This is a genomic window from Crossiella sp. CA198 (genome assembly GCF_052078295.1).
Lineage (GTDB): Bacteria > Actinomycetota > Actinomycetes > Mycobacteriales > Pseudonocardiaceae > Crossiella.
This window is the reverse complement of sequence record NZ_JBQJIM010000004.1, coordinates 56647-114007: the sequence shown is the minus strand read 5'-3', so window position 1 is coordinate 114007 and position 57361 is coordinate 56647. Positions and strand designations below refer to the sequence as shown.

General features: G+C 71.8%; 47 protein-coding genes and 2 pseudogenes (2 of these 49 running past the window's edge). 21 read left to right on the top strand and 28 right to left on the bottom strand.

The genetic code is table 11. The features are described 5' to 3' along the window. A protein-coding gene (locus tag ACTOWY_RS07810) for an SAM-dependent methyltransferase (RefSeq protein ID WP_441308934.1) crosses the window boundary here: on the bottom strand, window positions 1–622 show its 5' portion. 278 nt of this gene lie to the left of the window's left edge; the window shows 622 of its 900 coding nt (coding positions 1–622); it begins with the start codon at window positions 620–622; the stop codon falls past the left edge of the window. A gap of 67 nt (window positions 623–689) precedes the next feature. Here ACTOWY_RS07810 and ACTOWY_RS07805 point away from each other — a divergent pair, with 67 nt between their 5' ends. Next, window positions 690–1205, top strand: a complete 516-nt coding sequence (locus tag ACTOWY_RS07805) for a hypothetical protein (RefSeq protein ID WP_441308933.1) — start codon at window positions 690–692, stop codon at window positions 1203–1205. Here ACTOWY_RS07805 and ACTOWY_RS07800 read toward each other — a convergent pair. Continuing rightward, window positions 1148–2143 (bottom strand): EamA family transporter, encoded by a 996-nt coding sequence (locus tag ACTOWY_RS07800; RefSeq protein ID WP_441308932.1) that lies wholly within the window; start codon window positions 2141–2143, stop codon window positions 1148–1150. The genes ACTOWY_RS07805 and ACTOWY_RS07800 overlap by 58 nt on opposite strands. A gap of 77 nt (window positions 2144–2220) precedes the next feature. On the opposite strand from ACTOWY_RS07800, the gene ACTOWY_RS07795 reads away from it, so the two are divergent. From ACTOWY_RS07795 to ACTOWY_RS07785, 3 genes are all read left to right on the top strand, one after another. Beyond that, window positions 2221–2778 (top strand): CGNR zinc finger domain-containing protein, encoded by a 558-nt coding sequence (locus tag ACTOWY_RS07795; RefSeq protein WP_441308931.1) that lies wholly within the window; start codon window positions 2221–2223, stop codon window positions 2776–2778. Between the two features lie 83 nt (window positions 2779–2861). Beyond that, entirely contained in the window at window positions 2862–4088 is a 1227-nt protein-coding gene (locus tag ACTOWY_RS07790; protein ID WP_441308930.1) for an MFS transporter, read from the top strand. A 78-nt stretch (window positions 4089–4166) separates the two neighbouring features. Beyond that, window positions 4167–4823 (top strand): GNAT family N-acetyltransferase, encoded by a 657-nt coding sequence (locus ACTOWY_RS07785; RefSeq protein ID WP_441308929.1) that lies wholly within the window; start codon window positions 4167–4169, stop codon window positions 4821–4823. Here the strand turns inward: ACTOWY_RS07785 and ACTOWY_RS07780 are convergent. Continuing rightward, a complete protein-coding gene (locus ACTOWY_RS07780; protein ID WP_441308928.1) occupies window positions 4807–6990 on the bottom strand; it encodes an AMP-binding protein in 2184 nt (727 codons plus the stop codon). The genes ACTOWY_RS07785 and ACTOWY_RS07780 overlap by 17 nt on opposite strands. Continuing rightward, a complete protein-coding gene (gene fes / locus ACTOWY_RS07775) occupies window positions 6983–8290 on the bottom strand; it encodes an enterochelin esterase (protein ID WP_441308927.1) in 1308 nt (435 codons plus the stop codon). The genes ACTOWY_RS07780 and fes overlap by 8 nt, the downstream gene beginning before the upstream one ends. 44 nt (window positions 8291–8334) lie before the next feature. Between fes and ACTOWY_RS07770 the strand changes: the two are divergent. Both ACTOWY_RS07770 and ACTOWY_RS07765 read left to right on the top strand, forming a co-directional pair. Continuing rightward, a pseudogene (locus ACTOWY_RS07770) lies at window positions 8335–13098 on the top strand (amino acid adenylation domain-containing protein); the annotation flags it as partial. Beyond that, the gene (locus ACTOWY_RS07765; RefSeq protein WP_441309125.1) at window positions 13049–13909 is read left to right on the top strand and encodes a YwqG family protein; all 861 of its coding nucleotides are present in this window, start codon (window positions 13049–13051) and stop codon (window positions 13907–13909) included. The pseudogene ACTOWY_RS07770 and the gene ACTOWY_RS07765, both read left to right, overlap by 50 nt. A gap of 43 nt (window positions 13910–13952) precedes the next feature. Here the strand turns inward: ACTOWY_RS07765 and ACTOWY_RS07760 are convergent, their stop codons facing one another. Genes ACTOWY_RS07760 through ACTOWY_RS07745 form a run of 4 tightly spaced genes read right to left on the bottom strand, consistent with a single transcriptional unit; the run spans window position 13953 to window position 17185 of the window. Beyond that, a complete protein-coding gene (locus ACTOWY_RS07760; RefSeq protein WP_185005707.1) occupies window positions 13953–14159 on the bottom strand; it encodes a phosphopantetheine-binding protein in 207 nt (68 codons plus the stop codon). Next, window positions 14156–14806, bottom strand: coding sequence for an isochorismatase family protein (locus tag ACTOWY_RS07755; protein WP_441308926.1), 651 nt, complete (start codon window positions 14804–14806; stop codon window positions 14156–14158). Before ACTOWY_RS07755 ends, ACTOWY_RS07760 begins: the two co-directional genes overlap by 4 nt. Further along, window positions 14803–16386, bottom strand: coding sequence for a (2,3-dihydroxybenzoyl)adenylate synthase (locus ACTOWY_RS07750; protein WP_441308925.1), 1584 nt, complete (start codon window positions 16384–16386; stop codon window positions 14803–14805). Before ACTOWY_RS07750 ends, ACTOWY_RS07755 begins: the two co-directional genes overlap by 4 nt. A gap of 22 nt (window positions 16387–16408) precedes the next feature. Further along, window positions 16409–17185, bottom strand: coding sequence for a 2,3-dihydro-2,3-dihydroxybenzoate dehydrogenase (locus tag ACTOWY_RS07745; RefSeq protein ID WP_441308924.1), 777 nt, complete (start codon window positions 17183–17185; stop codon window positions 16409–16411). A 110-nt stretch (window positions 17186–17295) separates the two neighbouring features. Here ACTOWY_RS07745 and ACTOWY_RS07740 point away from each other — a divergent pair, with 110 nt between their 5' ends. Further along, entirely contained in the window at window positions 17296–18033 is a 738-nt protein-coding gene (locus ACTOWY_RS07740; protein ID WP_441308923.1) for a hypothetical protein, read from the top strand. A gap of 150 nt (window positions 18034–18183) precedes the next feature. Next, window positions 18184–18732, top strand: coding sequence for a hypothetical protein (locus ACTOWY_RS07735; protein ID WP_441308922.1), 549 nt, complete (start codon window positions 18184–18186; stop codon window positions 18730–18732). A gap of 171 nt (window positions 18733–18903) precedes the next feature. Here the strand turns inward: ACTOWY_RS07735 and ACTOWY_RS07730 are convergent, their stop codons facing one another. Beyond that, window positions 18904–19605, bottom strand: coding sequence for a TetR family transcriptional regulator (locus ACTOWY_RS07730; RefSeq protein WP_441308921.1), 702 nt, complete (start codon window positions 19603–19605; stop codon window positions 18904–18906). Between the two features lie 75 nt (window positions 19606–19680). On the opposite strand from ACTOWY_RS07730, the gene ACTOWY_RS07725 reads away from it, so the two are divergent. Genes ACTOWY_RS07725 through ACTOWY_RS07715 form a run of 3 tightly spaced genes read left to right on the top strand, consistent with a single transcriptional unit; the run spans window position 19681 to window position 22876 of the window. Beyond that, window positions 19681–21159 carry an FAD-dependent oxidoreductase gene (locus ACTOWY_RS07725; protein WP_441308920.1) on the top strand — a complete coding sequence of 493 codons (1479 nt, stop codon included), beginning with the start codon at window positions 19681–19683 and terminating at the stop codon, window positions 21157–21159. Then, on the top strand, window positions 21156–22073 hold the full coding sequence (locus ACTOWY_RS07720) for an ABC transporter ATP-binding protein (RefSeq protein WP_441308919.1): 918 nt from the start codon (window positions 21156–21158) through the stop codon (window positions 22071–22073). Before ACTOWY_RS07725 ends, ACTOWY_RS07720 begins: the two co-directional genes overlap by 4 nt. Continuing rightward, window positions 22073–22876, top strand: a complete 804-nt coding sequence (locus ACTOWY_RS07715; protein WP_441308918.1) for an ABC transporter permease — start codon at window positions 22073–22075, stop codon at window positions 22874–22876. The genes ACTOWY_RS07720 and ACTOWY_RS07715 overlap by 1 nt, the downstream gene beginning before the upstream one ends. A gap of 144 nt (window positions 22877–23020) precedes the next feature. Here the strand turns inward: ACTOWY_RS07715 and ACTOWY_RS07710 are convergent, their stop codons facing one another. From ACTOWY_RS07710 to ACTOWY_RS07680, 7 genes are all read right to left on the bottom strand, one after another. Further along, window positions 23021–24109, bottom strand: coding sequence for a winged helix DNA-binding domain-containing protein (locus tag ACTOWY_RS07710; RefSeq protein ID WP_441308917.1), 1089 nt, complete (start codon window positions 24107–24109; stop codon window positions 23021–23023). Between the two features lie 60 nt (window positions 24110–24169). Then, window positions 24170–24553 carry an SCO4402 family protein gene (locus tag ACTOWY_RS07705; protein ID WP_441308916.1) on the bottom strand — a complete coding sequence of 128 codons (384 nt, stop codon included), beginning with the start codon at window positions 24551–24553 and terminating at the stop codon, window positions 24170–24172. Continuing rightward, window positions 24550–28068 carry an ALF repeat-containing protein gene (locus ACTOWY_RS07700; RefSeq protein ID WP_441308915.1) on the bottom strand — a complete coding sequence of 1173 codons (3519 nt, stop codon included), beginning with the start codon at window positions 28066–28068 and terminating at the stop codon, window positions 24550–24552. Before ACTOWY_RS07700 ends, ACTOWY_RS07705 begins: the two co-directional genes overlap by 4 nt. Beyond that, window positions 28065–28544 (bottom strand): hypothetical protein, encoded by a 480-nt coding sequence (locus tag ACTOWY_RS07695; RefSeq protein WP_441308914.1) that lies wholly within the window; start codon window positions 28542–28544, stop codon window positions 28065–28067. The genes ACTOWY_RS07700 and ACTOWY_RS07695 overlap by 4 nt, the downstream gene beginning before the upstream one ends. A 306-nt stretch (window positions 28545–28850) precedes the next feature. Further along, a complete protein-coding gene (locus ACTOWY_RS07690) occupies window positions 28851–30083 on the bottom strand; it encodes a WD40 repeat domain-containing protein (RefSeq protein WP_441308913.1) in 1233 nt (410 codons plus the stop codon). A gap of 72 nt (window positions 30084–30155) precedes the next feature. Continuing rightward, window positions 30156–32498, bottom strand: a complete 2343-nt coding sequence (locus ACTOWY_RS07685; protein ID WP_441308912.1) for a hypothetical protein — start codon at window positions 32496–32498, stop codon at window positions 30156–30158. A 25-nt stretch (window positions 32499–32523) separates the two neighbouring features. Beyond that, window positions 32524–33756 carry an RNA-guided endonuclease InsQ/TnpB family protein gene (locus ACTOWY_RS07680; RefSeq protein WP_441308911.1) on the bottom strand — a complete coding sequence of 411 codons (1233 nt, stop codon included), beginning with the start codon at window positions 33754–33756 and terminating at the stop codon, window positions 32524–32526. Window positions 33757–33775: 19 nt separating this feature from the next. Here ACTOWY_RS07680 and ACTOWY_RS07675 point away from each other — a divergent pair. After that, window positions 33776–33916 (top strand): annotated as a pseudogene (locus tag ACTOWY_RS07675) (transposase); the annotation flags it as partial. Between the two features lie 56 nt (window positions 33917–33972). On the opposite strand, the gene ACTOWY_RS07670 reads toward ACTOWY_RS07675, so the two are convergent. After that, window positions 33973–34446: a hypothetical protein gene (locus ACTOWY_RS07670; protein WP_441308910.1), complete on the bottom strand. Its 474-nt coding sequence runs from the start codon at window positions 34444–34446 to the stop codon at window positions 33973–33975. A 166-nt stretch (window positions 34447–34612) separates the two neighbouring features. Between ACTOWY_RS07670 and ACTOWY_RS07665 the strand changes: the two genes are divergently transcribed. Further along, a complete protein-coding gene (locus ACTOWY_RS07665) occupies window positions 34613–35140 on the top strand; it encodes an SgcJ/EcaC family oxidoreductase (protein WP_441308909.1) in 528 nt (175 codons plus the stop codon). Here the strand turns inward: ACTOWY_RS07665 and ACTOWY_RS07660 are convergent. The 9 genes from ACTOWY_RS07660 to ACTOWY_RS07620 form a co-directional block, all read right to left on the bottom strand. Next, the gene (locus tag ACTOWY_RS07660) at window positions 35106–36455 is read right to left on the bottom strand and encodes an ATP-binding protein (RefSeq protein ID WP_441308908.1); all 1350 of its coding nucleotides are present in this window, start codon (window positions 36453–36455) and stop codon (window positions 35106–35108) included. The two genes, ACTOWY_RS07665 and ACTOWY_RS07660, sit on opposite strands and share 35 nt — an antisense overlap. Further along, window positions 36452–37117: a response regulator transcription factor gene (locus ACTOWY_RS07655; protein ID WP_441308907.1), complete on the bottom strand. Its 666-nt coding sequence runs from the start codon at window positions 37115–37117 to the stop codon at window positions 36452–36454. The genes ACTOWY_RS07660 and ACTOWY_RS07655 overlap by 4 nt, the downstream gene beginning before the upstream one ends. A 115-nt stretch (window positions 37118–37232) precedes the next feature. Then, a complete protein-coding gene (locus tag ACTOWY_RS07650; RefSeq protein WP_441308906.1) occupies window positions 37233–40196 on the bottom strand; it encodes a BTAD domain-containing putative transcriptional regulator in 2964 nt (987 codons plus the stop codon). 123 nt (window positions 40197–40319) lie between these two features. After that, window positions 40320–41423: an acyltransferase family protein gene (locus ACTOWY_RS07645; protein WP_441308905.1), complete on the bottom strand. Its 1104-nt coding sequence runs from the start codon at window positions 41421–41423 to the stop codon at window positions 40320–40322. A gap of 152 nt (window positions 41424–41575) precedes the next feature. Further along, window positions 41576–42178: a flavodoxin family protein gene (locus ACTOWY_RS07640; protein WP_441308904.1), complete on the bottom strand. Its 603-nt coding sequence runs from the start codon at window positions 42176–42178 to the stop codon at window positions 41576–41578. 107 nt (window positions 42179–42285) lie between these two features. Then, window positions 42286–42864 (bottom strand): SRPBCC family protein, encoded by a 579-nt coding sequence (locus ACTOWY_RS07635; protein ID WP_441308903.1) that lies wholly within the window; start codon window positions 42862–42864, stop codon window positions 42286–42288. Window positions 42865–42917: 53 nt separating this feature from the next. Then, window positions 42918–43859 carry an RNA polymerase sigma-70 factor gene (locus tag ACTOWY_RS07630; RefSeq protein WP_441308902.1) on the bottom strand — a complete coding sequence of 314 codons (942 nt, stop codon included), beginning with the start codon at window positions 43857–43859 and terminating at the stop codon, window positions 42918–42920. A gap of 126 nt (window positions 43860–43985) precedes the next feature. After that, window positions 43986–44420: a cupin domain-containing protein gene (locus ACTOWY_RS07625; protein ID WP_441308901.1), complete on the bottom strand. Its 435-nt coding sequence runs from the start codon at window positions 44418–44420 to the stop codon at window positions 43986–43988. Window positions 44421–44543: 123 nt separating this feature from the next. Beyond that, window positions 44544–45011, bottom strand: coding sequence for an RrF2 family transcriptional regulator (locus ACTOWY_RS07620; RefSeq protein ID WP_441308900.1), 468 nt, complete (start codon window positions 45009–45011; stop codon window positions 44544–44546). Between the two features lie 251 nt (window positions 45012–45262). Between ACTOWY_RS07620 and ACTOWY_RS07615 the strand changes: the two genes are divergently transcribed. The 5 genes from ACTOWY_RS07615 (at window position 45263) to ACTOWY_RS07595 (ending at window position 51481) form a co-directional block, all read left to right on the top strand. Next, window positions 45263–46003, top strand: a complete 741-nt coding sequence (locus ACTOWY_RS07615; protein ID WP_441308899.1) for an SDR family oxidoreductase — start codon at window positions 45263–45265, stop codon at window positions 46001–46003. 62 nt (window positions 46004–46065) lie between these two features. Continuing rightward, complete coding sequence (locus ACTOWY_RS07610) at window positions 46066–47799, top strand: L-aspartate oxidase (RefSeq protein ID WP_441308898.1); 1734 nt, start codon at window positions 46066–46068, stop codon at window positions 47797–47799. A gap of 163 nt (window positions 47800–47962) precedes the next feature. After that, a complete protein-coding gene (locus ACTOWY_RS07605; RefSeq protein ID WP_441308897.1) occupies window positions 47963–49867 on the top strand; it encodes an FAD-dependent oxidoreductase in 1905 nt (634 codons plus the stop codon). An 80-nt stretch (window positions 49868–49947) separates the two neighbouring features. Further along, window positions 49948–50856, top strand: coding sequence for a zinc-binding dehydrogenase (locus tag ACTOWY_RS07600; protein WP_441308896.1), 909 nt, complete (start codon window positions 49948–49950; stop codon window positions 50854–50856). A 163-nt stretch (window positions 50857–51019) separates the two neighbouring features. Next, on the top strand, window positions 51020–51481 hold the full coding sequence (locus ACTOWY_RS07595) for a cupin domain-containing protein (protein WP_441308895.1): 462 nt from the start codon (window positions 51020–51022) through the stop codon (window positions 51479–51481). A gap of 42 nt (window positions 51482–51523) precedes the next feature. On the opposite strand, the gene ACTOWY_RS07590 is transcribed toward ACTOWY_RS07595, so the two are convergent. Further along, entirely contained in the window at window positions 51524–54214 is a 2691-nt protein-coding gene (locus tag ACTOWY_RS07590; protein WP_441308894.1) for an ATP-binding protein, read from the bottom strand. A 176-nt stretch (window positions 54215–54390) separates the two neighbouring features. On the opposite strand from ACTOWY_RS07590, the gene ACTOWY_RS07585 reads away from it, so the two are divergent. Continuing rightward, window positions 54391–54933: a YciI family protein gene (locus ACTOWY_RS07585; RefSeq protein WP_441309124.1), complete on the top strand. Its 543-nt coding sequence runs from the start codon at window positions 54391–54393 to the stop codon at window positions 54931–54933. 159 nt (window positions 54934–55092) lie between these two features. Then, complete coding sequence (locus ACTOWY_RS07580; protein WP_441308893.1) at window positions 55093–56103, top strand: alpha/beta fold hydrolase; 1011 nt, start codon at window positions 55093–55095, stop codon at window positions 56101–56103. A 246-nt stretch (window positions 56104–56349) separates the two neighbouring features. Here the strand turns inward: ACTOWY_RS07580 and ACTOWY_RS07575 are convergent, their stop codons facing one another. Then, a complete protein-coding gene (locus ACTOWY_RS07575) occupies window positions 56350–56937 on the bottom strand; it encodes a Uma2 family endonuclease (protein ID WP_441308892.1) in 588 nt (195 codons plus the stop codon). A 206-nt stretch (window positions 56938–57143) separates the two neighbouring features. Here ACTOWY_RS07575 and ACTOWY_RS07570 point away from each other — a divergent pair, with 206 nt between their 5' ends. Continuing rightward, on the top strand, window positions 57144–57361 hold the 5' portion of the coding sequence (locus tag ACTOWY_RS07570) for a DUF1876 domain-containing protein (RefSeq protein WP_441308891.1). 46 nt of this gene lie beyond the right edge of the window; only the first 218 of its 264 coding nucleotides appear in the window; the start codon lies at window positions 57144–57146; its stop codon lies beyond the right edge, outside the window.

The window sequence follows — 57361 nt, the reverse complement described above, 5'->3', positions numbered from 1 at the left end:
TGAGGGGCTCGAACTGCTCGAAGTGCCAGGTGTCGCGGACCAGCCGGTCCGGGTCGAGCGTCTCGATGGTGCTGGGATCGGCCTCGCGCCAGGTGAAGTCGACCAGGACCAGCCTGCCGCCGGGGCGGAGCAGGCGGTGGGCCTGGGTGAGGAACGCGCGCCTGCCCGCCGGGCCGAAGTGGAAGGCGGCTTCCAGGCAGTGGATGCGGTCCAGTGCCCCGTCGGACAGGTCGATCTCCGCGGCTGAGGGCGGCGGCGCGGTGACGTCCGCGACGGCGAAGCGGGCGCCCGGCTGCTGCCCGAACCGGGCGCCGGCCTCGGCGATCTGCTCGGGCTGGATGTCCACGCCCAGTGCCTGACAACCCTGCCGGGCCAGCCAGGCCGTGGTGAGCCCGCGGCCGCAACAGGCGTCCAGCACGACCTCGCCCGGCTGGGCTTCGAGCAGCCCGAGCGAACGGCGGACCAGCCTGCGCTGGAACCGGCCGAGGCCGCCGATCGCCAGCGGCAGGGTCGGCCAGGTCAGGTAGCCGACGTTGACCAGATCGCCCCAGCCGACCGCGCCCAGCACCCGGAAAAGCACGCTGCTGTCGTTGTAGGCGTCGGCGATGCCGTCGGGGCTCATGTCTGCTGTTCCTCCGCTGGCCGGGGTGTCCGCTGGCGCGAGTGTGCGGCACCGGCAGGATGGTGACATGGAATCGCAGCGGGCTGAGGAGCGGGTACGTGCCGCTCTGGCGGAGCTGGTGCCCACCTTCGGTTCACCGGTGGTGCTGGCCCCGCTGACCGTGGTGCCCAGCACCGAGGTGGTGGACCGCGGACATGGCCTGCGGCGCCGGTTGGGCACGATGTTCACGGTCGCGTACGGCTTGCTGGAGAGTGTGCTCGGCGGTGCGGGCGGCGAGGCCGAGGAGCGGCGGCACACGCGGCCGGAGGGCTTCATCCACACCGACGCCGGCCGGTTCGTCGGCTTCGACGAGGAGATCGAACAGCTGGAGCGGTGGGTGGTCAGCGACGGCGCCGCGGTCGCCGTGGTGGAAGAGGACGGCGCGGACTTCACGCTGCGCTGGCACAGCGCGGCCGATCCCCGGCCAGGGGCCGAGGACGTCGGCGGCGATGTGCCCTACCTGCGGCTGGTCTTCGCCGACAGCTCTCAGGTGGGATTGCAGCTGTCGGCGGAAGAGCGGGCCACGGTGCTGGCCGCGCTCTGAACCGCCGGGCTGACCACCGCGGGAACGGGTTCGGGGGCCGGTTCGGCCCGGACCGCGGCGATCCCGCCCAGGATCAGCGCGCCGCCGGCCAGTTGCAGCAGGGTGAGTTCCTCGCCGAGCAGCAGCCAGGCGAAGATCGAGGCGGAGACGACCTCCAGCAGGCCGATGAAGGAGGCCAGGCGGGAGCCGAGCAGGTTGGAGGCGGCGATGCCGGTGGCGTAGGAGACGGCGGTGCCGACGATCGCGACCACCAGCAGCGGCGCCCACCACGGCGCGGACTCGCCCAGCACCGTGACCTCGCCGAAGTGCGCGGTGAACGGCAGCAGGTCCAGGGCGCCCGCGAGCAGCAGCAGCACCGCGGCCAGCAGCAGTCCGGTGCCGGCGAGCGCGGTGGGGGACAGGCCGTCTGAGGGGCGGGCGGCGATGACGAAGTAGGCGGCGCAGCCGATGGCCGCGCCAAAGGCGAAGAGCAGGCCGAGCGGGTCCACCGCCTGCACCGCGCCGGGGCCGATCACCAGCACCAGGCCGCCGACCGCCAGTGCGGAACCGGCCAGCACGGCCGCGCCCGGCCTGCGCCGGGTGAGCGCCCAGGTGGCCCCGACCAGCAGCAGCGGCGCGAGGAACTCGATCAGCAGGGCGGGGGCGACCGGGATGCGGGTCAGCGCGGCGAAGTAGGCGAGCTGGGTGAAGGCGACCGCGACCACGCCCATGCCGAGCACCCGCCAGCGGCCCCGCCACAGCACATCCCAGCGGCCGCGCAGCGAGGCCAGGGTGAAGGGCAGCAGCACCAGCCCGGCGACCAGCACCCGGGCGGCGACCGCGGCGGCTGGCGACCAGCCCGCGGCCAGCAGCGGTTTCACGAACGCGCCAGAGGTGCCGAAGGAGACGACGGAGACGACCGCCGCGGTCAGTCCCGCGGACGTCGGAGCGAGCTGCATGGCGCCTCCCGGCAGGTTGTCATGGGCTAAAGTTGCTACGCCCCTGACGCTAAGCTCGCTGGCTGTGAGGAGTCAAATTGCATTTTGCCCCTGACACACAGGAGGCGCTGGAGTTCGTCGCCCTACTCGGCAACACCGCCCCCGGCGCCTCCCGCAGTGGCACGGACGAGCTGGCGACAGTCGAGCAGCTGGCCGATTTGCTGGCCCGGCACACCTATTCCGGCCGCATCGACCACGACGAGGCCGAACTCCGCGAGGTCCGGATCACCAGGGAACTGCTCCGCCAGGTGTGGACCCTGGACCGGGACGACGCGGTCGAGGTGGTCAACCGGATGCTCCGGGAGGCGCGGGCGCTGCCCTACCTGACCCGGCACGACGGCCTCGACTGGCACATCCACGCGACCGCGCCGGAAGCTCCCCTGGCCGAGCGGATCCGGGTGGAGGCGGCTCTCGGCTTGATCGACGTGATCCGGATGGACGAGATGGGGCGGCTGCGGGTGTGCGCCGCGCCGGACTGCACCGGACTGCTGCTGGACCTCTCGCGCAACGGACTCAAGCGGTTCTGCACGGTGCGCTGCGGGAACCGGATGAACATGATCGCGTTCCGGGAACGTCAGTCCGGGCAGACTCCTTGACAGCGCGGGGAAGGTAAGGCAAGCCTAACCCCTGGTGTCTCGTCTGCTGGGGGCGGGCGCCTGCCGAGGGGCTGGGGTTGCGGGTGGACGTGCAGGGTGCCGACCGGGGCGTGCGGTTGCCGGTGTTGTTGTCCGGGGTGCTGGCGGTCTTCACCGCGCAGCAGGCGCTGAGCCCGGTGCTCGCGCCGCTGGCCCGCGAGGTGGGGCTGGCCGAGATCGCCATCGGCCTGGTGGTCACCGGCGCCGCGGTGATCTTCACCGCGACCGCGCTGTGGTGGGGGCGGGCGGTGGACCGGTTCGGGCACCGGCCGGTGATGCTGGCCGGATCGGCACTGGCGGTGCTCGGCCTGGTCGGCTTCGCCGGTGTCACCCAGGCCGCCCTCGCCGGTGCGCTCAGTCCGGGCGGCACGCTGGCGCTGATGCTGCTCACCCGCAGCGTGATCTTCGGCGCCGGGGTCGGCGCGGTGCCGGTGGCCGCGGTCGCGCTCATCGCGGCGGCCACCAAGGACGAGCGGACCCGTACCAAGGGGATCGGCCAGGTCGGCGCGATGCAGGGCCTGGCCATCGCGCTGGGGCCCGCACTCGGTGGAGCGTTGGGATTCGCCGGGTTGCTGGGGCCGGTGTGGGCCGCGCCAGCGGTGGCCGCGGTGGCGTTGCTCGTGGTGGCGGTGGCCATTCCCGGTGGGCCGCCTGCCGCGCGGACCCGGCCGGCGGGTAGGCGGACGGCGTTGCGGCCGTGGGATCGGCGGCTGTGGCCGGTGCTGGCCAGCGGGTTCGGGCTCTACCTGGCGCTGAGCATGGTGTTGGTGCTGCTCGGATTCCTGGTGCAGGACCGGCTCGGGCTCACCGCGGCGCAGACCGTGACCGCGAGCGGGATCGTCTCCTTCGGCGCGGGGGTCGTGCTGATCCTGGTGCAGGGGGTGGTGGTGCCCAGGCTGGGCTGGCCTGCCGCCCGGCTGTTGCGGGTGGGGGCGCCGATCGGATTGCTCGCGTTGCTGACCCTGCTCGGCGCGGGGCAGTTGTGGATGATCGCGGGCTCGATGGCGTTGCTGGCACTGGGGATCGGGCTGGCCGTGCCGGGGTACGCGACCGCGCCGACGTTGCTGGTCGGACCGGAGGAGCAGGGCGGGGTGGCCGGGCTGGTGCAGACGGTGACCGGATCCACGTTCGTGATCGGGCCCCTCGCCGGGACCGCGCTCTACGGCGTGAATCCGGTGTTCCCGGTGCTGGCCTCGGTGATCGCCTGCGCGCTGGCCACGGCTTTTGTCTGGCTGCACCCGGCGCTGCGACCGGTCCCGCAGGTCACCTGACAGTTTCTTGTCCTCCGATCGGGTGGCCGTTTTGGCTCCTTCGAGTTAGGTTAGGCTAACCAAACTGAGGGGACGCGAGTGAGCACAGTGGATGACATCCGGACACATTGCCCACGGGAGATCCACACCGGTCTGGCCGCGGCGGCGCTGGCAGCGGGGCCGCCGCCGCTGCCGGTGCTGACCGCGCCCTGGTCGATGGCGCTGGTCCGGCCCGAGGGCGAGGATCTCGACCTGGTGCACGAGTGGATGAACCTGCCGCACGTGGCCGAGTTCTGGGACCAGGCCTGGCCGCGGGAGCGCTGGGCGGCGACCCTGCGCGCGCAGCTGGCCGGGACCTACTGCCGCCCGTTCATCCTGCGGCTGGGCGGCCGCCCGATCGGCTACGTCGAGCTGTACCGGGCGGCCCGCGATGTGGTGGCCGCGCACTATCCGGCGCTGCCGCACGATGTCGGTCTGCACGGCGCGATCGGCGATCCGGAGGTCGCCGGGCAGGGTCTGGCCTACAAGTTCTGGCTGGAGGTGATCCCGGCGGTGTTCGCGGCTGAACCGGACTGCCGCCGGATGGTGACCGACCCCGCCGCCGATCACCGGGTGGCCCGCAGGCTGGACGCCGCGGTGGCCGTGGTGACCGGCGGCGGACTGCTCGGCGAGGTCGACCTGCCGCACAAGCGCGCCGCGCTCTACGCCTACCCGCGCACCCCGGCCGATCTGCCCGCGCTCACGCCGGGCCACTGAGCACCGCGGTGGTGGCCACGACCGTGGTCTCGGTCGGTCCGTAGCTGTTGACCAGCGCGACCCCTGGCACGCTCGTCCGCCACCGCCGCACCCACTCCGGCGCGGCCGCCTCGCCGCCGATGATCACCAGGCGGATCGACGGCGGCAGGGTCAGCTCACCCGCGCACACCGCGTAGGCCAGCTCGTGCCAGTACCCGGTGGGCAGGTCCAGCACGGTGATCCCGGCCGCCGCGCACTCGGCCAGCAGCGCGGCCACCGACTCCACGCCCTCGGTGCGCACCACCAGGCGGGCGCCCGCGCCCAGCGCCAGGTAGACCTCCTCGACGCTGGCGTCGAAGTGCAGCGGCGCGAACTGGAGCACCCGGTCCCGCGCGGTGATCCGGTAGCGACTGGCCGCCGCGCCGAGGAAGGCGGACAGGGCGCCGTGTTCGATGGCCACACCCTTGGGGGTGCCGGTGGTGCCGGAGGTGTAGATGACGTAGGCCAGGTCGTGCGGGGCCGGGCACCACGGCGCACGCGCTGGCGCGGGGGCCAGCGCGGCCACCTCCGGGGCGGTGAGCACCAGGGCGGGCTTGGCGTCGGCCAGCACGGCCTGCCTGCGCGCCGGGGGCGCGGCGGGGTCCAGGGGCAGGTAGGCCGCGCCGGCCTGGAGCACGCCGAGGAAGGTGATCACCGCCGAACCGCCGCGCGGCAGGTCCACCGCGACCAGGTCGCCGCGGCGCACCCCCCGGTGCCGCAACGCCTCGGCCACCCCGCAGATCCCGGCCCACAGCTGGCCGTAGGTCCATTCGCGGTCGCCCTCGACCACGGCGATCGCGCCCAGGTCGTGGGTGAAGACCTCGGCCAGCGGGTACAGCGGTGGCACCGCGGGGGAGTCCAGCCGCCAGGCCCCCGGTCCGGCCGCCGGACGCAGCGGTGTCTTCGGTTCGGCGGCGCTGTGTGCCAGCAGGGTGAGCAGTTCTTCTTGCAGGGCGGTGAGTTCGGCCTGGGTGTAGCGCTCGGGGTGGGCGTCCAGTTCCAGCCACAGCCCGTCCCGCTGCTGGCGGAAGGCTACGCACAGGTCCTCCACCGGACCGGCGGAGACGTTGCGCGCCAACGCCTTGGCCGCGCCGAAGTGCAGTGTGGTGGCGAACGGCAGCACGTTGACCACCGGCCCGAACAGGCTCGCGCCGCCGGTGTCCCGGCGCAGGTCCTCATGCCGGTACCGGTGATGCGGCCGGGTGCGGCGGAGCTGCTCGGCCACCGACCCGGCCAGCGCGGCCAGGCTCACCCCTGGCGGGGTGGGCAGGCGCAGCGGCACGATGTTCATCAGGGTGGCCGCGATCCGCATGTCCGCGGCGGCGGAGCGGGCCAGCACCGGCAGGCCGATGCGCACCTCGTCCACGCCGAGCCTGCGCGCGGTGAGCCCGGCCACGGCGGCGATCGCCAGTTCCGGCCAGGTCCGGGACAGCCGGGAGGCGGTGGCCTTGAGCGCGTCGGCCAGGTCGGCGGGCACCGGGATGGCCAGCCGCAGCGCCAGGCCCGCGCCGACGTTGAAGTCCATAGTGGACAGTGAGGCTGGGGCGGGGGCATTGGCCAGTTCGGACAGCCAGAACTCGCGGTCCTGCTCCCGTTGCGGCGAGTCCGCGTAGGTGGCGTCGGCGGTCAGGGCGGCGGTCACCGAGGTCAGCGGCGGGGCGGGTTCGCGGCCCTCGGCCTGGGCGGTGTGCAGTTCGGCGACCCGGCGCAGCAGCAGCGCGCAGGAGAAGCCGTCCACCGCGATGTGGTGCGCCCGCTGCCACCACCAGTGCTCGGCCGGGCCCACCCGGAGCACGAACTGGGCGGTCAGCGGGCCGGCCTCCAGGCGCACCGGGGTGGCCAGGTCCTCGGCCAGGAGTTTCTCCGCGGTGGCCCGGGGATCGGCCTCGGTCGAGAGGTCCAGTACCCGCACCACCGGGAGTGGTCCGGTTTCCTGCCAGGGTTCCTCGGCCACGCCGAAGACCGCGCGCAGGCCCTCGGTCTCGGTCAGGCAGGTGTAGATCGACTCGACCAGCAGCGCGGTGTCCAGTTCGCCGCGGATCTCCACCACATCGGCGGTGTTGTACGCCGGGCTGTCCGGGGCGAGCTGCTGGCCGAACCAGATGCCGCGCTGCGCGGCGGTGAGCGGACGGCGGGGGGACTCAGGCACGGGTGGCCTCCTTGTTGACGGTGGCCCAGCGGGAGGTGAGCGCGCGCAGCCCGTCGGCCAGTCCGCCCCGCCAGCAGGCCGAGTCGTGACCACCGTGGAACTCGCGGTAGGACAGGTCATAACCCTTGGCGCGCAACACATCGCGCAGCCGCCGGGTGGGTTCGAGCAGTTCCCATTCCAGCAGTCCGACCTCCAGGTCGAAGGCCACCGGCAGCTTGTCCTCGGTGGCCAGGGCCTGGGTCAGCCACTGGGCCCCGGCCTCGAAGGCGGTGCCGCTGGGCCACCAGAACGAACCGGACTGGGCCAGCACGTTGCCGAAGCGGTGCGGGGCCCGCAGTCCGGCGAAGGCCGCGGTCAGCCCGCCCAGGCTCTGCCCGGCCACCACGGTGCGCCGCGGGTCGGTGGTCAGCGGCAGCTGGCGCCCGGCCCAGGGCAGCAGTTCCTCGGTGAGCATGCGCAGGAACAGCTCGTCGCAGGCCAGCTCCACCACCCGGGCGGGCAGGTTCAGCGAGGACACCAGCAGCGCGGCCATCGGCGGGATCGCGCCCTCGGCGATGAGGTTGTCCAGGGTGTGGGTGACCCCGAGGTCGTGCACCCACGCCTCGCCGTCGAAGAGCACCAGCAGCGGCAGATCGGCGTGGTCCTCGCCCGGTGGCTGATACAGCCAGACCTCGCGTTCGTTGCCCAGCACCGCGCTGTCAAATCGGTGTTCCGTCACTCTACCGACCGGTCGGTCGGGACGCGGAAAAAGCCACGGCTGCGGAGGTGCGTCCGGCAGCGCGGCCAGGGACAATGCCGGGCCGCCGAACTTGTTGGGCAGGGTGCCCGGGTTGAGCGGATCGGTGACCGCGAGCGCCTGGAGTTCCCGCCACCGCGCCCGTTCCGGCCCGCGCCACACCTCCGGTGCGGCGGGCGGCTCCGGCAGCGGGGCGAGCTGATAGGTGCCACGCCAGTCCGCCCGCAGCCGGTAGCTCCGGTGCCACACATCGGTGCCCGGCAGCAGGTGCAGCAGGCTGGGGCCGAGGTCGTTGTAGTCGGTGAGCTTGTTGGCGTGCAACAACACCGCGCCCTGCCCGGCATCCCGCCACAGGAAGGTCACGATCCGGTGCGCAGCGTCCTCGGCCGGTTCGACCAGCGGGGTGCCCTCCGCCTCGACCTGCCGCCAGAACGCGGCCAGCGCCGCCGCGTCCGCACCGGCCAGCGCCCGCACCCGGGGGCTCTCGGCCAGCGGCGGCGGGGTCGGCCGCCGGTTGTGCGGCGGTACCGCGGGCAGTCGTCGCGGATTGGGGAACTCGGCCATACCAGCACCTTCCAGATTTTGGTTAGGCTAACCTAACAGCCATGGTCGATGCCGTGGCGCCGATTGGCACCCCTCTTCCCGGACTCCGGGCCTATGTGCTCGACGCCGCACTGCGCCCAGCGGCGGCCGGAGCGCTCGGCGAGCTATATGTGGCCGGGCCGACCGTGGGCCGCGGCTACCTGGGTCAACCGGGACTGACCGCGACCCGCTTCCTCGCCGACCCCTTCGGCGCGCCGGGCGAGCGGATGTACCGCACCGGCGACCAGGTCCGGCTGCGCGGCGGGCAACTGGAGTTCGCCGGCCGGGCAGACCGGCAGGTGAAGATCCGCGGCTTCCGGGTGGAGCCCGCCGAGGTGGAGGCCGCCGTGCTGGCCTGCTCAGGGGTCGCGCTGGCCGCGGTGCTGGCCCGGCCGGACGGCCGCGGCGGCCAGCGACTGCTCGCCTACGTCGTGCCCAGGGCTGACCTGCCCGCGGGCGAGCGACCCGCGCGTGAGCTGCCTGGGGGCGAGCGGCCCGCGGGCAAGCCGCCCGGCGGTGACTTGCCCGGCGGCGGTCCGCTCGGCGACGGTCTGTCCCGCGGCGCGCTGTCCGACGGCGACCTGCCCGATGTGCGGGCCTGGCTGGCCGACCGCCTGCCCGGCCACCTGGTGCCCGAGGCCGTGCTCACCCTGCCCGCCCTGCCGTTGACCCCCAGCGGCAAACTCGACCACGCCGCCCTGCCCGAACCCGCCGCCGCGATCACCGCCACCCGCCCGCCACGCGGGGCCGCCGAGGACCTGATCAGCAACCTGTTCGCCGAGGTGCTCGGAGCCACCGAGGTGGGGCCGGAGGAGGACTTCTTCGCCCTGGGCGGCCATTCCCTGCTGGCCACCCGGCTGCTCAGTCGGATCCGCGCCACCCTGTCCGTCGAGGTGCCGCTGCGCATCCTCTTCGACACCCCCACCCCCGCCGCCCTGGCCACCTGGCTGGCCGACCACGGCGGCCGGTCCCGCCCCCGCCCGGAGTCAGCGCCGGACCGGCACCTGCTCTCACACGCCCAGCGCCGCCTGTGGTTCCTGCAGCGCCTGGACCCCGGCGCGGCCACCTACAACATGCCGCTCACCCTGCACCTGACCGGCCCCCTGGACGTGCCCGCACTCGCCGCCGCACTGTCCGATGTGGCCGGACGACACGAGCCACTGCGCACCCTGCTGCCAGCCGTACACGGCGAACCGGCCCCGAACGTGTTGCCACGCCTGGACTTCGACCTCCAATCGCAGACAGTGTCCGATGTGGACTCCGCACTAGTCGCCGCGGCCCGGCGCCCATTCGACCTGGCCGCCGACGCCCCGCTGCGACCCAGCCTGTTCCGCCTGGATGAGCAGGAGCACGTGCTGCTGCTCCTGCTGCACCACATCGCCGCCGACGAATGGTCCCTGCGCCCACTGCTCGACGACCTGGCCGCCGCCTACCAGGCCCGCCGCGCCAGACACAGTCCACAGTGGACCGAGTTGAGGATCCGCTACCCGGACTACGCGGCCTGGCAGGAGAAACTGCTCGACGACGAAGCCGAGGAACAGCTGGCGTTCTGGCGTGCGCAACTGGCCGACCTGCCCGCCGAACTCGCCCTGCCCGCCGACCGCCCGCGCGGCCAGGGCGACCTCGGCGGCGTGGTGACTTTTTCCGTGCCACCGGAAACCCACCGCGCACTGCGGGCACTCTCCCGCGAGACGGGCGTGACCACGTTCATGGTGCTGCAAGCAGCCCTGGCCACCCTGTGCACCCGGCTCGGCGCGGGCACCGACATCCCACTGGGCACCCCGGTCGCGGGGCGCGGCGACAGCGCCTTCGACGACCTGGTCGGGTTTTTCGTCAACACCCTGGTGCTGCGGGTGAACACCGCGGGCGCACCGAGCTTCCGGGAACTCCTCGCCAGGGTCCGCGAGACCACCCTGGCCGCCTTCGACCACCAGGAGGTGCCCTTCGACCGCGTGGTGGAGGCGGTCAACCCACCGCGCACACCCGGCCGCACCCCGCTGTTCCAGGTGATGCTCAGCCACCGCACCGACACCGGCGCGGACACCGTCCTGGACCGTGGCCTCACTGCCCGGCTGGCCCCGATCAGCGCGGGCGCGGCCAAATTCGACCTCACCTTCGCCTTCAGCGAGACCCCCGGCCGGGACGGCCTGTCCGGACTGGTCGAACACCGCCTCGACCTCTTCGACGCCGGCACCGCCCGCGGCTTCGGCGAACGCCTGGCCCACCTCCTAGCCCTGCTCACCGCCGAACCGGACCGCCCGATCGCCGACCTGCCGCTGCTCACCGAGGCCGAGCACCAGCGGATCTTGCACGAGTGGAACCACACCACGCGCACCCTGACACCCGGCACTGTGCCCGAGCTGTTCGCCGCGCAGGTTCGCCTTGCCCCGCAGGCGATCGCGGTCGCGGTGGACGGCGCCGAACACAGCTACGCCCAACTCGACGACCGCGTCAGCCGGATCGCGCACCTGTTGCGGGAACACGGGATCGGCCCGGAAACCGTGGTGGCCATCGCGCCGCCGCGCACCCTGGACATCGTGGCCACCCAGCTCGCCGTGCTCAAGGCGGGCGGCGCGTTCCTGCCCCTGGACCCGGACTACCCGGCCGACCGGCTCGCGCACCTGATCACCGACGCCCGCCCGCGAGTCCTGCTCACCACCACCGAACTGGCCGCCCGCCTGCCCGCCGAGCTGCCCACGATCCTGCTGGACGACCCCGAGGTGACGCGTCGCCTGGCCACCCTGCCCGGCACCGGGCCAGAAGTCCCGCTGAGTCCCGATCACGCGGCGTATGTCATCTACACCAGCGGATCCACCGGCCTGCCCAAGGGTGTGGTGGTGCCGCATCGCGGGGTGGCGAAACTGGTGGCCACCCAGGAACAGGCCTTCGGCTCGGCCGCAGGTCAACGGGTGCTCTACTTCGCCTCACCCAGTTTCGACGCCGCGTTCTGGCAACTGGTCGGCACCCTGCTCGGCGGCGGCACCCTCGCGGTGATCCCCGCCGAACTACGCGCCCCCAGCGCCGGACTCGCCGATTACCTTCGCGAGCAACGGATCTCGGTCGCCGGACTGCCGCCGTCCATCCTGGCCATGTTCCCGCCGGAGATCACCCTGCCGCCGGAACTCACCCTGGTCGTCGGCGGCGAACGCGTGCCCCCGGAGGTCGTTCGGCGCTGGGGTGCAAGGCATCGCGTGGTCAACGCCTACGGCCCCACCGAGACCACCGTCAACGCCACCCTGTGGGACTGCGATCCCACTCAGCCGGGCCCGGTGCCGATTGGCCGCCCGGACCCCGGTGTGCGGGCCTACGTGCTCGACGAGCGCCTGCGCCCGGTGCCGCCAGGGGTGGTGGCCGAGCTGTACCTCGGCGGCGAGGGCGTGGCCAGAGGCTACCTGGACCGGCCTTCGCTGACCGCGCAACGGTTCCTGGCCGATCCGCACGGCGCACCCGGCGCCCGGATGTACCGCACCGGGGACCTGGTGCGCTGGCGGCCGGACGGCGTGCTGGACTACCTGGGCCGCGCCGACGACCAGGTCAAGATCCGCGGCTTCCGGATCGAACTGGGCGAGGTCGAGGCCGCGCTGGTCGGTTGCCCCGGCGTGCGCACCGCCGCGGTGGCCGTGCGCGAGGGCGCGGCCGGACCGCACCTGGTGGGCTATGTGCTCGCCGACCCCGGCGTGACCGGACCCGAGGTGCGCGCGCACGCCGCCCGCTCCCTGCCCGCGCACATGCTGCCGGTCGCGGTACTTCCGGTGCCCGCACTTCCGTTGACCCCCAACGGAAAACTCGACCTGGCGGCACTGCCGGACCCGGTGCTCGACCGCGGCCCGGCCCGCGCGCCGAGCACCCCGGTCGAGCACAAGCTGTGCGCCGCCGCGGCCGAACTGCTCGGCCTGGCCGAGTTCGGCGTGGACCAGGACTTCTTCGCCGCGGGCGGCCATTCCCTGCTGGCCGCCCGATTCGCCGCCGGCGCGGCCGAGGTGCTCGGCCGCCCGGTCACCGTCGCCGATGTGCTCGCCGCCCCAACGATCGCCGGTCTGCTCGCCCAGGAGACCGCGGCAGACCCGTTCGCGCCGGTGCTGCCACTGCGCGCGGGCGGGCGCGGCGAGCCGCTGTTCTGCGTGCACCCGGCCAGCGGCCTCGGCTGGTGCTACGCCGGTCTGGCCGCCCACCTGGACCGCGAAGTGTTTGCCCTGCAATGCCCCGACCTGACCGGCCACACCCTGGCCTCCCTCGCGGAGCAGCACCTGGCGGCCTTGCGGAAGGTGCGTCCGCACGGCCCGTACCACCTGCTCGGCTGGTCCCTCGGTGGCCTGATCGCGCACGAGCTGGCCGTCCGCCTGCACGCCCAGGGCGAAGAGGTCGCCCAGCTGGTGCTGCTGGACGCCTACCCCGGCACCCGCTGGCGCGGCCAACCGCCGGTCGCGGACCTGAACCGGCACCTGGACCAGCCACTGCCGCCGGGCCTGGACCCGGCGGTGGTGACCGCCAACGTGCGCGCGGCCGCCGAAGTGATCGCGGGCGCGGAATTCGGTGTGCACCAAGGGGATCTGGTGTTCGGCACCGCGACCAGGGACCGGGCGGAACTGCTGTCCACCCATGCCGACTGGGCGGCGTACGTCACCGGCGAGATCGTCAACCACGACCTGGACTTCGGCCACCACGACCTGGCCAGTCCGGCCGCGCAGGCCAAGATCGCCGCGATTGTCGGTGGGCGTGGGTACGTTGGGCGCTGTGACGATGTGGAAAGACCGACTGAGCGCGCTCGCCAAGGACCGCCTGCCCGCTGAGGCCGCGGAAACCTGGATCGAGCTGTTCCAACCGGGCATCCGGCTCGCGTTCTCCGGGCCGGGGCCACGGGTGGCGCGGCTGGGTGGCAACCCGGCGCTGCCACCCGAGATGGAGTGGCCGGGCTGGCCGGACAACGGGCCGCTCAACTTCATCGCCGAGGTGGACTGCGCGGCGCTACCGCGGGAGTTCCTGAGCATTCCGCTGCCGGCCGAGGGCACGCTGCTGTTCTTCTACTTCGACGGCGAACGCCAGCCCGGCTATCCCGACCCGGCCCTGCTTGAGAACATCGAGGGCAGCCGGGTGATCTTCGTGCCCGCGGGCACGGCGGTCACCGAACGCACGCCGCCTGCCGACCTGGACCCGTACCCGAGCGTTGACCTCTTCGCCGAGGTGGTCGCGACCGCCCCGGAACGCGAGCACCTCCTGCTGGACCAGACCCGGACGGCAAGTGGCGCCACCCTGGCCGAGGCCGTTCAGACCGTGCTCGGTCCAGGGCGATCGGGCACCGATGTGTTCGGTGAACTGCGCTGGGACATGGAGAAAGGCCCGTTCCACCAGATCGGTGGGTTCGCCAGCCCGGTCCAGGGCCCGGTGGAGAACGAGGTTGCCGCCGAGGTGCTCGCCGACTCCTGGCGGGACCCGGGCTTCGCCGCGGAGGCGGCCCGCTGGGTGCTGCTCGCGCAGATCGACAGTTGCCAGGAAGCTGACATGTGCTGGGGCGACGTCGGAATGCTGTACTGGGTGATCCGGGCCGAGGATCTGGCCGCAGGCCGGTTCGAGGCAGCGCGGTGCACCATGCAGTGCGGCTGAGCGCTTCCCGGAGGTCGGCGGGTGCCGCCGACCTCCGGTTCGCTCAGTTGCCGACCAGCCGCGCCCAGGCCGCGACCGTCGGGTTTTCCAGCAGGGTCACGAAGGAGACGTCCGCGCCCTCGGACTCCCAGCGTTCGGCCAGCACCATCAGCCGGATCGAGTCCAGCCCGGCGGCCAGGAGATCCTCCTCGTCGGTGACCGGGCGGCCCAGCAGTTCGCCCACCTGCTCGCGCAGCGCCGCGGTGGTCACGAGGCCACCCCCAGCAGGGCGTCGACCAGGGTCGCGGTGGTCAGCACCTGACCGCAGCGCTGGGCCACATGCCGCAGCGCGGCCAGGTGGTCCGCGCGGGAGAAGTCGGCCACCGCGTCGGCCACCACGAACGGTTTGACCTCGCGCATGAACGCGTCCAGCGCGGTGGTCAGCACCCCGATGTGCCCGTACACGCCGGTGACGATCAGCTGATCGCGCTCGCCCAGGAACTCGGCCAGGTCGGTGCGCACGAACGCGCTGTAGCGCCACTTGGTCATCACGATGTCACTCGGCGTCGGCGCGAGTTCGTCCACAATGGACTCGGCGCGGCGCTCCGATGGCAGGCCGTTGCCCCAGAAGTCCAGCAGCAGCCCGCGTTCGTCCTGGCTCTGGCCGCCGGGCTGGGCAGTGAAGACCACCGGGATGCCAGCGGCCGTGCAGTGCTTGCGCAACGCGTCGATGTTGGCCAGCACCGCGGGCAGCGGTGAGTCCGCGCGCGGGAAGGCGTCCAGGAAGTGGTTCTGCATATCGTGCACGAGCAGCACGGCACGGGCCGGGTCGACCCGCCAGTCCACCCGGTTCTGCGGCAGTTCCTCGGGCTCGGGTAAGGCGTAGGGCTTGATCGCGGGCAGGCCCATGGTGTTCATCCCCTCTCCAGGCGCGCACGCAACGCGGCGCGCAAATCATTGGTGCTGGTCTTGCCCACCGCGGTGGTGGGGAACTCGTCGAGGAACTCCACCCGGTCCGGCACCTTGTAGCCGGCCAGGCCGCGATCCCGGACGAATTCGCGTAACGTGCCGGCCTCGGGGACGGGCACCCCTTGCCGCAGCACGACAAACGCGCAGGAGCGCTCGCCCAGGTAGCGGTCGGGCATGGCCACCACCGCGGCGTCGTGCACCGCGGGGTGGGCGAGCAGTTCGTTCTCGACCTCCTCAGCGGCGATCTTCTCCCCGCCGCGGTTGATCTGGTCCTTGGCCCGGCCGGTCACCACCAGGTAGCCGTTGCGGTGCCGCCGCACGAGGTCGCCGGTGCGGTAGAAGCCATCGGGGGTGAACGCGCGGGCGTTGTGTTCCTCCGCGCGCCAGTAACCCCTGATGGTGTAAGGACCTCTGGTCAGCAGGTGCCCGGTTTCCCCGTCTGGCACCGGGTTTCCGTCCTCGTCGAGCACCAGGACCTCGTCGTGCGCGGAGATCGGTCGGCCCTGGGTGCTGACCACGACCTCCTCCGGATCATCGAGGCGGGTGTAGTTGACCAGGCCCTCGGCCATGCCGAAGACCTGTTGCAGGGTGCAGCCCAGGGTGGGTCGCACGCGGCGGGCGACCTCCTCGGCGAGCTTGGCCCCGCCGACCTGGAGCACCTGGAGGCTGGACAGGTCGCGGGTGCCGCGGCGGGCGGATTCCAGCCACACCAACGCGATCGGCGGCACCACCCCGGTGATGGTGACCCGGTGCCGCTCGATCAGCGCGAACGCGGTGGCCGGATCCGGGCGCGGGCACAGCACCACGGTGCCGCCCGCGTAGAGCACGCCGAGCACGCCGGGGGAGGAGAGCGGGTAGTTGTGCGCCACCGGCAACGCGCACAGGTACACCGTTTCGGTGCTCAGGCCGCAGATGTCCGCGCTGGCCCAGACGCTGTAGAGGTAGTCGTCGTGGGTGCGTGGGATCAGCTTGGGTCTGCCGGTGCTGCCGCCGGAGAGTTGCAGGAACGCCAGTTCGGCCGGATCCCTTGGTGGTAACGGGATCGGCTCGATGTAGAGGTCGGCCAGCGCGGTGTGCTCGCCGGGATCACCGGCGATGATCACCTTGGCGTTGCCCGCGACCGCGACCAGGCTGCGGTGGTCGAAGCCCTCGTGCACAGCGGTGGTCACCAGCGCGACGGCCTCGCTGTGCGCGCAGAAGTAGCCGATCTCGTTGGCGCGGTGTGAAGGCAGCGCGAACACCGGCAGCGCGCCGAGCCGGAACAAGGCGAAGATCACGTCGAAGAAGGCGGCGGTGCTGGGCAGTTGCAGCACCACCCGGTCCCCGGCGCGCACGCCGATGCCGTGCAGGCCGGCGGCGAGACGGTCGGCCCGCCGGTCCAGTTCGGCGTAGCTGACCCGGTGCTCGCCGTCGATCACGGCGGTGCGCTCGCCCCAGCGCCCGGCCCAGTCGCGCAGCAGCCCGCCGAAGGTCTCGCCGCGCCAGTAACCCAGCTCGCGGTAGCGGCTGGCGAACTCGTCTGGCCACATGGTTGTCGATCTCCGGTTGCGGTCAGGCCCCGAGCGTGGCGCCACCGTCGACGCACAACTCCTGCATCGTGATGTGCCGCGCAGCGGGGGAGAGGAGGAAGAGCACCGCGTCGGCGACGTCGGCGGGATCGGCCACCCTGGCCAGGGGAATGCCCACCCGGAAGGCGTCCTGGGCGCCCGCGATCACTCCGGCCTGGCCGCCCGCGCCCCACAGCGCGCGGCCCATGTCGGTGTCGGTGGAGCCGGGCGCGACCACATTGCAGCGGATGCCCTGCCCGGCCAGTTCCAGCCCGAGCACCTTGGTGAACATGGCGCTGGCCGCCTTGGACGCGCAGTAGGCGGCCAGTCCGGCCCTGGGCACGGTGGCGGCGTTGGAGGTCACCGTGACCACCGCGCCCGCGCCCCGCGCCGCCATCCGCCGGGTCACCGCGCGGGAGAGGTGGAACACCCCGTCGGCGTTGACCGCGAACGTGCGCGCCCACACCGCCGGGTCCAGCTCGGCCACGGGTGCGGCCTGCAGCACCCCGGCCACGTTGACCAGGGCCGTAACGGGTCCGAGGTCCTGTTCCACCTGTGCCACCACGGTTTCCACCGCTGCCGCGTCGGCCACGTCCACGGCATACCCGGTGGCGCGGTCGCCGAGCGCGGCGGCCCGCTCCCGCACGGCGTCCCCGTCGAGATCCAGCAGCGCGACCCTGGCCCCGCGGCCGGCCAGGGCATCGGCGACGGCGGCGCCGATGCCCCGGCCAGCGCCGCTGACCACGGCCACACCGCTCGTGTTCCACCCGTTCACAGTCATCCCCCAGGATGGTTAGGCTAACCTAATGCAGGTTAGGTCGGCCTAACTTAGCTGGTCAAGTCGGGGAGGCCGCCGTTGGGGCGGATTGAGATGCGAGCGATACTCACCGGATGGACATCGTCGTGGACCGTCGCTCGATCAACATGGGTGACGACGCGGAGTACCACAACCGCACCGTCCAAGTCGCCGCGGACCCCAGGGTCGCTGACGCCCTCGCCGCCATCGACCTGCCGCACTACCTGCCCACCCTGCACCGCCCGTGGCTGGTGACCTGCCAGGACCGCCCGGTCGCGGTGCTGGTCAGGGGCACGCTGCACTACGGTGGCGCGGTCCGCCCGACCGACCGGTTGGCCACCATCACCGGAACCGAGGCGACCCCGCAGTTCTACTGCCGGGAAGTGGTCGGCGATGACCCACAGCTGGCCTGGGACACGGCCATGGCGACCAGGTCGGTGCGCGAGGCGGCCTGGCTGGGGCAGCACAACGCGCACGGCGACGACCCGAGGTGGCGGCGGGTGCAGGAGGTCGTGCGCCGGGTCACCAAGCTGGCCGCGTCCCTGTCGGAGCAGGACCGGGACACCTTGATCACCGCGGCCTGGGTGCTCGACATCGGCCCGCAGAGGTCGGACATCCCCACCGGTTTCCGGCCCCTGGACGCCGCCCGGCACCTGCGCGGCTACGGCGGCGGGCACTTCAGCGAAGAGGTGATCAGCCTGGTCGCGCACCGCAGTGGAGCACGCCAGGCGGCCGCCGAACGGGGCCTGACCAAGGAACTCGCCGAGTTCCCGTTCCAGGACACGCCATTGCTGGCCCTGCTCACCAAGGCCGACCGGAGCGCGACCGGCTGACCCGCCCCCGCTGATTACCCGGGTCTGCTCGGGGCGCTTCTTTCGCGTAGTCGTCGAATATCTCCCGACTTTTCGCGGGTGGACGCTCCGGGATCATTGTTGGAGGCTTCCAGGTCCTGCACTTACTTCCCTGCAAGTGAGGACATGACAATGATCAGAAGTCTCTTCCTGCGGTATGGCGTGATAGCCGCGGCGGTCTCGGCGATGGCCTTGCTGGGGCCGGCCACCCAGGCGGGCGTCTCGGTCGGCGACCAGTCGGGTCCGGCGGTGGCCGCGTTAGGTCACCCGACCTCGGTCATCACCATCGAGCCCGGTCAGCGTGACACCGCAGCCGAGCCGGTGCTGGGCATCCAGGCCTGGCCCACGCCCAGCAGGCGCAGTTACCACATCACCAGCTCCTGTCAGCCCTACGCCGCGGCGATCCGGCGCGGCGCGGCCGCGTGGACCGGGCTGACCGAGGGTGCGGGCACGCCGGTGTCCTGCACCAACAGCTACATCACCGGCTGTGGCGGCGGCACCAATGTCGTCGGCTGCAACTGGGGCAGCGGACAGCGGATCTCGCTGTTCATGCGCGGTGTCCGGGACGGCGCGCTGCTCGCCGCGCACGAATTCGGCCACAACTGGTTCGGGCACTCAGGTTTCCGCTGCGCGGGCTGGGGCAGTGCGCAGGAGGTGATGGCGCCGTCCATGTGCGGATAGTCCCCCGACAATAGATCCGCATCGGGGTGGCGATTCACCTCCCCACCCCGATGCGGCATTCATCGTGTTGGCCGTTGTCGTACGGTGAGTTGGCCGTTGTGGACGGCGAGTTGGCCCAACTGGTACGCCGGTTTGGCCCAAGTGGGCGTACCGGTTGGCCCAAGTGGTGCGTTAGCCGCGCAGTGAGCTGACGCCTGACTCGACCACCCGCGCCGCGCGGCCCACCTCCTCGGTCACCCGCGCCCGGATCTCCGCCGGTGGATGTTCGCCCTGGAGATAGCGCCGCAGCGCGCGGGTGTGCACCTCCCACAGTCCGAGCAACGCGGTGGCCGCGATCAGCGGCTCCGGGTCCTCGGCGGCCAGCCCGGAGCGCTCGGCCAGGATCTCCGCGGCCACCGCGACCACCTTGTCCAGCTCGTCCCGCTGGTGGGCGCGCAGCGCGGGAGTGGCCCCGGCCAGCTCGAAGAAGCGGCGCATCAGGACCCGGGTCTGGGCCGGGTCGGCCTGGGCGTCCAGCCAGCCGAGCAGGTCGTCGAGTTCGCTGGCCAGGATCCGTCGCACTGCCTCGACGGGGGTGGTCGCGGGGTCGGCCAGTGCCGCGCGCAGTGAGGCGGTTGTGGTCTCCCAGCGGTCCAGGACCAGGGATTCCTTGGTGGGGAAGTAGTTGAAGACGGTCTTCTCCGAGACGCCGCAGGCTTCGGCGATCTCGGTGACCCGGACCGCCTCGAAGCCGCGCTCCATGAACATCATCGTCGCGGTGTCGGACAGCTGCTGCCGCATCTGCCGCTTCTTGCGCTCGCGCAGGCCCTCGGCGGCGGGGGCCTGATCCGCCGGGCCGCGCAGCGCCGTCCAGTTCACCGTTCGCGCCTCCATGACCGCAGCATAGTCCAGCCCCTGCATTTTTTCTGCTACGGTAATTTTATAGCTACTGAAACTAGGAGGCTGGGCATGACCAAGACCCGGATCGCGATCATCGGCGCGGGGCCCGGTGGACTGCTGTGTGCGCGGGTGCTGCAACGGCGCGGCATCGAGGTCGCCGTGTACGACACCGACCCCGGCCCGTACGCCCGCGACGCCGGCGGCACCCTGGACCTCAAGGCCGATTCGGGGCAGATCGCCCTGGAGGACGCCGGATTACTGGCCGAGTTCCGGGAGCTGGCCCGGCCCGAGGGTCAGGCCAAGACGCGGCTGGACCAGCACGGCGCCGTGCTGGCCGCCTTCGTCCCGCAGGAGCAGGATGAGGCCGCCACCGAGATCGACCGCGGCCAGTTGCGCGCCATGCTCGCCGCGCACCTGGAGCCGGGAACCGTGCGCTGGGGCCACAAACTGCGCACCGCCGCCCCGCTCGGCGCGGGCACGCACCGCCTGGAGTTCGCCAATGGCGTGCTCGCCGAGACCGACCTGCTGATCGGTGCGGACGGGGCCTGGTCGCGGGTTCGGCCGCTGCTGAGCCCGGCCACTCCGGACTATCGCGGAGTGTCCTTTGTGGAGGTTCGATTCGACGAGGTGGACCAGCGGCATCCGCGGATCGCCAAGCTGGTCGGCGACGGGCACATGTTCGCCACCGACAACGCCGGGCGGGCGATCATCGGACAGCGCAACAGCAACGGGCACGTGCGCGGCTACGTGGCGCGGCGCACTGCTCTGGACTGGCATGCCGAGGCCGGGCTGGACCTGGCGGATCGGGCCGCGGTGCAACGGTTCCTGCTCGCCGAGTTCGCCGGCTGGTCCGCGGATCTGCTGCCGTTCATCACCGACAGCGAAGGCGATTTTGTCAACCGGCCGCTCTACGCGTTGCCCGCCCCGCTCACCTGGACGCACCGGCCCGGGGTGACCCTGCTGGGCGACGCCGCGCACCTGATGACCCCGTGGGGCGGGTTCGGGGTGAACCTGGCCATGCTCGACGGCGCCGAACTTGCCCGCGCGGTGGCCGAGGAGTCCATTGTGGACACAGCGATCCAGCGGTACGAAGCCGTGATGCTGCCACGCGGCGGCGAACACGCGGTCGGCGCGAACGACGCGATGGACGGGTTCTTCGCCACCAAGGAGTTCGACCCCGCCGACATCCCGGACACCCTGGCCGAGCACCAGCACGCACTGGCCGCCGCGGCCGAGTACCGCCGCAGGCACCCGGTGGCCACCGCCTGGACCCTGCGCTTCCGCACCCCTGGCGGGGAACGGACCTTCGCGCTGGTGCTCGACACCGGCACCGCCCACCCCACCGGCACCCTTGACGGCGTGCCGATCGAGCACGGCACCCTCACCGACGGCGTGCTGCGTTTCACCGCCCGGCTCACCGCGCCGTTCCCGATGAGGTTCAGCTGCATCGCCTCCCTGGACGGCGACACCATGACCGGCAGCGCCAAGGCGCCAATGATGTCGATCGCCTTCACCGGCGACCGCGCCATCCAGGGGAGCACCCGGTGATCGAGGTGACCGACCTGGTCAAGCGCTACGGCGAGACCACCGCGGTGGACCGGCTCAGCTTCACCGTCCGGCCCGGCGTGGTCACCGGGTTCCTCGGCCCCAACGGCGCCGGGAAGTCCACCACCATGCGGATGATCGTCGGCCTGGACACCCCGACCGCGGGCGCGGCCATGCTCAACGGCCGCGCGTACCGGACCCAGCCCGCGCCGCTGCGGGAGGTCGGCGTGCTGCTGGACGCCCGCGCCACCCACCCCGGCCGTTCGGCGCGGGACCACCTCCTCGCTCTCGGCGCCACCCACGGCATCCGGACCGGCCGGGTGGACGCGGTGCTGGAACTGGTGGGGTTGGGCGAGGTCGCCCGCCGGCGCACCGGTGAGTTCTCCCTCGGCATGGGACAGCGCCTGGGCATCGCCGCCGCGCTGCTCGGCGATCCCCGGACGCTGCTGCTGGACGAGCCGGTCAACGGCCTGGACCCGGACGGCATCCGGTGGATCCGGCACCTGTTGCGCGACCTGGCCGCGGCGGGCCGCACGGTGTTCGTCTCCTCGCACCTGATGAGTGAGATGGCGCTCACCGCCGACCACCTGATCATCATGGGCCGGGGCAGGCTGGTGGCGGATCTGCCGGTGGCCGAACTGGTGGCCGCGGCGGCCCGCGGTGTCCGGGTGGGCACGCCGCGGCAGGGGGAGCTGGCCGCGGCGCTGGACGGCCCCGGCGTCACGATCACCCCGCAGGGCAACGGTGTGCTGCACGTGACCGGGCTGGGTGCGGCCGAGATCGGCCAGCGCGCGGCGCGATCCGGCATCCCGCTGTTCGAGTTGACCGCGCAGCAGGCATCCCTGGAGGAGGCGTACCTGGAGCTGACCGCGGAGGCCGTGCAGTACCAGGGCAGCTTGACCGGGAAGGCCGCCTGATGACCACGACACTGCTCGAAGTCCTTCCGGCGCAACGGATCCGGCTCAGCGCCGCCGGAGTGCTGCGCGGGGAGTGGATCAAGCTGATCAGCGTGCGCTCCAGTGCGGTGTGCCTGCTCAACGCGGTGGTCGCGATGTTCTCCGCGGTGCTGCTGCTCTCCATTCGCAGCACCATGCAGATGGCCAAGGTGGAACGGGATCCGGTGGCGACCGTGCTCAGCGGCGCCGAGTTCGCCGGACTCGGTATCGGCGTGCTGGGGGTGTTGCTGGTCAGCACCGAGTACGCCACCGGCCTGGTCCGGGTGGTCTTCACCGCGGTGCCCGCCCGGCTGCCGGTGCTCTTCGCCAAGATCGCGGCCGTGGTGCTGGCGGTGTTCCCGGTGATGCTGGTGGCCAGTGCCGCGGCCTTCCTGGCCGGGATGGGTGTGCTGGCCGCCCACGGCGGTGCGACCACGGCGCTGACCGATCCGGGCGCGCTGCGCGGAGTGGTCGGCACAGCGGCGTCACTGGCCGGGATCGGGGTGCTCGGCGTGGCCCTGGGCACCATCCTGCGCGGCACGGCGGCCGGGGTCACCGCGGTGATCGCGGTGGTGTTCCTGCTGCCCAACGTCGGCGACCTGCTGCCGCTGTCCTGGCAGGAAACCGTGCTGAAGTTCTTGCCCGCCAAGGCGATCGAGGCGTTCACGCACAGCGTCCAGGACCCGGCGCTGCTGACCCCGGCCACCGGCGCGCTGGTATTTACCGGATGGGTGGCGGCCGCGGTGGCGGTGGCGGCCCTGCGCCTGCGCCACCGCGACGCCTGAGCACCCACCCGCCACCGTGTTGGCCGTTGTCGTACGGTGTGTTGGCCGTTCTGGGCGGTGTGTTGGCCGAAATGGGCGTACCAGTTCGGCCAAGACTGTGTACGACAACGGCCAACACGCCGGCGGATCGGGGCCTGGCCTGGTTCAGCCGAACTGCACCCGGGTGCTTTCCTTGTCGGAGAGGAACAACGCGACCTGCTCGGCTTCCTCGGCCACCGCGGTCCGGTCCGCCTTGGCCAGCTTGCCCAGCGGCGTGACCAGCACGGTGCCCTCGGCTGCCTTCCAGGTCGCGGCGACCCGGCCGTCCACCAGGACCACCCGTTCGCCTGCCACGGACAGGTTGCGGTGCTCGTCGTCGATGATCCGGGTGCGGTCCTGGTAGCCGAGGATCGCGTTGTCGAAGGCGGGCAGGAAGCGCACCGGGACCGGGATGCCGGGGTCGGGACGCGGGGCCTCGGGCAGGTCCAGGAGTTCCCGGCCCCGCTCGTCCCGGAAGCTGACCAGCTCGGGGCGGACCGCGGCCACCGCGGCGGGCAGTCCGGCCAGCCCGCTCCAGGCCCGCAGGTCAGCGGGGGCGGCGGGGCCGTAGGCGGCGAGATAGCGGCGGAGCAGGACCTGGCCGACCGGATCGGCGGGGTCCTCCGGCAGCGGGTCGATCTCCCGGCCCACCCAGTCGGCGAGCAGCGCGTTGCGCGCGCCGCCCTTGGCCCGCCACAACCCGCGCGGCGGGATCTGCACCATCGGCAGCAGGGCGGTGACCAGCATTTCGCCCAGGGCCCGGTGACCCGCCGAGGGCCAGCGGTCCAGCACCGCCCTGGCCAGATCGGGCCTGGAGCGGGGTTCGCCGTCGGCCAGCACCGCCCGGCCCGCGGCGGCGAGTTCGGCCAGGTCCACCTCGGCCAATTCGGCGCGGTAGACCCCGAGCATGCGCTGGCTCAGCATGGCGTTGTGCCGGGACCGCCAGGCCAGGGCGTCCGCGGTGGTCATCAGGTGCACGGTGCCGCGCATCAGGTGGGTGCGCACCACCTGCCGACCGGTCAACAGGTCGGAGAGCACCGCGGGATCGAAGGCGGACAGCCGCGACCACAGGCCGATGAAGGGCTCCTGGGGTTCCTGGGCCTGCAACCCGCCGAGGTGCGCGACGGCGTCCAGCACCGGCAGGTCGGCGCGGTCGAGCAGGAGCTGGCGGGCCAGGGTGGCGCGGTTGAGCGCCCGGATGGTCAGCACGGTCATCACCCTAACCGCCGCACTGACATCGGCGGTGGCGTGCCGGAACACACCACCGCCCGATGCTCAGTCCGACAGGTCGACCGGCAGCACGGCCTCGTTGGCCGCCATGACCGCCCTGGCCGCCTCGGCCTTGGCGAGCACACCGGGCCAGCGCGGATCGGCCAGGTAGACCTCGTCGCGCACGTCACCGAGGTCGGTGATCAGCGCGTCGAAGACCACCCCGGCCTGCCGGAGCGGCTCGACCTCGTTGGCGCGCAGGATCTCCCCGACCGCGGCCGCCGGGTCGGACAGCACCTCGGTGTCGTCGAAGAGCACGTGCACGCACTCGTCGAGATTCTCCACGTTGCTCCGGTCCAGCCACACCCGTTCCTGGTACTCGCGGTCGGCGAGCGCGCGCACCGCCGCCAGCACCTGGAACCGCAGCCCGGGGTATCTGACCTGCCTCACTTCTCGTTCCACGCCTTCCACCGCAACCACTCCTCAAGCGGAATGTGGGTACCCAGACCGTCGTCGGAGACCTTCGTCCCCTGCGGCAGCTTGTTCCCGTTCCGGTCGACGAGACGGCCATTGTCGGTGATGCGCACGTGGTCGACCCGCTGGGACGGGAAGTCGCTGGCCGGGTTGCCCTTGTCGATGCGGATGAAGTTGCCCCTGGGGTTCTTCTCGTCAAACCACCGGACCCCTACGCCCTTCTTGGTGGGGCCGGGCAGCCCGAAGGTGGCCGGCACCTTGGTCAGCGCCCGCGCGTCCAGCCAGCCGTCCAGCGGCGGCGTCTCGGGCGCGTTCTCCCGGACGCGTTCGTTCAGCTCCCGGAAGGCCTTCTTGTTGACCAGGTCGCTCAGCTTCTCGACGATGTCCAGGCCCTGATCGAAGATCTCCTTGATCTCCTGCTGGTACTTGGTGGCCAGCGTGTTGAGCAGCCATTCCAGGTCCGCACGGGTCCGGCACAGCGGACTCTTCAGACAGGCCTTGGCGACGGTGACCACCATCGCCTTGTCCCTGGCCCGCCCGTCGACTTGGGCGCACTCGATGGTGTGCTCGGTGCAGTGCGCGGCCAGGAACTCGGTGATGGCATCGGCCTTGGCCTGGTTCGGACCCGGCGGCGGACCGATGTCCGTCCCGTCCTCATCGGCGTTGATGCCGCTGCCGCTGGCGCCCTTCTCCTTGCTCAGCGCGGATTCCAGCGCGTCACTCGCCGCCTTGGCCGCGGCGGCGGCGTGCTCGTTGGCCTCCTCCGCCGAGGCACGTGCCCTGGCCGCCGAGTCCGCCGCCGAGGCAGCGGACGCCTTGGCCTGCGCCGCCGAGGTGGACGCGGCCGCGGCCGAGCTGTCCGCCGACCAGGACGCCCGCTGCGCGGAAGCCGCCGCGGCCCTGGCCTCCTTGGCCGACTGCGCGGCCTGCGCCGCCGATGCCTCCGCGTCCCGGGCGGACCTGGCCGCGTCGTCCGCGTGCACCTGCGCCTGCGCCGCGGCGGCCGCGGCCTGACGCTTGTACTCCTCGGCGGCTTCCGCGGCCTTGTTGGCCACCGCGGCCACCCGTTGCGCCTCGGCCGCGTCGGCCCCGGCGGTCGAGGCGAACCGGGCCGCGTCGGCGACGTAACCCTTGACCCGCGCCTCGTGCGCCGCGGTGTCCTGGTCCCGGCGCTGCGCCCGCAGGTGCTCGACCTGGAGGAAGTCGACCAGCATGCTCGGCGGGCCCTCCAGGGCGATGGCACCGGCCGCCTTGACCTCTTCCTTGCCCGCGGTCATCAGCTGGGCGACCCGGATCCGGTTGTCCTGCTCGGCGGCGATGTGCTGACCGCGCAACAGGAATTCGGTGCGGTCGGCGTCGGTGCCGTTGAGCGCCCGGTTGCCCGCGTCCTTGGTCGCGGAGCCGCCGTTGTGCATGAGCACGCCGATCGCGACCCGGTCGTCGTCCTGCTTGCCCGGGTAGGCCCTGGTGCGCTCGAAGTCCAGCACCGCCACGTGATCGCCACCCAGCGCGGTGGCCGCGGCCGTGCGCTGCGCGGTCTTCGGCGCGTTCATCGCGAGGTACTCGACCCGGGACCGGTCATCCAGTTCGGCGGCCAGCTGCCGCTGCCTGGTGACGAACTCGCGCACCTCGTACTCGGTGCCGCCCAGCGCGCTGTAGGCGAAGGCCCTGGTCCACGCGCCGCCGGAGCGGGTCAGGTGTGCGGCGGCCTGCCTGCCCTTGGCCGCGACCACGGCCAGCTCAGTGCCGGGCGCCGCGGCCTCGGCCAGCAGCCGCTTGGTCTCGGCCTCGGTCCGCCTGCCCTCGACGCTCGCCCAGTCCTCGTGTTCCTTGCGGTTGAGCCAGTTCTCCTTGGCCAGCCTGGCCTCGGCCTTCTTCGCCTCGGTCTCGGCGGTGAGCCGGTTCGCCTCCGCGTCCCGCGCGGTCTTCTCCACCTCGGCGGCGGACCTGGCCGCCTTCGCCGCGGTCTCGGCCGCCTTGCTCGCGTTGCCCGCGTGCTCGGTGGACTTCCTGGCCGCGGTGGCCGCGTCCCCGGCGTGTTCGGCCGCGTCGGCTGCCGCCGCGGCCGCCGCCCTGGCGTGCGCGGCGGCGTCGATGGCGTGCGCCTTGGCCGCGAACGCGGCCTTGGCCGCCTCCGAGGCCAGCCCGGCCGCGTCGTTGGCGGCCCGCTTCGCCGCACCCGCCGCCGCCCGCGCGGTGGCCGCGGCGCGCCTGGCCTGCTCGGCCTCCGCACCGGCCACATTGGACCCTCCGGCGGCCTGTTCCGCGGCCGCCGCGGCCAGTTCGGCGTTGGCTGAGGCACCGCCCGCGGCCGCCGCGGCCTGACCCGAGGCGGTGGCCGCCCGGCCCGCCGCGTCGGCGGCCACCACCGCGGCGTCCACCTCCAGTGCGACCTGCGCCGCCTCCTCGGCCATCCGGCGGGCCACACCCGCCGCGGCGTTGTCGGTGGCCGCGTTGGCCGCCGCCTGGTAGGCGCGGGCGGCGGCCTGGCTGGCCAGCACCGCCGCACTCGCCGCGCGGGCGGCCGCGCCGGCCGCCACCCTGGCCGCCTGGTTGGCGGTGGCGGCGGCGCCGATCGCGGTCCGCGCGGCCACCGCGGCCCGCCCGGCCGCATCCGCCGCCCGGCCTGCCGCCTGGGACGCGGCGGTCGCCGAATCCTTGGCCGCCGCCGTTTCCCGCGCCGCCAGCTCGGCCGCTGCCTTGGCCAGTTCGGCGGCCTGGACCGCCTGATCGGATGCCTCGGTGGCCAGCTCGGTCTCCGCCTTCGCGGTCGCGCCGGCCTCCTTCGCGGCGGCCACCAGCTGGGTGAGGGTCAGCGTCTCCTGGTCGCGTTCCCGCGCGATGTGCTGACCGACCGCCAGGTAGTCCCTGATCTCGGGCAGGCCGCCGCCCATCGCGACCTGCGCGGTCCGCTTCACCTCCGGCCCGCCCGCGGCCATGATCTGGGCCAGCCGGACCCGGTCGTCCTCCTCCTGGGCCCGCTGCACCCCGGTGGCCAGGAAGGTCTGCCGCGCGGCGTCGTCACCGGCCAGCGCCCGCTGCCCGGCCTCGTGCACCGCCCGCCCGCCGACGGTCATCAGCTGACCGATCCGGACCCGCTGGTCCTCCCGCGAGGGCACCACCCAGCCACCGGCCAGGAACTCCCTGACCTGGCTGATCCCACCGGCCATCGCCCGGCTGCCCGCCTCCCGGACACCCCGCCCGCTCGCGGCCATGAGCCTGGCCAGCCGGACCCGGTCGTCCTCCTCGGTCGCGGCCGGTTGCCCGGTGCTGAGGAAGGCCCGGACCTCGGCCTCGGTGCCGAGCAGCGCGGCCTCGGCGGCCCTGGCCGTGCCGGGCCCGCCGGTGCGCAGGAACTGCAGCGCCTTGGCCCGGTCGGTGGGCGGCAGCGGTGCGGCCGCGGCGGCCTCGGACGCCAGTGGCACGCCCGCGACCCCGGTCAGCACCGCGACCGCCAGTGCGGCGGCGGTCAGCCTGGACGCGATGCTCATGCCGTCACCCGGAATTCGAGCAGGGTCGCGTCCGGGCCGCCGGTGCCCTCGCCAATGGGGGTCCAGTCCTGCCCGTTGAGGCGCACGGTCTTGGTCTCGGTGGCGGTGCGCAGCACGACGTCGGTGGTGAACAGGCCCTTGGCGAAGTAGGCCTTGGGCAGCTCCATGGTGATGAACCCGGAGTTGCCCTCCAGCTTGAAGCAGTACTGGCCCGCCTGGTTCGGCGAGCCGTCGGTGCGCCGCTGCACGGCCAGCACTCCCTCGACACCGGTCCGCGGGCAGTCGGTCAACGTGATCTTCCCATTGCCCTTCTTCAGCCGGATGCCCTTCTCCTGGAAGATCTTCTCCGCCCCGGGGTAGTCGTACTCCTCCTCCAGCGGCGGCGGGTCGTCAGCGGCAGCGGCGACCGGCACGCCGGAGATCAGCACGGCGAACACACCGGCCAGGGACGCGGACAGGACAGAACGAAGGCGCACGACAAGAACCCTCACGGCTCAGTGACAGCAACTCGCCTCGGCACGACTGTGCGAGACCCCCGACAGGCCGGAATTACAGCATGTAACAGTTAGGGCGTCCAGAGGTCCGCAACACACATCGTCGAGTTGGCCAAAGTCGTACGCATAGTTGGCCCAACTGGCCGTCCCACTTTGGCCAACTCGACGGACGCCATCGGCGGAGGCGGCGGGCAGCTCGGCGAGCAGGTCCTTGGCCTCGGCGGACCGGGTCACCAGCCAGCGGGGCACCCCACCCCAGTTCTCCATCCGGTGCACCTGTCCAGCGGCTCAACCCGCTGATCCAGCCGCGCTCCCTCGCTCCCACACGATGATCTCACCGTGCTCGCTGCCACTGGCCAGGAGCACGGTGCCGTCGGCCAGGGGCAGGGCGGTCAGGGCGCCCACACGGGCGGTGTGGCCCTCCAGCTCGCGGAGGAGTTCGCCGGTCGCCGGGTCCCACAGCCGCACCTCGCGGCCGTCTCCGGCGGTGGCGAGCAGGGTGCCGCCATCGGAGGCCGGTACCGCGACGAGCGACCAGGCCGAGCGGTCGGGGACGCGGAAGTCGTTGTGCGGCAGGCCGGTCAGCGGATCCCACAGGCGCACGTGGTCCTGCCCTGCGGCCGCGAGCAGGGTGCTGCCGTCCGGCCTCGGCACCAGCGCCAGGGCGTACACGCCGCGGTGGTCGAGTTGTCTCACCAGCTCGCCGGAAATGGGGTGCCACAACCGGATTCCGTCGTCCTCGGCGCTGGCGACCAGCGGCACACCCTCCGGCGTCGGCAGCACGGCCAGGGCCGCGATGTTGTCGGCGTTGTGCCCGTTGAGTTCGTAGGCGTACTCGCTGTCGAAAGCCGGGTTGCCGACCTCCAGCAGATCAACGTACCGCTCGTTCTTCTCCATCGGCGAGGCATAGTCGTCGTAGTCGTAGCCCTCCCTGAGCTGGGACGCGCCGCGGGCGAGCAGCCGGGTGCCCTCCGGCAGCACCAGCACTGCCAGTTCGTGCCCGCCGTCCTCATGCCGGGACATGTGCACCAGCGTGTCCTCCTCGCCCGAGACGAGATTCCACCGCCGCACCGTCCGGTGGTCCGAACTGATCAGGATGGTGCTGCCGTCCGGCATCGGCATCGTGGTCAGCGCCATGACCTGGAGTTCGTGCCCGTGCAGTTCCCGGTGCAGTTCGCCGGTGACCGGATCCCACAGCCGCACAACGTGATCGGCGCCCCCGCTGGCCAGCAGGGTGGATCCGTCGGGCATCGGCACCGCCGCCAGCGCGCGCACCTCACCGGTGTGCCCCGCGCTGGTGCCGCGGAGGCCACCGGCGGCCAGGTCCCAGAGCCGGATCGCGCTACTCACCACGGTGCTGTCCTCGCCCGCGGTGGCGAGCAGAGTGGAGCCATCGGACATCGGCACCGCGGCGAGGGTGTGCACCCGGCCCGGACTGCCTTCGAGTGTGCTGTGCTCGACCCCGGTCCCGGGATCCCACAGCCGCACCACCCGGTCCTCGCCGCCGCTTGCCAGCAGCATGCCGCCGCCGGGCGCCCGGCGGCGGCCAGGCAGTGGACCGGGCCGAGGTGGCCGTGCCGTTCCCGGCGCAGCTCACCGGTGACGGGATCCCACAACCGCACCACGCATGGCTCGCTGAAGCTCAGCATGGGGTTGCGGTGGTAGTCGTGGCCCGCGCCCGCGAGCAGCACGGTGCCCGTCGGGCATCGGCATCGCCGCCAGCGCGTACACCCGGTTGAACTGGGGCAGCGGGAACCTGATGTCGCATTGCGTGCCGCTGACCGGGTCCCACAGCAGCACGCCGTCGTCGCCGCCGCTGGCGAGCAGGGTGCGGCCATCGGGCATCGGCAGCACCGCCAGCGACCAGACCGTGTTGCGGTGGGCGGTGAGTTCAGCGCGCAGTTCACCGGTGACCGGATCCCAGAGCCGCACCGCCTGGCCGGGACCGCCGCCGGCGAGCAGTGCCGTGCCGTCCGGCATCGGCACCACCGCCAGGTCGTACACCTTCTCCACGTTGGGCGGGTAGTCGAAGTGGCTGTGCGGCGTGCCGGTGGCCGGGTGCCACAGCCGCAGGCAGTCCTCGCCCGCGGTGGCCAGTACGAGGGTGCCGTCCGGCAGCACCAGCGAGGCCAGCGCCTGCACGGGCTTGGTGTGGCCGTGGAGTTCGGCGCGCAGTTCGCCGGTGCTGACATCCCGCAGCCGCACCACGTATCCCTCCCCGGTGCTGGCGAGCAGGGTGGAGCCATCCGGTAGCGGCACGGCGGCCAGGGGATGCGGATAGGCACTGCTGTGCTCCAGCAGGCGATGCGAGGTGCCGCGCCACAGCGCGTGCCGGGCGTGCCAACCGATCGGTCGGTTGAGGCGCGCCGCGAGCTTGTGATGGCCGACCTTGAGTGCCGCCACGCGCAGGGCGTCCAGGCGGTCGGCGTCGGAGCGCCAGGCGTTGGCGGCCAGTTCGACCACCGCGAGCGTGGCCGAGTCCGTGGTGTGCTGACGCAGGCGCAGCAACGCGGGCACCGAGGTGACCGCGAGGAAACCGGGCTCTTCCAGGAGCCGGTCCAGGCGGCCGCTCAACGCCGCGTGCTCGGCCAGGTGTTCGCGCGCGTAATGCGGCAGCGACGTCCAGTCATGTTGCGGCGTAAGGGAATCAGCCAGTCGTCCGTGTGCCTCGCGGGTGGCGGTGGCGAGGTCGTGCGCGAGTTCCCGGAGCTGATCGTCCGCGGCCGCGCCGGTGCAGAAGTCGCGTAGACTCTGGTGCCGCAACGCGTAGACGTCCGGATCGCCCTCCGCATCCGGGCGGGCGGCCAGGAACGGCTTGAACGGCCCGCGCAGCAAGGCTTTCACCCGCGCGAGGTCAAGCCCGCCCCAGGACGCGAGCTGACGCGCCGGTAGCGGACGGCGGGCCGCGGCCAGCAAAGCGAGCAGTGGGAGACCGGTCGTGGGCCAGTCGGGCTGAGTCTGCCAGCGCTGGATGTTGTTGGCGTAGAAGCCCGCCAGGCCGGTCGGCAGGTTCTCGATCGCACCGGCCGGGTGGCCGTCGCGGAGCTGGTCCAGCACCGAGGCGGCGTAGATCCACACCCCGCCGGCGCGCTCGGCCAGCACCCGGCAGAACCGTTCGGTGGACAGTCCGGCCGCGCTGATCGCCTGGGCCAGCCGGGTATCCCGCCGCGCCACCCGATCCAGGAAGTCAAGCAGGTCCTGGCGGTTGGCCGGGCTTTCCACCTCGATCCGCCGGACCCGGCCGAGCCCGGCGGGCAACGGCGTCCCCGGCCGGGCGGTCGTGATCAGCACCGTGGCCGGGGGCAGCTGCCGGGGCAGTCCGAGCGGGAGATCGCCGGGCTGGGGCGGGGGAGCCTCGTCGAGCCCGTCCACCAGCAGGACCACCGGCGTGCCAGGGGCGGTCTCGTCCCGGCGGCGGGCGGCGTTGACGAGTTGTTTGGCCAGCCAGCCGACGCTGTCGTGACCGGCCGGGAGCACCCCGCCGGGGGCGGACTCGGTGAGGTCCCAGCGGGCGATGAGCTGGGCGACCAGGTTGGTGCGCGCGGTTTCCGGGGCGGTGCCGCCGGGCAGCCGGGTCACGTGCGTCGGGTAGTCGCGGGTGAAGGCGAGGTAGGTGGCCAGCGCGGTCTTGCCCATCCCGGCCTCGGCCTCGATCAGCAGGTGGCCGCCGACCCGGTCCCGCACACAGCCCGCGATGAACTCGTCGATCTCCTCGATCAGCCAGCCACGCCCGGTGAACAGCCCGACCAGGTCAGCGGGGTTGCGCGGGTCCACCAGCCGGAGGTCGGCGGGCAGCAGGTCCAGGCCCAGGGTCGCCTCGCGGAGTTGCCGGAAGTCGCCGTGGAAGTGGATGTCCCTGGCCTGCACCACCGGACCGAAAACCTGGCCGCTGACCGTGTTCGTCACCTCGGCCTGCCCGGCCTCCTCCTGAGCCACACGTCACCTTGACATCCTCTCCGCCCTAAAGGAAGGAGATCTCCTCCACGCTGCGCGTGAACCACGCGGCGTCCGGGTGGGTTACCGCTTCACTGCGCGACGCCAGCACAGCTGCTGGTCTTACTCGCGCTCCACGGTCGTTTGAGTTGTCCGCCTGTCCGGCGGCCAACACGTTTTTGGCTGCGTTGATGTCCCGGTCGTGGCGGCTCCCACACAGACAGTCCCACGACCGGATCGACAGATCCATCTTGTCGCTGATCCGGCCACAGCCGGAGCACATGCGGGTGGACGGGAAGAACCGGTCCACCCTGGCGAACGTGCGCCCGTACCGGGCGGCCTTGTACTCCAGCATGCTGGTGAAGCTGGCCCAGCCCGCATCGTGCACAGACTTCGCGAGCCGGGGCCGGCCGAGACCGGCCACGCACAGATCCTCGACATAGACCGCTTGATTGTCGCGGATGATCGTCGTGGACAGCTTGTGGTGGAAGTCCCGGCGGGTGTCGGCCACCCGAGCATGGGCGCGGGCGAGCGCGACGACGGCCTTGCGGCGACGGTTCGAGCCCTTGGTCTTGCGCGAGAGAGCTTTCTGCAACTTGCCGAGCCTGCGGGCGGCCTGCCGCAGGAAACGCGGTGCGGCGACCTTCGTGCCGTCCGAGAGCACTGCGAAGTGGGTCAGCCCCAGATCGATCCCCACCGCGGAATCCGAGGATGGCAACGGATCCTCCGTCACCTGCACGACAAACGACGCGAAGTACCGGCCAGCCGCGTCCTTGATCACGGTGACGCTGGAGGGATCGGCAGGGAGCCGGCGGGACCAGCGCACGGGCAAGTCGCCGATCTTCGGCAGCCGCAGGCGGCCGTTGTCCAAGACCTTGAACCGGGCGTTCTTCGTGAAGCGGATGGCCTGCCGGTTGTCCTTGCGTGAGCGGAACCGTGGTGGTGCGACCTTGCGGCCCTTGCGCTTGCCCGACAGCGAGGCGAAGAAGTTGCGGTAGGCCACGTTCAGGTCGGCCAGGGCCTGCTGCAACACCACCGCGGACACCTCGGAAAGCCACACCCGCTCCAGCGTGCCCTTGGCCTGGGTGATGACCTGTTTGGACAGCTCGCCGTCGGACAGGTACGGCAGCCCGGCCTCACGGGCTTCCTGCCGTGCGCGCAGCGCGTCGTTGAACACCACCCGTGCGCAGCCGAACGCGCGGGCCAACGCGATCTGTTGGCCTGGCGTCGGTTTGACGCGGTAGTTGTACCGGAGCTGCACCACTCCATTCTATGGAGTTAGTTTCATGGCCGAGTTCAACGGCGAAGCCAACCACGTGCACCTGCTGGTCAACTTTCCATCCAAGGACGCCCTCTCGGAACTGGTCAACAGCCTCATGGGGGTGTCCTCCCGGAGGATGCTGCAGGAGTTTCCCGACCTGGTCGGTCACTACGGCACACTGGCCCGCATTCCGGTACCCGACCAGGGCCGCCGCGGTCAGAACAGGCCAGCCCGCTCGTCGACGGTGTGCGTTGGCGTGCCCAGGAACACCTCGGTCCCCTCGACGCCGTAGCCGATGTTGAGCGTGTCCAGCCGGTAGTTCCAGTCGCCGCTGCAACAGCTGACGAACCGGTAGTTGACCTGCCAGCGTAGCCATTCGCCCGGCCCGATCCGTCGCGCGGGCGGGCGTCGCCAGCGGCGCGGCATCCCGTACGGCGTCACTTCGAGCTGGATCCGCAGCAGCCCGTCGGCCTCCTGGAGCTTCACCGGCGGGTCCGGGAGGTCTTCATCCCGGATGTCGAAGCGCGGCTGGAAGTCGCTCCGCTCGTCCATCCGCACCTCGTGGGTGAACGGCGGCCGCCGGGCCGGGAGCGCGAACGCGGTCGGCGCGGCGTTGCGCAGGGTGGCTGCGGCACCGCCCCGGGACTGCTTGGTCCACGAGGTCTGAACGCACTGGACGATCGCCTGCATGGCCACATCCTCGGCCACCGCCTCGGGGCTCGCGACCGAATTTCCCCCGACCCGCTGACGTGAATTGGCGATGTTCTTACTCTGCGCTGTCCATCTCCTGTCCTGGCGCTAGCTCGCTCACCCGAAAGTGGAGTCAACACCCACTGAGCGGGACAGAGGAGAAGCAATGCGTCGTACCAGCAAGGGCGTTCGAGTCGCGGCGGTCAGCGCGGCGTTACTGGCCACCGTCACGGCCACCGCGTTCACCGGCACCGCGCTCGCCCAGCCCCAGCCCGCGAACGGCGCACCGGGCTGGGAGGTCGGCCTGCACGTTGGCAGCAGGCCGAGCGAGCGGGAGATCGCCGCGTTGTTCGAGAAGTGGAACGCCGCGCTGGCCACTGGCAAGCCGAACGTGGTGGCCGACCTCTACGCGCCCAACGCGGTGCTGCTGCCCACGGTGTCCAACGAGGTGCGCACCACCCGGGCCGGCATCGTGCGCTACTTCGAGACCTTCCTGACCAAGCGTCCCAGCGGCCGGATCCTCAGCTCCACCATCACCGTGCTGGATCGCAACACCGCCACCAGCAACGGCACCTACCGCTTCAGCTTCAACGACGGGTCCACTGTGGACGCTCGGTTCAGCTACGTCTACGAGAAGGTCGGCGGCCGGTGGCTGATCGTCACCCACCACTCCTCGGCGATGCCGGAGAAGTAACCCCGCGCCCCGCCGCCCGCAGGGTGATCCACACCGCCAGTCCGCCGCCGGGAGCCGGTGCCAGCCGCACGTTCCCGGCGGCGTCGGCGATCAGCTGCTTCACGATGGCCAGGCCCAGACCCGAGCCACCCCGGCCGGTCAGGCCCTGGCCACGCCAGAACCGGTCGAAGGCCCTCGCCCGTTCCGCCTCGGACAGGCCGGGACCCTGATCCAGCACCACCAGGGTCACCCGGTCGCCCTCGGCGGTGGCGCGCACGGTGACCGCGCCGCCGTCGGGGGAGACCTCGATCGCGTTGGAGAGCACGTTGTCCAGCACCTGTTCCAGGTGGCCGGGCGCGGCCAACGCGTGCGGGTCCTCCTCGGGCAGCTCGGCCAGCAGGCGCAGGCCGCGTTCGGCGGCCACCGGCGTCCACACCTCGAACCGGTCCCGGATCAGCTCGGCCACGCCCACCGGTTCCGGCGTGGCCACCTGGCCCTCGGCCTTGGCCAGCGCGAGCAAACCGTTGACCAGCCTGCTCATCCGCACCACCTCGGCGGTGGCGGTGTCCACGTCCTCGCGGGTGTGCTCGTCGGTGATCTCCTCGCCGATGTTGTCCAGGGACAGCCGCAACGCGGTCAGCGGGGTGCGCAGCTGGTGCGAGGCGTCGGCGACGAAGGCGCGTTGCGCGTCGACCAGGGTGCCGAGTCGTTGCGCGCCGGAGTTGAGGGTGCGGGCCAGGGTGCGGGTTTCCGGCGGGCCGGTCTCGGCCGAGCGGGCACGCAGGTCGCCGTCGCTGAACCGGGCGGCCATCGTGGTCAGCTCGCGCAGCGGCCGGGTCAGCCTGCGCGCGACCAGCACCCCGGCCGCGGCGGCCACCACCAGCACGCCGATGGCCAGGGCGGCGCGGAAACCCCAGATCTGCCACAGCCGCAGCTCCAGGGGGGCTTCCGGGTAGTGGACCCGTACCGACCCGGCCACGGTCCCGTCCGGCCTGCGGGCGGGGACGGTGAGCACCAGGGCGTCCGCGCCGAGCACGGGGGAGTGGGTCCACCGCGCGGAGTTGGTGCCTGCCTTGGCTTCCGGTGAGTCCGCGGGCAGCAGTTCGATCCGGCCCAGGGTTTGCTGCTGGTAGGCGCCTACCAATCGGTCGAGAGCCTGCCGGGAGGGTTCGTCGGGGGCGGCCAGCAGCAGGGCGACCGTGTCGGCCTCGCGGCGCACGGACAGCTCCAGGTCGCCTTCCAGCTGGGCGGTGAGGGTGAAGGCGACCGGCACGGTGAACGCGGCGATGGCCAGCGCGATGAGCAGCACGTAGCTGGCGACCAGCTGGCGGATCATGCGGAGACGACCAGCCGGAAGCCGACCCCGCGCACGGTCTCGATGGCGAAGGCGCCGGGGAACTTCCGCCGCAGCGAGCCGATGTGCACGTCCAGGGTCTTGGTGGGGCCGAACCAGTTGGCGTCCCAGACCGCTTCCATGATCTGTTCCCTGGTGAACACCGCGCCCGGTTCCTCGGTGAGGAAGGCCAGCAGGTCGTACTCCTTGGGCGTGAGCAACACCTCCGCTCCGTCCAAATAGGAGCGTCGGCCGCGCCGGTCCAGGGTGAGCTGGCCGTACCGGTCCGGCTGGGCCTGCGCGGCGGTGTCGGCGGGGCGGACCCGGCGCAGCACGGCCCGCATCCGGGCGATCACCTCGCGCACGCCGAAGGGTTTGGTGACGTAGTCGTCCGCGCCGATCTCCAGCCCGACCACCCGGTCGACCTCGTCGCTGCGCGCGCTGATCACGATGATCGGCACGTCCCCGCGGGCCCGCAGCTCCCGGCACACGTCCAGCCCGTCGGTGTCGGGCAGCCCGAGGTCCAGCAGCACCAGCTCCGCCTCGGCCGCGGCCAGCGCCTCGGCGCCGGTACGCACCCAGTCCACCTCGAAGCCGTAGCGGCGCAGGCCCCGGCGCAGCGATTCGGCGATCGGCTCGTCGTCCTCAACCAACAGCACTCGCACGCGCGCATCCTCGCACGTCCACGCCACCCCGGCTGACGTGCGTGGACAGGATCCGCGCGGCTACCGACCGGTCGGTCGGTAGCCGCGCGGATTCACGACAGCGCGCGGGTCTGCGTCAGACCAGGGCGGCCAGCGCGGTGGTGCGGGGGTGCGCGGGCAGCACCGCGCGCACCGGGTCCAGGCAGGCCGCCTCCGCCTCCCGCCGCAACAACGCCAGCAGCGCCGCCCTGGGCAGCACCTCGGTGACCGCCTGCACCGCTTCCCTGGATCGCGCCACCCACCGGTCCGCGCCGGGTTCGAGCAGCGCGAGGTGCGCGGCGGCCACCGCGGCCCGGATCGGGTGCGCCCGGCTCTGCCCGCACACCGCGCGGAAGGCGGCGCGGGCGGCGGTGGTCTCGCCGAGGCGGCGGTAGGCGATGCCGAGCAGGTTGGTGGCCGCGGCCCGCAGGTCGTCGGCGGCCAGCTCCTCGGCGATGCGCTGCACCGCGATCAGCCCACCGGCGGCCGCATCCGGGCTGAGCCGCAGATCGAGGTAGGCCAGGCGCAACTGGGCGTAGCCGCCCTTGACCGGGGTGTGCCCGGCCGCCGCGGTGTCCCTGGCCGCCGACCAGCGTGCGTGCGCCCGGGACAGCTGCCCGGCGTGCTCCTCGGCATCGCCGAGGCGGAGCTGGGCGTGCACGATGCCGAAGTGGTCGCCGGAGCGCACGGCGAAGGCCAGACCGCGCCCGGCCGCGGTGATCGCGGCGGCCGGATTGCCGTCGCCGCGGTGTTTTTCCGACCAGACGCCGTCCAGCACCGACCGCGGCCAGGGCCTGGTCTCGGTGGCCAGTGCGGTCTCCGCCTCGGCCAGGCAGGTCGCCGCCTCGGCCGGTGCACGCAGCCGCACCGCGAGCGCGGCCACCGCCACCGCGGTGCCGCGCTTGAGTTTCGGGTGGTCGGTGGTCAGCCACATCCGGCGCACCCGCTCGGCCGCGGCCCACGGATCGGCGAGCCTGCCGGAGAGCTTGCCGAACCAGCCAAGCCAGCTCAACGCCAGCGCGAGGGGATACTCGGCGTCAGGTTCGGCGAACGCGTCGTGGCAGTCCACCGCCCGCCCCAGCCACTCGCAGCCCTCGGCCTCCCGCCCGCTGATGTGCCAGAAATAGCCCAGCAGCGCGTGCAGCCTGAGCACGCGGGTACTGGCTTTGCGGCTGAGCAGCCAGCTGCTCGCGCCCCGCAGGTCCGGCAGCTCGTCCAGCACCCTGGTCATCAGCTCGTGCTGCCGCGGCCCGGCCAGCTGCTCGCCGACCTCGCTCGCCAGCGCCAGCATCGCCCGCGCGTGCCGGTCCCGCAGCTCGACCTCCCGTTCACCGTCCACAATGGACAATGCGTAGTCCCTTACCGTCTCCGGCATGCGGAAGCGGGTGCCGCCGGGCGCGGACACCGGGGTCAGCAGGGACCTGTCCACCAGCCGGGCCAGCACGCCGAGCACCTCGCCGGGCGGCAGATCCGGCTCCGCGCACACCAGTTCCGCGGCGGCCAGACTCGCCCCGCCGTGGAAGACCGACAGCGCCCCGAACACCCGCCGCTCCACCTCCGGCAGCAGTGCGTGACTCCAGTCCAGCACCACCGGCAGGGTGTGCTGCCGGGAAGTGTTGTCCAGCAAGCGGAATCGGTCATCCAGCTGGGCCTCGATCTCGGCCACCGGCAGCAGCCGGGTGTGGGCCGCGGCCAGTTCCACCGCCAGCGGCAACCCGTCCAGCCGCGCGCACACCCGCTGGATCGCCGCACTGGTGACCGCGTCACCCGGCAGCACCCGCGACCCGGCCCGGTCCCGGAACAGCTCGGCCGCGGCCGCCACCGGCAATGGCCGCAGCGGGGCGAGTCGTTCCCCGGCCACGGACAGGGCCTCGCGGCTGGTGGCCAGCACCCGCAACCGCGGGCAGTGTCCGAGCAGGGTGTGCACCACCGCGGCCGCGTCGGCCGGCACGTGCTCGCAGTTGTCGAGCAGTAGCAACAGATCCCGGTCCCGCAGGTAGGCCAGCAGCCGGTCAAGGCCGGGTCCGGCGGGCCCGCTGCCAGTGTCGCCTTCCTCGGGCAGCAGGGCGGCGGTGATCGCCTCGGCGACTTGGCCGTTCCTGGGCAACGCGGCCAGTTCCACCAGCCACACCCCGTCCGGGTACCGCCCACGCGAGCGGTGCGCCACCTCGTGCGCGGTACGGGTCTTGCCCACCCCGCCGGGCCCGCACAGTGTGACCAGGCGATGCCGGTCGAGCAACCCGGTCAGCCCGGCCAGCTCGTGCTCCCGCCCGATGAGCCCGCCCGGCGACTGTGGCAGATTTCCTTGCCGCCTGGGCGATTCACCGTGTTCGGCCCGCAGGATGTCCAGGTGCAGCTGCCGCGGTTCCGTGCCCGGCTCGACCCCGAGTTCCTCGGCCAGCCGCTCCCGCAGACAGTCGTAGACGTGCAGTGCCTCGGGCCTGCGCCCGGCCCGGTGCAAGGCGGTCATCAACTGCCCGGCCAGCCGCTCCCGCAGCGGGTGCTGGGTGGTCAGCGCGGCCAGCTCGGGGATCAGCGCCGCGTGCTCGCCCAGCGCCAGCTCCGCCTCGGCCACCGCCTCCACCGCGGTCAGCCGCGCTTCGGTCAGCCGCGCGCGTTCCCCACCGGCCAGGTCCAGCCCGGCCAGCGCCGGTCCCCGCCAGCGGTTCAGCGCGGCCCGCAGGACGGTGGCGGCCGCGTAGTGCCTGCCCAGGGCCAGTTCCGCCCTGCCCGTGGCGAGGTCGGCGGCGAACTCGGCCACGTCCAGCTCACCCGGCCGCACCACCAGCCGGTACCCGCCGGGCTCGGACAGCAACCGCGGCTCCAGGTCCACAGTGGACAGTGCGGCGCGCAGCTTGCCGACCTGTACCAGCAGCGCGTTCACCGGATCCTTGGCAGTCCCGTCCGCCCACACCGTCTCCAGCAACCGGGCCCGCGTCAGCACCGCGGGCGCGGCCAGTGCCAGCAGCGCCAGCACCGCCCTGGCCCGCGCCCCTGGCAGCGCGATGGGCCGGTCCGCCGAGTCGAGCACGGCCACCGGACCCAGGAGCTGAAAGCGCATTCCCGGGAGTATTCACAGCCATCGGTGAGAGCGCTACCATGGCCCTGACCTGCAACGAAAAGTCTGATCCAGGTCAGGGATCGGTGATCGTCCGCTGGCCGAGCGTGACGGCGTGAGCCGACCTCACCGGGTCCGCGCCGCGGCCACTCCCGGCCGGCTGAACCGCCGCATGATCGGCCGTTCCCAGCCCACGTAGAGCAACGAGGCCACCCCCAGCGCCAGCACAAAACACCCCACCAGCACCAGCACCCCGAGCCCGACCGAGCCCGGCCCGGCGAACTGCTGCACGGTGTAGGTCACCGTGCCCAGGATCATCGCGTGCGTCAGGTAGAACGCGTAGGTGGTGTCGCCAAGGAACACCAAGGTCCGCCCCCGCAACGGCGAGAACGACCCCTCCACATCCGCCCTGGCCAGCGCGGTGGTCAGCAAGGCCAGCGGAATGGTCCACATCGCCACCTGGGTGAACACCGGCGGCAGCCACAGACTCGGCACGTAACAGGCCACCAGCACCGCGGTCGAGGCGCCCAGGCCGATCCGCGGCGCCAGGCCCAGCAACAACATCCGCGCGCACAGCATGCCGAGCAGGAACTCCAGCGCCCGGGTGGGCGGGAAGTGGGTGGAGAACCACAGCTCGTACAACCCGATCTCGGTGCTCGCGATCGGCTTCGGCCCGACCGGGATGACGAAGTGGGAGAGCAGCGGAATGGCGATCGTGGCCGCCACCACACCCGCCAGCCAGCGGCCAAGGTTGCCCGGCCGGATCCGGCAGATCCAGTGGTGCAGCAACGAGAACAGGGCGTAGAAGAGCAGTTCGCAGGACAGTGTCCAGCTGACCGCGTTCATGCTGGTCATCAGCTGGTAGTTCGGCCACCAGCCGTGCAGCAGCAACAGGTTGGGCAGCCACAGCCAGAGCGCGGGCAGCCCGGCCAGCAACGCGGTCACCCCGAACAACAGCACGTGGTTGGGGTAGATCTTGAAGAATCGCCTGCGCCAGAACCGCTTCAGCGAGTCTCCCGGCGGCGCCACATAGGTGAGCACGAACCCGCTGAGGATGAAGAAGAAGGACACCCCCACCGAACCCAGGTTGATCGCCACCGCCCGGTACCCCGCCAGCACCGCCTCATCCGCCAGCACGTTCACGAAGATCCCATGCGTGGCGAAGACCAGCACCGCGGCCACGAACCGCATTCCGGTCAGCGAGGGCAACCGGATGTGCTGCCTCGCCATCACCTGGACCGGGCTCGCGGGCACAGCGCCCAAGGGACACCTCCGGTGAATACGAGCGACTGGGCGTCACCGTACTCAGCGGTGCTGGCGGCGGACTTGGCGCGGGCCTGCACCTCCGGGCGCCGGGGTGCAGGATCAGTGCAGCAGTGGACTCAGGCGCCCGGCGGGATCGGTTTGGCGCGCAGGGCCTCGGCCACCGCGCACAGGTTGGCCGCCATCGTGCGGGCCGTGCGGTGCGACCACTTGTGCCCCTCCTCGGTGTCCGAATAGGACGGTCCGGGGCCGGGGCCGCGGTTCCAGTACGTCCAGGCCTGGCCGGGGATGGTGTAGCCGATGTCGGCCAGCCCGCCGCTGACCTCGCTGATCACGTGGTGCGCGCCGTCCTCGTTGCCGGTGACCACCACGCCCGCGACCCGGTTGTAGGCCACCGGCCGCTCCACCGCGTCGGTCTCGGAGATCATCGCGTCCATGCGTTCCAGCACCCGCTGGGCGATCGAGGAGGGGCGGCCCACCCAGGTCGGGGTGGCGATGACGAGGATCTCGGCGGCCAGCAGCTTCTGGTGGATGGCGGGCCACTCGTCGCCGGCGCCCTCGTCGGTGCTGACCCCTGGCAGCACCTGGTGGTCGACCACCCGGACCACATCCACCTCTACCGACCGTTCGGTCAGCGCGCTGACCACCACGTTGGCCAGCAGTTCGGTGTTGGACACCGCCGGTGACTTCTTCAGGGTGCAGTTGAGAACCAGTGCTCGCATGCGCCCCGGATACCCGCCCCCGCCCCGGCGAACCCTGCCCGCCACCCCGCTCTCCGGCCAGGCCGAAGGCCCCGGCACGATCAGCTGCCGGGGCCTTCGGTCCTCTGCTAGAGGCGGTACTGCGGCGGATCGCCCGGCTTGGGCGTTCCGGCCGGGCCGGGGACCTCCGGCCGCGGCGCGGTCACCCCGTGCGGTCTGGGCTCACCGACCTGCGGCGGCTCACCGATCTGCGGGGAACGCGGCACATCCCCCTCCCAGGCCCCGGTCTCGACGCCCCGGCTCTCGATGAACTCCTTGAAGCGCTCCAGATCACCGGTCACCCGGTGCTGCACGACGCCGAGCGCGGCGCCTGCCTTCTCGGTCAGCGTCTCGGGGTGGTACTCCATCTGCAGATGCACCCGCGTGCTGTGCTCGTCCAGCCGGTGGAAGGTGACCACCCCGCCATGCGGCGGACCGTCCACTGTGGACCAGGCGATTCGCTCGTCCTGGTGCTGTTCGGTCACTTCGGCGTCGAACTCCCGTTCCACCCCGCCGATCTTGGTCTTCCAGTGCGTGCGGGTGGGGGTCAGCTGGGTGATCCGCTCAACGCCTTCCATGAAGCGCGGGAAGGTCTCGAACTGGGTCCACTGGTTGTAGGCGGTGCTCACCGGCACGTCCACGTCCACGGACTTCTCGATGGTCGTCACGGCATCTCCTTGAGTTGGCGTGGTCGACCCAGGTGTACCCGGTCCGGTCCGGGCTACACGTTCGCGCCGTACCCGGTGAGCTTGCCTGGGTTGAGCATCCAGTAGATCTCGTGGATGCCCTCGGCCGAGGCCGCCACCGTGATCATCGCGAACGTCTCGCCGTCCCGCCGCAGCACCGCCGCGGTGTGCCCGTTGGCGGCGGCCCACTCGACCTGCACCCCAACCCAGAACCGGGTGTGGAACGCGCGCACGAACTTGGCCACGATGGGCGCGGTGCGCACCGGGATGCGCGCGGCGCGGGCCACCCCGCCGCCGTCGGAGTAACTGACCACGTCGGCGGCGAAGAGTTCTTCCAGGGCAAGCAGATCGCCTTCGCGGGCGGCGGCCACGAAGGCGGTGAGCAGGCGGCGTTGTTCGGGTGCGCTGGCGGGGGTGCGCCGTTGTTCGGCCAGCTGGCGGCGGGCCCGGCTGACCAGCTGGCGGGCCGAGGTCTCGGTGGCCTGGATGATCTCGGCGATCTGCGGGTAGGGATAGCCGAATGCCTCGCGCAGCACGTAGGCGGCGCGCTGGGTGGGGGTGAGTTTCTCCAGCAGCAGCAGGACGGCGAGTTCCAGGGCGGAGTCCGCTTCGGCGCCCAGTTGCGGGTCGGCGGTGGTGTCGATGGGCTCGGGCAGCCACTGGCCGGGGTAGGTCTCGTGCCGGGTTTTGGCGCTGCGGCCGGCGTTGATGGCCAGCCGGGTGGTGGCGGTGGCCAGGTAGGCGGCGGGGTTGAGCACGGCCGCGCGGTCGCAGGTCTGCCAGCGCAGCCAGACCTCCTGCACCAGGTCCTCGGCGTCCTGGGCACTGCCCAGCATGCGGTAGGCGATGCCGAACAACCGCGGCCGCACCTCGGTGAAGACGGCGGAGGCCTGGTCGAGGTCCGCGTTCGCGGTCTCCGGCATGGCTGCGAAGTCCTCCCGCTCACCTGCGCGCGGCACCTGCGTGATCCACAACACCACTCACCTCGATCCTACTCGCGGAGCCCTGTCGATCATTGCCTCGATGGGGTGATGCCGGGGACACGGAACCGGAAGGCGCGCACCCACGGGTGGCTCCGTGCCCCCGGCATCAGCTGGGGGGAATCAGGGCTGGGGCGCGCGGAGATGCTTGCGCTGGGCCAGTTCCTCGGGACTGACCAGGGTGAGGATGGGCTGGCCCGGCGCGCAGAACAGGGTCACCGCGAACACGGCCTCGGTGTCCGCCAGGTTGTTGGCGCCGCGGTAGTGGATCACGTCGCCGCCGGGCTCCCAGAACGCCTCGCCCGCCCTGATTACCCGCTCCGGCTCGCCCTCCAGCTCGAAGATGATCTCGCCTTGGACCACGTAACCGTAGGCGGGACCGGCGTGGCGGTGCGGGGGAGCGCCGGGGCTGCCAGGGGGCAGGGTGATCCGCAGGGCCATCGCCTCGGCGCCCGCCGGGATCGGCGGCGGACCGGGCACGGTGCCGATGACCTCGATCACCGGTTGCGGGCCGGAGGTGCCGGGGTTGGGCAGGGTGTGTCCGTGGTCGGTGCTCATTGGTGTTCCACCTCGGTTTTTTGGGCATGACAAATAACGGCGGCTACTGTGATAGCGCTTTCCGGCGGTCACTCAGGGCAGGCCGGAAAAGTAGCTGGCGCGGATGTGTCCTTTGAGGACGGATCAGTCCAAAGCGGACCGGACGATGCGGCGGACCGCGGGCTCCTCGTCCAGTTCGGCCTGGATGTCGGCCAGGGTCTGACTCGCCAGCGCCTCGTGCCAGGCCCGCTCAGCCCGGCGCATGGCCGATTTCACCTGACACGGTCCGGTCGGCCGGGGGCTCAGCTCGCCGATCCGGCCACCGCAGCGGATCTCCTCGCAGCGGAAGAGTGGCTCCTCGCCCTCGATGGCCAGCACCACGTCGAGCAGGGTGATCTCCTCGACCGGCTTGGCCAGGCTGAACCCGCCGTGCGGACCCGAGGAGGAGTGCAGCAGCCCGGCCTTGACCAGCAGCTGGAGCTGCTTGTTCAGGTAGGCGGGCGGCAGACCGTGGGCGCGGGCGAGCTGCGGGGTGCCCAGTGCCCTGGATTCCGCCATGTTCAGGTTGAGCAGCGTGTGCACTGCCCACTCCACGCCCTTGCCCATTCTCATCTCGCCCACAGTGTAGGTCCGGGATCACCACGGCGTGGCCTCCGCCCATGGCCCGGTCAGCCCGTCGCCGGGCGTCGACACCCTCCGCATGGTCGCTCCCCTCGCTCGCCGGATCTAACCTGGATAGTGAATGTCCAGGTTAGGAAAAGTCAAGTGCCCTGCGCTGTCACAACCAGGCGGGCTGCGCTGTCTTGGCTGGTAGAGCACGGAGCGTCCCGGAACCGCCGGGAGGCGAGCACAAGGGAGCAGTCATGAAGGTCGTCGTGATCGGCGGAACCGGTCTGATCGGGTCCACCGTCGTTGCCCGGCTGGCTGAACACGGCCACGACCCGGTCGCCGCCGCGCCCAACACCGGCGTGAACACCATCACCGGCGAGGGCCTCAACGAGGTCCTGGCCGGCGCGGACGTGGTGGTCGACGTCTCGAACTCGCCCTCCTTCGCCGACGATGATGTGCTCGCCTTCTTCCGCACCGCCACCACCAACCTGATCGACGCGGCCAAGGACGCCGGAGTCGGGCACTATGTGGCGCTGTCCGTGGTCGGCGCCGAGCGCACCCCCGACTCCGGCTATATGCGGGCGAAAGTGGCCCAGGAGAAGCTGATCCGCGACTCCGGGCTGCCCTACTCGCTGGTGCACGCCACCCAGTTCTTCGAGTTCGCCGCGGGCATCGCGGACTCCGCGACCGTCGACGGCGTGGTCACCCTGCCCGACGGCGGCGTGCAGCCGGTGGCCGCGGCCGAGGTCTCCGCCGCGGTGGCCCGGACCTCGGTCGGCGCGCCACTGAACGGCGTGGTGGAGATCGGCGGCCCCGAGGTCTTCGGCATGGACGGCTGGATCCGCACCGTGCTCGCCGCTCGCGAGGACGACCGCAAGGTGCTCACCGACCCGAGCGCCCGCTACTTCGGCACCCAGCTGACGGAGAAGACCCTGCTGCCCGCCGAGGGTTCGCTGCTCGGGCAGATCACGCTGTCGGACTGGCTGGCCAAGTGAGTAGTCCCCGCGCGGGCGGCCGCCGCCCGCGCGGGTCCGCCGCCTTCTGAACGGAGAACCTCATGAGCCACCCCGCCGAGATCCAGCTGGCCACCTCCGTGCTCGTCATCGGCACCGGTGGCGCCGGGCTGCGGGCCGCGATCGAACTGGCCGAACGCGGCATCGACGTGCTCGTGCTCGGCAAACGCGCCAAGGCCGACGCGCACACCACCCTTGCCGCCGGTGGGATCAACGCGGCACTGTCCACAATGGATGCAGAGGACAGCTGGCAGCAGCACGCCGCGGACACCATCAAGGAGAGCTACCTGCTCGCGCACCCGGAGACGGTGCGCATCGTCACCGAGAACGCCGCCCGCGGCATCGAGGACCTGGAACGCTGGGGCATGCCCTTCGCCCGCGAGGCCGACGGCCGGATCTCCCAACGGTTCTTCGGTGCGCACACCCACCGGCGCACCGCCTTCGCCGGTGACTACACCGGTCTGGAGATCCAGCGCACCCTGGTCAACCGGGCCGCCCAGCTGGACATCCCGGTGCTGGACCGCTGTTACGTGACCCGGATCCTGGTGCGGGACAACGTGGTCTTCGGCGCCTACGGCTTCGACCAGGAAACCGGCGCCCGCTATCTCATCCACGCCGACGCGGTGGTGCTGGCCGCGGGCGGGCACACCCGGATCTGGCGCCGCACCTCCTCCCGCCGCGATGAGAACACCGGCGACTCCTTCCGGCTGGCCGTGCTGGCCGGTGGCCGCATCCGCGACCCCGAACTGGTCCAGTTCCACCCCTCCGGCCTGATCGAACCCGAATCCGCCGCGGGCACCCTGGTCTCCGAGGCCGCCCGCGGCGAGGGCGGCATCCTGCGCAACGCGCTGGGCGAGCGGTTCATGGAACGCTACGACCCGGTGCGCCGCGAACTGTCCACAAGGGACAGAGTCGCGCTGGCCGCCTACACCGAGATCAAGGCAGGCCGCGGCACACCCCAAGGCGGCGTGTGGCTGGACGTCTCGCACCTGCCACGCGAGACGATCATGCGCAGGCTGCCGAGGGTGTACCAGACCCTGCTCGAACTCCAGATGCTCGACATCACCAGGACTCCCATCGAGATCGCGCCCACCGCGCACTACTCGATGGGCGGGGTGTGGGTCCGCCCGGAGGACCACGGCACCGGTGTGGAGGGCCTCTACGCCATCGGCGAGGCGGCCAGCGGCCTGCACGGCGCCAACCGGCTCGGCGGCAACTCGCTGATCGAACTCCTGGTCTACGGCCGGATCGTGGGCGAGACCGCGGCCAAGTACTCGGCCAACCTGGGCGCGCAACAACGCTGCGCCCTCGCCCTGGCCGAAGCCCGCGCCGAGGTGGACGAGCTGCTGGCCGCCGACGGCCCGGAGAACATCCGTGCCCTGCAACGCGGTCTGCGCGACATCATGACCGAACACGCCGGCGTGGTCCGCGACGAACTGGGCCTGGTCGAGGGCCTGATCCGGCTCGGCGAGATCGAGGCCAGCACCCGGGACCTCGGCGTTCACCCGGATCTGGCCGGGTACCAGGACCTCGCGCACGCCTTCGACCTCAAGGCCTCCCTGCTGGCCGCCCGCGCCACCCTGGAGGCCGCGCTGGAACGCCGGGAAACCCGCGGCTGCCACAACCGCTCGGACTTCCCGGCCCTCGATCCGACCCAGCGGGTGAACCTGGTGTGGTCAGGCCCGGGGAAGATCACCCGCGAGCCGATCCCACCGGTGCCCGCGGAGATCGCCGCGCTCATGCGGGAGGTCAGCAGCGAGGGCAAACTGGTCGAATGAGCCGAGGTGGCGCGGGCACCGTCTCCCTAATGGCCCAACCGTCACACCCGAATCGGTGATATCGGGAAACAAGAATTAGTCAGATAATCTGTCGATGTCTGAAAATACGGGGAATGGCCGACCTCAGTCAGATGTTGTGGAATCTTTACCCAGTGTACTGGTGGTGGGCGCCGGGATCGCCGGACTGACTGCCGCTGAATTGTTACACGAATTAGGTTACCCAGTTACCGTCCTGGAGGCGCGCGACCGCGTCGGTGGCCGGATCTGGACCGACCAGGACGGCGTTGACCTGGGCGCGCACTGGATTCACGGCACCGACGGAAACCCGATCACCGAGCTGGTGGAAAAGCTGGGCATCCCGTACAGCTATATCGGCGGGGACAGCTCCTACACCGGCGGATTCGACAATCTCGACCTGTTCGGCGCCGACCAGAGTCGAGCCAAGCACAGCCGCAAGAGCCACACCCTGGAACTGGCCGACGGCGTGCTGCACGAACTGGAACAACGCGCCGAGACCGCGCGCAAAAAAGACCACCCCGATCTCCCACTCGGCGAAGCCATCGCACAAATCCTGACCGAACGGCAACTCGCACCCGAGGACGAACAGGCGGTCCGCTACCACCTCAACGTGATCCTGCGCGAGGATGTGGCCGAGGACCCCGGGAAACTCTCCTTCAAATTCTGGGAGGACGGCTACCTGGTCTACGGCTATGGCGACAGCGTCCTGCACGCGGGCTACCAGTCGGTGGTCACCGCGCTCGCCGAGGGACTCGACGTCCGGCTGGGCCACATCGTGCGCCGGATCAGCGCGGACAACGGCGCCGGGCCGGTGCGGGTCAGCACCGACCAAGGCGAGTTCACCGCGGACAAGGTGCTGGTCACCCTGCCGCTGGGCGTGCTCAAGGCCGCGTCGGTGACCTTCGACCCGCCGCTGCCCGAGACCAAGCAGTCGGCCATCGACCGGCTCGGCTTCGGCACCCTGAACAAGATCGCCCTGCATTTCGACGAAGCGTTCTGGCCGCAGGAGCAGTACGTCTTCGGCTACCTCTGCCGCGATACCGATCGCTACCCGACCGTCGTCATCAGCATGTGGAAATCACACGGCAAACCCATTCTGGTGCTGCTGCTCGGCGCCTCCCTCGGCCGCGAACTGGAGACCTGGTCCGACGAACAGGTCGCCGACTACGGCACCACCATCGTCCGGGACATCTTCGGCGCCACCGCACCCGCGCCCGGACACGTCTCCCGCACCGGCTGGTCCAGCGACCCCTTCGCCAGGGGCGCCTACACCTGCGTCGGCGTCAACGCCTCACCCAAGGACATGGGCACGCTCGCCGAACCGGTCGGCGACCACTTGTTCTTCGCCGGTGAGGGCACCAATGCCTATCACTGGGGCTGCGTGCACAGCGCGTACGAATCCGGCCGCCGCGAAGCCGCCCGGATCAGCGGGGATTCCAGTCTCTACGCCCCGCCGAGCACCGGCACCTCGCGTCGGCAGGCCCGCGATATCGACCGCATGAAACGGTTCGCGCGCCTGCGGATGACCCACATCACCGACCGCGAACTCCAGGACCGGGTGACCTGCCTGCGCACCAGCGTGGACCCGTTCGGCGTGCACCTGTTCGAGGCCCTGGTCGACGCCGAGGTGGAAACCCTCGCCTCGATGTTCGACGAGATCCCCTTTGTCGCGGGCGATGCCATCTGCCGCGAGGACGATGAGGCACACGGCGTGTACCTGGTCGCCAGCGGCGAGGTCGAGGTCGATTTCGGCGGCATCTACGAACGCGCGGTGCTGGGTCGCGGCGCCCTGCTCGGCCATTACGACCTGTTCTTCAACGCCCGCACCACCTCGGTCACCGCGGTCAGCGAGCACGTGGTGATGTTCTACCTCGACCACTACCGCTACCAGATCTTCCTCTACGCCTTCCCGGACGTGCTGATGCTGATGATGTCCGACCTGGTCACCCGGTGGGAGCAACTGGAAAGCGCGCTCGGCTCGTCCACCCTCGCCGGGGTGAAACGCGAGTCCGGACTCCGCCCGGTCACCCCGTTGCCCGACGCCTCCTAGCCCGGAAGGCTGCCCCGGCTCACGCGCAATCCGCCAGGGCCGGGGCAGCGTTGCGGGCTAAGGTCCGCATCATGCTCGCGTTGACCGTTGCGTCCGTCCCCCCGCACGTCGCACTGACCACGGTCGCCGACCCCACGCCGTTGCCGGACCAGGCACTCGTCCGGGTCAAGGCGTTCTCGCTCAATCGCGGCGAAGTCCTCGGCCTGCCCAACCGCCCGGAAGGTTCGGTCACGGGCTGGGACGCGGCAGGCGTGGTGGAACAGGCCGCGGCGGACGGCAGTGGGCCCGCGGCGGGAACCCGGGTGGTCGGCCTGGTCAGGGTCGGCGCCTGGGCCGAACTCGCCGTGATCCCCACCAACAGGCTGACGGCGATCCCGGACGGTGTGTCCTACGCCCAGGCGTCCACCCTGCCCACCGCGGGCGTGACCGCGTTGCGCTCGCTGGAGATCGGCGGCCTGCTGCTGGCCAAGCGAGTGCTGATCACCGGCGCGACCGGGGGAGTCGGCCGGATGGCGGTGCAACTGGCCAGCCTCAGCGGCGCCCACGTCACCGCGCTCGTCCGTGATCTCGCGGCGGAGCCGTTGCTGCGGCGCCTGGGCGCGAGTGCGGTAGTGGACGCCTTGACCGAGGACTTCGACCTGATCGTGGAAGGCGTCGGCGGCCCCACCCTCGGCACGGCCATCGAACACCTGGCCCCACGCGGCATCCTGGTCAACATCGCGACCCTGGACCCCGCGGAGTCCGTCAGCTTCCGGATGTCCCGCTTCACCCGCTCGCCCGGCGCGCGCATCCACACCTTCACCAGCTTCGACGAGACCGCCGCCCACGACAGCGGAACAAGCGACCTCATCCGCCTCAGCACCCTGGTCGCGGACGGCAGGCTCGACTGCCAGATCGAACTCGAAGACTCCTGGCGCGCCATCGCCGAGGCGATCGACGCCCTGCTCAGCCGCCGGGTCGGCGGCAAGGTCGTCCTGCACATCGACTGACCACGCTGGTTGGCGGTGCTGAGCGCAGGACGGCCTGGCATGTGGACAGGGCCAGGCGGCTGCTGGAGGCGGAACCGGCCAGGGGCGCAACTTCCTGACAACAAATCGTCCACAACCGTTGGCAACACTGGTCGCAGTACCCCTCCGCACCCGAGGAAGTCCTATGTTGCAACGCCGTCACGTCCTGCGCGCCTCCGTGGCCGCCTTCACCGTGGTGCTGGCCGCGGCCTGTGCCCTGGGCACCGCCACCAGCGACCCGATTCCGTCCAGCAGCAGCACTTCCGCCCCGATCGGGGCCGGGCCCACCGACGGCGTGACCCGGGCCGAACTCCAGCGGTTCCCGGCCCCGGCCAAGGGCTGGGAGATCGTGCAGACGCTGGTGGAGATCCCCGAGGGCAAGGAATCCGGCAGGCATTCCCATCCAGGGCCGGAGATCGGCTACATCATCCAGGGCGAGGTCTCGATCGAGTTCGACGACCGGCCCGCGCTGCGCCTGCACTCCGGGGATCCGTTCCACATCCCGCCGAACGTGGTGCACAACGCCCGCAACGTCGGCAAGGTGCGCACCAAGATGCTGTCCAGCTACGTGATCGAAGAGGGCAAACCGTTGGTGCACATGCACTGACCGCCGGTGGCCGGACCGGTCCCGGGACGCGGTCCGGCCTGCTCAGGCCGGGCTGGGCTGCAGGGCCGCGCCGAGTTCGGTGCGTGAGGTGATGCCGAGTTTGGGGAAGATCCGGTGCAGGTGCGTGCTCACCGTCCGGTGGGACAGGTACAGCCGCTCGCCGATCTCCCGGTTGGTCAGCCCGTCCGCGGCCAGGCGGGCGATGTTCAGCTCGTGCGCGGTCAGCTCGTGGTAGGCGTCCTCGCGGGGTTCCGGACTGGCCTCGCCGGTGGCGCGCAGGTCCCGGCGGGCGCGTTCGCTCCAGCCGGGCATGCCCAGGGCGTCGAAGGTTTCCCGGGCCGCGCGCAGGTACGGGCGGGAATCGGCTGGGCGGCGCTGGCGGCGCAACCACTCCCCGAAGGCGAGCTGGAGCCGGCCACGTTCCAGCGGCCACCGGGTCAGATCCGCTTCCAGCGCGGTCCGGAACAGGCTTTCCGCCCGGTCGTCGGCGGCGAGCACGGCCCTGGCATAGCGCAGGCCGATGGTCAGCGCGGGCGAGGACGTGGACAGCGCGGCCGACTCCAGTTCGGCCACGATCTTGCGCACCTCATCGGCCTGATCACAGCGCAGGCCCGCCTCGGCCAGTTCCGGCAACAGGTAGCAGCGCAGCGCGAGCTGATAGGCGGGATCGGCCGGATCGTGCACCCGGCGCAGCGCGAGGAAGGCGTCCAGGTACCGTCCAGCGCCGAGCGCGGCGATGCCCCTGGCCAGTTGCACCTTGGCCAGCACCGGCCGGGCCGCGGCCGCCAGTCCCACCTGTTCCGCTTCCGCGGCAAGGGTTTCCGCCTGCTCGTACTCCCCGCGCAGCGCGCAGATCTCCGCCTGCACCGCGCGGGCCAGGCCGTACATGTAGGGCTGCCGGGTTTCCCTGGCCAGCTGGGCGGCCTCCTCGGCGGCGGGCGCGGCGGTGAGCAGATCGCCCAGTCGCACGCAGCTCCACGCCTGCACCGCCAGCGCCCTGGCGACCAGGGCGAGTTTGCCCTCGGCCCGCAGACCCGGTTGCGCCGCCGCGGAGAACCGCGCGGATTCGGTCAGCGCGCCCACCTGCAGCGCCGCGCTGCTCAGATACCGGTAGGTCACCGGATCGCCGCCGACCTCGGCCGCCAGCTCCCGCAGGCGCGCGACCACCACATCGCCGCGCTCGATCGGGGCCACGTAGGCGGTGATCGCCACCAGCCGCGGATCCCGCGCCGGGATCGGCAGCCGGTCGGCCACGCCGATGATCCGCTCCCGGACCGCACTGCCCGGCTCGACCCAGAAACACCGCATCGCGGTACCCCAGAAGATCCGCATCGCCAGGTCGAGGTCGCCGTCGGCCAGCACCTGCTCGACCAGGGTGAGCAGTTCGCCGGGACCGGTCGCGCCCTCGCTGACCCCGTCGTCGAAGGCACTGGGCAGCCAGGCGGCCAGCGCGCGTTGCCGGGCGGTCAGCGGCAGCGCGCGGACCTCGGCCAGTACCCGGTCCACGATGTCCCGGCGACCGGAGTCCACCGCGAGTTCGGCCGCCCGCAACAGCCGCCGCACCCGGTCCGCCGGATCTTCGCTCAGCTGCGCGGCACGTTCCAGCGCGCTGATCGCGGTCGCCACCCCGCCGCGGCGCTGGGCGCGGTCCGCGGTCGCCTCCAGGTCGGCGGCCACCTGCTCGTCCGGGCCCAGGGTGGCCGCGGCCCGGTGCCAGGCCCGCCGGTCCGGCTGACCGGAGAGGACCTCGGCCAGCGCCCGGTGCGCGGCCTGCCGCTGGCCGAGATCGGCGGTCTGGGCGATGGCCGAGCGGACCAGCGGATGGCGGAACTCGACCGCGCCGGTGTCCAGGGTGATCAGCCCGGCCTCGGCGGCCGGCCGCAACACCGCCACGCCCGTCTCGGGCTGGAGTCCGGCCGCGGCCAGGATCTCGGCCAGTGCGCCGTGCTCGTGCAGGGCCGCGATCAGCAGGCAGTGCCGGGTGGCGGCGGGCAGGGCGTCCGCGCGGGCGGCGAAGGCCCGCTCCAGCCGAGGGGTCAGCGGCAGCGGGCTGGTTTCCGTTGCGGTGGAAGGAAGTTCGGTGAGCGCCAGTGGGTTGCCCTCGGCCTGGGCGAGCACCCGGGCGCGGGCCGGTGCGGGCAGGTCGGGGGCAACGCGGTCGAGCAGTTCGGCGGCGGCCTCGGCCGATAGCCGGTCCAGGGCGAGTTCGGGCAGGCCCGCGCTGGTGAGCGCGGACGGCTCGCCGGTGCGGCGGGTGGCGATCAGCACCGCGGGTTCGGAGCACAGCCGCCGGGCCACGAAGGTCAGCACCTCCTGACTGGCCTGGTCCAGCCACTGCACGTCGTCCAGCAGCACGGCCAGGGGTGCGGTCTCGGCCAGCAGGTTCACCACCGCCAGCCCGACCAGGGACACCTCCGGCGCGGGGCCGTCGGCCAGGCCGAGCGCGGTGCCGAGCGCGGCCCGCTGACCTGCGGGCAGCCCGCTCAGCCCGGCGCGGACGGGGTAGAGCACCTGGTGCAGCCCGGCGAAGGGCACCTGCTGTTCGGACTGCACCCCGTTCGCCGCCAGGACCCGCAGCCCCGCGCTCGCGCAGTGCGCCCTGACCTCGGCCAGCAGCGCGGATTTGCCCGCGCCGGGCGCGCCGGAGAGCAGCAGGGCCCCACCTCGGCGCGGGATGTCCTCGATCAATCCGGCCAGGTGTTCGAGTTCTGCTTGCCGTCCGATCAGGGACAACGCGGCTCCTCCTCGCGGCAGGCCTGCCCAGCCGGCGGGCAGGCTGCCCCCAGTATCGACCCAAACACCGGGTGACGTGCGAATTCCGGGCGCCGACCGACCGTTCGGTAAGGAGACCGCAAGATTTACTTGACAGCCGGGGACCCGGTCAGCGCGTGATCGACAAGACTGGGTGGATGGAGTTCTTCTGCTACCACCGCGACCGGCCCGGCTCGATGCCACTGCGGATGGAGCTGCTGGCGGCGCACTGGTCCTATATGGACCGCTTCGCCGAGCAGATGATCGCCCGCGGCCCGACCCTGGACGGCGACACCGCCACCGGCAGCCTGCACATCCTCGATCTGCCTGATCAGGCCGCCGCCCGCGCGTTCGCCTTCGACGAGCCCGGCTACCAGGCCGGGGCCTACCGGGATGTGCTGCTGCGCCGGTGGCAGAACCGGCTGGGGCGCACGATGTGGGAGTTCCCTGGTGGCCGCACCGGCGGCGACCGCTACCTGGTGCTCGGCTTCGGCGAGGGCGAGCCTGCTGACCTAGCCGTGCCGGAGCAGGCCGGGCTGATCGCCTACGGCCCACTGCTCTCCGATGACGGCGCCAGCTGGCTGGGCACGGCGGCGCTGCTGGTGGCCGCGGACCCAGCCGCGGCGCGGGCCGTGCTGACCCCGGACCGGTACGCCGCCATCGAGACCCACCGCTGGCAGTTCGGCGGCCGACCATCCTGACCAGCGGTGATAGCCGGATGACGTAGTCGGACAGCGTCATCCGACGGGCGCGCGCAGCACCCCGGCCCACCTAGGTTCGGCGTCGTGCCCGAGGCCCGGATCCGCTACCCACGCTCGTCCTGACCCGGGGCACAACCGTTGCGACGAAAGGTGATCACCATGTCCGGCGAGCCCACCGGGATCTCCCGGCGTAACGCGATCCGCGCCGCGGGAGCGGGTGCGCTGCTGTTCGGATTGGCCAGTGCTCCAACGGCTTCGGCCGCCCCGGGTTCGGTGTCCCGGGCGCCGAACCTGCCCCGCGGCTTCACCAAAACCTTCACCAGCCACTACATCGACACCGGCGACCTGCGCCAGCACGCGGTCATCGGCGGCGCGGGCCCACCACTGCTCCTGCTGCACGGCTGGCCGCAGACCTGGTACACCTGGCGCCTGCTGATGCCCGCGCTGGCCAAGGATTTCCAGGTGATCGCGGTCGACCAGCGCGGCTGCGGCCTGACCGGCAAACCCCGCACCGGCTACGACACCGGCACCCTGGCCGCCGACCTGGTCGCGCTGATGAGCAAGCTCGGCCACCGGCGGTTCGCCCTGGTCGGCCACGACACCGGCATGCCGATCAGCTACGCCCTGGCCGCCGACCACCCCGACCGGCTGGATCGCCTGGCGGTGGCCGAAGCCATCATCCCCGGCCTGACCCCGTCACCACCGCTGCTGGGCACCTCGAAGGCGAACGAACGCCTGTGGCACTTCGGTTTCAACCGCCTGGGCGCCGAGCTGAACGAACGCCTGGTCCAGGGCCGCGAACAGATCTACTTCGGCGCCAAGTTCGCCGCCTCGGCCCACCGCCCACTGCCCGCACACGCGGTCCGGCACTACATCGACACCCTGGCCCGGGACGGCGAGGCGTTGCGCGGCAGCTTCGAGTGGTACCGCGCGCTGGAGACCACCATCGCGCAGAACGAACAACGCAAGGCCCGGCGATTGACCCTGCCGGTGCTGGCGATCGGCGGCGGGGAGAGCGCGGGGGAGGGGATCGCGAACACGATGCGACTGGCCGCGGACGACGTGCGCAGCGTGGTGATCCCGCGGTGCGGGCACTGGATCACCGAGGAGGCGCCCGCGGAGGTGCTGGCCGCGCTGACCACGTTCCTGGCGCCCTACCGCGGGAAGTGAGCTGCCGCGACTGGCCACTGTGGATGATCCGAGATCCTGGACAGTCCACAGTCGCGCCGGGCTCCGGCGCATGCGTGGCCACCTCGGCGAGCGCGGTGGGGTCCCGGCAGACGGCGACGGGCGGGCGGCGGTCCGCTGACGAGCTGTCCATCCACCCAGTGTTGAGCCTGCTGACGGCCCGGCACTGCCGCCGATCAGGGAGAACCGGCTGCCCGCCTGGGTGAAGCCGGAACCGGTGGGCGACGGCTATGCGTCGAGTTCGGCCAGGTCCAGTGTGATCGGAATCGGCGAGGCGGTGATGGTCACCGGACCAGCGGCCTTGAGGGTGTTCTCCGCGATGTACTGGTCGTGCTCCAGGCGGTAGGCGGTCAGCGTCGGGAGGGCACGCAGGTCATCCGGCTGGTCGATCGTCCACACGAACGGCACCCCGGCGGTGGCGTAGCCCGCCATCTTGGTCTCCCGCTCGGCGAGCTTGTTGCCCGGCGACCAGACCTCCACGGCCAGGGCCAGGTCCGCGGGGTCGAAGTACACCCCGGTCGGCTTGCGGGTCAGGATCACCACGTCTGGAATCAGCGCGGTCCGCCAGGTGGTGGAGATGCGCACGTTCACCGCGGTGACCGCGTACAGATCATTCCGTTCGGCGGTGCGGAGGGCGTTCTTCACCAGCACGACCAGGTTGGTAGCGATGTTCTGGCGTTCGCCTGATGGTGCGGGAGTCACGTGTAGGTATCCATAGATCAGTTCGACGATCGACCCATCCACCGGTGGGTCCAGAGCCAGCCAGTCCTCAACCGTGTGCGGGCCGATCATCAGGGCCGTCGGTCGATGCGGCATAGCTGGGGGCTCCAGAGCTGCTGCGGACACGATGTCACCTCCTGAATCGGCGTGCGCTCAAGTATCCCGCGGGTCAGTCCGACCCTTCAGCGTCACCCGTGACTACGGTGAGTGAGAACTGTTGCGGTTGCCGGGGCCGCCGGACGGCGAGACGATGGGCAGTCCGTGACCGAACACGCGCGTGCAGCGCGAACGAGGTGAGCACGATGGAAAACCGTTGGATGATCGAGCTGCGGTTCGACGAGGACGGCACCCGCACCATGGCCACCGCCACCCTCACCGGCTCCGGCGCCCCGGATGTGCGCGGCCACGGCTACGCCCGCCGCAACCCCGCCGACACCCCGGACTCCTGCGTCGGCGAGGAGATCGCCGCGGCCAGGGCGCTGTCGAACCTGTCGCATGAACTGGTGGACGCGGCGGCCCG

Bases quoted from the DNA above. Each gene is read 5' to 3' on its own strand.
- ACTOWY_RS07805 (WP_441308933.1), top strand. From the start codon at position 690: ATGGAATCGCAGCGGGCTGAGGAGCGGGTACGTGCCGCTCTGGCGGAG.
- ACTOWY_RS07800 (WP_441308932.1), bottom strand. From the start codon at position 2,143: ATGCAGCTCGCTCCGACGTCCGCGGGACTGACCGCGGCGGTCGTCTCC.
- fes (WP_441308927.1), bottom strand. From the start codon at position 8,290: ATGGCCGAGTTCCCCAATCCGCGACGACTGCCCGCGGTACCGCCGCAC.
- ACTOWY_RS07765 (WP_441309125.1), top strand. From the start codon at position 13,049: ATGTGGAAAGACCGACTGAGCGCGCTCGCCAAGGACCGCCTGCCCGCT.
- ACTOWY_RS07755 (WP_441308926.1), bottom strand. From the start codon at position 14,806: ATGAACACCATGGGCCTGCCCGCGATCAAGCCCTACGCCTTACCCGAG.
- ACTOWY_RS07750 (WP_441308925.1), bottom strand. From the start codon at position 16,386: ATGTGGCCAGACGAGTTCGCCAGCCGCTACCGCGAGCTGGGTTACTGG.
- ACTOWY_RS07745 (WP_441308924.1), bottom strand. From the start codon at position 17,185: ATGACTGTGAACGGGTGGAACACGAGCGGTGTGGCCGTGGTCAGCGGC.
- ACTOWY_RS07740 (WP_441308923.1), top strand. From the start codon at position 17,296: ATGGACATCGTCGTGGACCGTCGCTCGATCAACATGGGTGACGACGCG.
- ACTOWY_RS07735 (WP_441308922.1), top strand. From the start codon at position 18,184: ATGATCAGAAGTCTCTTCCTGCGGTATGGCGTGATAGCCGCGGCGGTC.
- ACTOWY_RS07730 (WP_441308921.1), bottom strand. From the start codon at position 19,605: ATGGAGGCGCGAACGGTGAACTGGACGGCGCTGCGCGGCCCGGCGGAT.
- ACTOWY_RS07725 (WP_441308920.1), top strand. From the start codon at position 19,681: ATGACCAAGACCCGGATCGCGATCATCGGCGCGGGGCCCGGTGGACTG.
- ACTOWY_RS07715 (WP_441308918.1), top strand. From the start codon at position 22,073: ATGACCACGACACTGCTCGAAGTCCTTCCGGCGCAACGGATCCGGCTC.
- ACTOWY_RS07710 (WP_441308917.1), bottom strand. From the start codon at position 24,109: ATGACCGTGCTGACCATCCGGGCGCTCAACCGCGCCACCCTGGCCCGC.
- ACTOWY_RS07700 (WP_441308915.1), bottom strand. From the start codon at position 28,068: ATGAGCATCGCGTCCAGGCTGACCGCCGCCGCACTGGCGGTCGCGGTG.
- ACTOWY_RS07690 (WP_441308913.1), bottom strand. From the start codon at position 30,083: ATGCTGCTGGCAAGCGGCGGCGAGGACCGGGTGGTGCGGCTGTGGGAT.
- ACTOWY_RS07670 (WP_441308910.1), bottom strand. From the start codon at position 34,446: ATGCAGGCGATCGTCCAGTGCGTTCAGACCTCGTGGACCAAGCAGTCC.
- ACTOWY_RS07665 (WP_441308909.1), top strand. From the start codon at position 34,613: ATGCGTCGTACCAGCAAGGGCGTTCGAGTCGCGGCGGTCAGCGCGGCG.
- ACTOWY_RS07660 (WP_441308908.1), bottom strand. From the start codon at position 36,455: ATGATCCGCCAGCTGGTCGCCAGCTACGTGCTGCTCATCGCGCTGGCC.
- ACTOWY_RS07650 (WP_441308906.1), bottom strand. From the start codon at position 40,196: ATGCGCTTTCAGCTCCTGGGTCCGGTGGCCGTGCTCGACTCGGCGGAC.
- ACTOWY_RS07645 (WP_441308905.1), bottom strand. From the start codon at position 41,423: ATGGCGAGGCAGCACATCCGGTTGCCCTCGCTGACCGGAATGCGGTTC.
- ACTOWY_RS07640 (WP_441308904.1), bottom strand. From the start codon at position 42,178: ATGCGAGCACTGGTTCTCAACTGCACCCTGAAGAAGTCACCGGCGGTG.
- ACTOWY_RS07625 (WP_441308901.1), bottom strand. From the start codon at position 44,420: ATGAGCACCGACCACGGACACACCCTGCCCAACCCCGGCACCTCCGGC.
- ACTOWY_RS07620 (WP_441308900.1), bottom strand. From the start codon at position 45,011: ATGAGAATGGGCAAGGGCGTGGAGTGGGCAGTGCACACGCTGCTCAAC.
- ACTOWY_RS07615 (WP_441308899.1), top strand. From the start codon at position 45,263: ATGAAGGTCGTCGTGATCGGCGGAACCGGTCTGATCGGGTCCACCGTC.
- ACTOWY_RS07610 (WP_441308898.1), top strand. From the start codon at position 46,066: ATGAGCCACCCCGCCGAGATCCAGCTGGCCACCTCCGTGCTCGTCATC.
- ACTOWY_RS07595 (WP_441308895.1), top strand. From the start codon at position 51,020: ATGTTGCAACGCCGTCACGTCCTGCGCGCCTCCGTGGCCGCCTTCACC.
- ACTOWY_RS07585 (WP_441309124.1), top strand. From the start codon at position 54,391: ATGGAGTTCTTCTGCTACCACCGCGACCGGCCCGGCTCGATGCCACTG.
- ACTOWY_RS07580 (WP_441308893.1), top strand. From the start codon at position 55,093: ATGTCCGGCGAGCCCACCGGGATCTCCCGGCGTAACGCGATCCGCGCC.
- ACTOWY_RS07575 (WP_441308892.1), bottom strand. From the start codon at position 56,937: ATGCCGCATCGACCGACGGCCCTGATGATCGGCCCGCACACGGTTGAG.